General features: G+C 69.5%; 61 protein-coding genes and 1 tRNA gene (2 of these 62 only partly in view). 32 read left to right on the forward strand and 30 right to left on the reverse strand.

Annotation, left to right across the window (positions count from 1 at the left end; genetic code table 11):
* The 4 genes from cysS to N803_RS14200 form a co-directional block, all read left to right on the forward strand.
* Positions 1-582, forward strand: partial view of a cysteine--tRNA ligase gene (gene cysS / locus N803_RS14185; RefSeq protein ID WP_035906464.1) — the 3' portion only. 852 nt of this gene lie to the left of the window's left edge; 582 of the gene's 1,434 nt are visible here — the last part of the coding sequence; its start codon lies off the left edge, out of view; its stop codon occupies positions 580-582.
* A 2-nt stretch (positions 583-584) separates the two neighbouring features.
* A complete protein-coding gene (gene rlmB / locus N803_RS14190) occupies positions 585-1,529 on the forward strand; it encodes a 23S rRNA (guanosine(2251)-2'-O)-methyltransferase RlmB (protein WP_035906465.1) in 945 nt (314 codons plus the stop codon).
* 152 nt (positions 1,530-1,681) lie between these two features.
* On the forward strand, positions 1,682-2,089 hold the full coding sequence (locus tag N803_RS14195) for a CD225/dispanin family protein (RefSeq protein ID WP_035906467.1): 408 nt from the start codon (positions 1,682-1,684) through the stop codon (positions 2,087-2,089).
* A gap of 14 nt (positions 2,090-2,103) precedes the next feature.
* Entirely contained in the window at positions 2,104-2,541 is a 438-nt protein-coding gene (locus tag N803_RS14200; RefSeq protein ID WP_245617289.1) for a DUF2752 domain-containing protein, read from the forward strand.
* Between the two features lie 82 nt (positions 2,542-2,623).
* Here N803_RS14200 and N803_RS17645 read toward each other — a convergent pair whose 3' ends face one another.
* The 3 genes from N803_RS17645 to N803_RS14215 all read right to left on the reverse strand — a co-directional run bounded on the left by N803_RS17645 (position 2,624) and on the right by N803_RS14215 (position 5,944).
* A complete protein-coding gene (locus N803_RS17645; protein WP_052112318.1) occupies positions 2,624-3,436 on the reverse strand; it encodes an RDD family protein in 813 nt (270 codons plus the stop codon).
* A 40-nt stretch (positions 3,437-3,476) separates the two neighbouring features.
* A complete protein-coding gene (locus N803_RS14210; RefSeq protein ID WP_035906471.1) occupies positions 3,477-4,730 on the reverse strand; it encodes a DUF4032 domain-containing protein in 1,254 nt (417 codons plus the stop codon).
* A 107-nt stretch (positions 4,731-4,837) separates the two neighbouring features.
* The gene (locus N803_RS14215; RefSeq protein ID WP_035906618.1) at positions 4,838-5,944 is read right to left on the reverse strand and encodes an ABC transporter ATP-binding protein; all 1,107 of its coding nucleotides are present in this window, start codon (positions 5,942-5,944) and stop codon (positions 4,838-4,840) included.
* Positions 5,945-6,139: 195 nt separating this feature from the next.
* On the opposite strand from N803_RS14215, the gene N803_RS14220 reads away from it, so the two are divergent.
* The 5 genes from N803_RS14220 (at position 6,140) to N803_RS14240 (ending at position 11,451) form a co-directional block, all read left to right on the forward strand.
* The gene (locus N803_RS14220; RefSeq protein WP_035906473.1) at positions 6,140-6,568 is read left to right on the forward strand and encodes a CBS domain-containing protein; all 429 of its coding nucleotides are present in this window, start codon (positions 6,140-6,142) and stop codon (positions 6,566-6,568) included.
* Positions 6,569-6,595: 27 nt separating this feature from the next.
* Positions 6,596-7,243 carry a hypothetical protein gene (locus tag N803_RS14225; RefSeq protein WP_035906475.1) on the forward strand — a complete coding sequence of 216 codons (648 nt, stop codon included), beginning with the start codon at positions 6,596-6,598 and terminating at the stop codon, positions 7,241-7,243.
* Positions 7,244-7,343: 100 nt separating this feature from the next.
* Positions 7,344-9,155, forward strand: a complete 1,812-nt coding sequence (locus N803_RS14230; protein WP_052112319.1) for a serine/threonine protein kinase — start codon at positions 7,344-7,346, stop codon at positions 9,153-9,155.
* On the forward strand, positions 9,152-10,606 hold the full coding sequence (locus N803_RS14235) for a threonine/serine exporter family protein (protein WP_156969797.1): 1,455 nt from the start codon (positions 9,152-9,154) through the stop codon (positions 10,604-10,606). The genes N803_RS14230 and N803_RS14235 overlap by 4 nt, the downstream gene beginning before the upstream one ends.
* Before the next feature lie 155 nt (positions 10,607-10,761).
* Entirely contained in the window at positions 10,762-11,451 is a 690-nt protein-coding gene (locus N803_RS14240; RefSeq protein WP_035906478.1) for a transglycosylase family protein, read from the forward strand.
* 15 nt (positions 11,452-11,466) lie between these two features.
* Here the strand turns inward: N803_RS14240 and N803_RS14245 are convergent, their stop codons facing one another.
* The 4 genes from N803_RS14245 to N803_RS14260 all read right to left on the reverse strand — a co-directional run bounded on the left by N803_RS14245 (position 11,467) and on the right by N803_RS14260 (position 12,626).
* Positions 11,467-11,832: a VOC family protein gene (locus N803_RS14245; RefSeq protein ID WP_035906480.1), complete on the reverse strand. Its 366-nt coding sequence runs from the start codon at positions 11,830-11,832 to the stop codon at positions 11,467-11,469.
* Positions 11,833-11,968: 136 nt separating this feature from the next.
* A complete protein-coding gene (locus N803_RS14250; RefSeq protein WP_035906481.1) occupies positions 11,969-12,223 on the reverse strand; it encodes an acyl-CoA-binding protein in 255 nt (84 codons plus the stop codon).
* Positions 12,224-12,248: 25 nt separating this feature from the next.
* On the reverse strand, positions 12,249-12,452 hold the full coding sequence (locus N803_RS14255) for a hypothetical protein (protein WP_035906495.1): 204 nt from the start codon (positions 12,450-12,452) through the stop codon (positions 12,249-12,251).
* A gap of 101 nt (positions 12,453-12,553) precedes the next feature.
* Positions 12,554-12,626 (reverse strand) — tRNA-Thr (locus N803_RS14260).
* A 145-nt stretch (positions 12,627-12,771) separates the two neighbouring features.
* On the opposite strand from N803_RS14260, the gene N803_RS14265 reads away from it, so the two are divergent.
* Entirely contained in the window at positions 12,772-14,115 is a 1,344-nt protein-coding gene (locus N803_RS14265; protein ID WP_035906499.1) for an MFS transporter, read from the forward strand.
* A gap of 133 nt (positions 14,116-14,248) precedes the next feature.
* On the opposite strand, the gene N803_RS14270 is transcribed toward N803_RS14265, so the two are convergent.
* The 4 genes from N803_RS14270 to N803_RS14285 form a co-directional block, all read right to left on the reverse strand.
* Positions 14,249-15,415: an acyl-CoA dehydrogenase family protein gene (locus tag N803_RS14270; RefSeq protein WP_035906501.1), complete on the reverse strand. Its 1,167-nt coding sequence runs from the start codon at positions 15,413-15,415 to the stop codon at positions 14,249-14,251.
* A 46-nt stretch (positions 15,416-15,461) separates the two neighbouring features.
* Positions 15,462-16,292, reverse strand: coding sequence for an SGNH/GDSL hydrolase family protein (locus N803_RS14275; RefSeq protein WP_035906503.1), 831 nt, complete (start codon positions 16,290-16,292; stop codon positions 15,462-15,464).
* Positions 16,289-16,966 carry a uracil-DNA glycosylase gene (locus tag N803_RS14280; protein WP_035906621.1) on the reverse strand — a complete coding sequence of 226 codons (678 nt, stop codon included), beginning with the start codon at positions 16,964-16,966 and terminating at the stop codon, positions 16,289-16,291. The genes N803_RS14275 and N803_RS14280 overlap by 4 nt, the downstream gene beginning before the upstream one ends.
* Positions 16,967-17,047: 81 nt before the next feature.
* A complete protein-coding gene (locus tag N803_RS14285; protein ID WP_035906504.1) occupies positions 17,048-17,404 on the reverse strand; it encodes an ArsR/SmtB family transcription factor in 357 nt (118 codons plus the stop codon).
* Between the two features lie 115 nt (positions 17,405-17,519).
* Here N803_RS14285 and N803_RS14290 point away from each other — a divergent pair, with 115 nt between their 5' ends.
* The 10 genes from N803_RS14290 (at position 17,520) to N803_RS14335 (ending at position 23,900) form a co-directional block, all read left to right on the forward strand.
* The gene (locus N803_RS14290; protein WP_035906505.1) at positions 17,520-18,014 is read left to right on the forward strand and encodes an ArsI/CadI family heavy metal resistance metalloenzyme; all 495 of its coding nucleotides are present in this window, start codon (positions 17,520-17,522) and stop codon (positions 18,012-18,014) included.
* A complete protein-coding gene (locus N803_RS14295; protein WP_035906506.1) occupies positions 18,002-18,682 on the forward strand; it encodes an aquaporin in 681 nt (226 codons plus the stop codon). The genes N803_RS14290 and N803_RS14295 overlap by 13 nt, the downstream gene beginning before the upstream one ends.
* A complete protein-coding gene (locus N803_RS14300; protein WP_035906509.1) occupies positions 18,679-19,110 on the forward strand; it encodes an arsenate-mycothiol transferase ArsC in 432 nt (143 codons plus the stop codon). Before N803_RS14295 ends, N803_RS14300 begins: the two co-directional genes overlap by 4 nt.
* Positions 19,107-19,718, forward strand: a complete 612-nt coding sequence (locus N803_RS14305) for an arsenate reductase ArsC (protein WP_035906512.1) — start codon at positions 19,107-19,109, stop codon at positions 19,716-19,718. Before N803_RS14300 ends, N803_RS14305 begins: the two co-directional genes overlap by 4 nt.
* A gap of 12 nt (positions 19,719-19,730) precedes the next feature.
* Positions 19,731-20,144: an arsenate reductase ArsC gene (locus tag N803_RS14310; protein ID WP_035906514.1), complete on the forward strand. Its 414-nt coding sequence runs from the start codon at positions 19,731-19,733 to the stop codon at positions 20,142-20,144.
* 127 nt (positions 20,145-20,271) lie between these two features.
* Positions 20,272-21,138, forward strand: a complete 867-nt coding sequence (locus N803_RS14315) for a DUF3152 domain-containing protein (protein ID WP_052112320.1) — start codon at positions 20,272-20,274, stop codon at positions 21,136-21,138.
* A 22-nt stretch (positions 21,139-21,160) separates the two neighbouring features.
* Positions 21,161-21,814 (forward strand): HAD family hydrolase, encoded by a 654-nt coding sequence (locus N803_RS14320; protein WP_035906519.1) that lies wholly within the window; start codon positions 21,161-21,163, stop codon positions 21,812-21,814.
* Between the two features lie 140 nt (positions 21,815-21,954).
* Positions 21,955-22,260: a DUF3263 domain-containing protein gene (locus N803_RS14325; protein ID WP_035906522.1), complete on the forward strand. Its 306-nt coding sequence runs from the start codon at positions 21,955-21,957 to the stop codon at positions 22,258-22,260.
* A gap of 1 nt (position 22,261) precedes the next feature.
* The gene (locus N803_RS14330; RefSeq protein ID WP_035906524.1) at positions 22,262-22,726 is read left to right on the forward strand and encodes a hypothetical protein; all 465 of its coding nucleotides are present in this window, start codon (positions 22,262-22,264) and stop codon (positions 22,724-22,726) included.
* A 172-nt stretch (positions 22,727-22,898) separates the two neighbouring features.
* A complete protein-coding gene (locus N803_RS14335; protein ID WP_035906624.1) occupies positions 22,899-23,900 on the forward strand; it encodes a glycerophosphodiester phosphodiesterase family protein in 1,002 nt (333 codons plus the stop codon).
* 81 nt (positions 23,901-23,981) lie between these two features.
* Here N803_RS14335 and N803_RS14340 read toward each other — a convergent pair whose 3' ends face one another.
* Complete coding sequence (locus N803_RS14340; protein WP_156969798.1) at positions 23,982-24,599, reverse strand: hypothetical protein; 618 nt, start codon at positions 24,597-24,599, stop codon at positions 23,982-23,984.
* 376 nt (positions 24,600-24,975) lie between these two features.
* On the opposite strand from N803_RS14340, the gene groL reads away from it, so the two are divergent.
* The 3 genes from groL (at position 24,976) to N803_RS14355 (ending at position 30,080) form a co-directional block, all read left to right on the forward strand.
* Positions 24,976-26,601, forward strand: a complete 1,626-nt coding sequence (gene groL / locus N803_RS14345) for a chaperonin GroEL (RefSeq protein ID WP_035906527.1) — start codon at positions 24,976-24,978, stop codon at positions 26,599-26,601.
* Between the two features lie 143 nt (positions 26,602-26,744).
* Positions 26,745-27,530 (forward strand): ABC transporter ATP-binding protein, encoded by a 786-nt coding sequence (locus N803_RS14350; RefSeq protein ID WP_052112321.1) that lies wholly within the window; start codon positions 26,745-26,747, stop codon positions 27,528-27,530.
* Between the two features lie 3 nt (positions 27,531-27,533).
* Positions 27,534-30,080, forward strand: coding sequence for an ABC transporter permease (locus N803_RS14355; RefSeq protein ID WP_035906530.1), 2,547 nt, complete (start codon positions 27,534-27,536; stop codon positions 30,078-30,080).
* Positions 30,081-30,186: 106 nt separating this feature from the next.
* Here N803_RS14355 and N803_RS14360 read toward each other — a convergent pair whose 3' ends face one another.
* On the reverse strand, positions 30,187-30,477 hold the full coding sequence (locus N803_RS14360) for a WXG100 family type VII secretion target (RefSeq protein WP_035906531.1): 291 nt from the start codon (positions 30,475-30,477) through the stop codon (positions 30,187-30,189).
* Between the two features lie 128 nt (positions 30,478-30,605).
* Here N803_RS14360 and N803_RS18060 point away from each other — a divergent pair, with 128 nt between their 5' ends.
* Positions 30,606-31,367, forward strand: a complete 762-nt coding sequence (locus N803_RS18060; RefSeq protein WP_245617293.1) for a DUF4031 domain-containing protein — start codon at positions 30,606-30,608, stop codon at positions 31,365-31,367.
* A 190-nt stretch (positions 31,368-31,557) separates the two neighbouring features.
* Complete coding sequence (locus N803_RS18605; RefSeq protein ID WP_052112322.1) at positions 31,558-32,163, forward strand: DedA family protein; 606 nt, start codon at positions 31,558-31,560, stop codon at positions 32,161-32,163.
* On the opposite strand, the gene N803_RS14375 is transcribed toward N803_RS18605, so the two are convergent.
* From N803_RS14375 to N803_RS14415, 9 genes are all read right to left on the reverse strand, one after another.
* Entirely contained in the window at positions 32,132-32,773 is a 642-nt protein-coding gene (locus N803_RS14375; protein ID WP_035906534.1) for an HD domain-containing protein, read from the reverse strand. The two genes, N803_RS18605 and N803_RS14375, sit on opposite strands and share 32 nt — an antisense overlap.
* Before the next feature lie 12 nt (positions 32,774-32,785).
* Positions 32,786-34,645, reverse strand: coding sequence for a DUF2339 domain-containing protein (locus tag N803_RS14380; protein WP_035906536.1), 1,860 nt, complete (start codon positions 34,643-34,645; stop codon positions 32,786-32,788).
* Positions 34,646-34,772: 127 nt separating this feature from the next.
* Positions 34,773-36,179, reverse strand: coding sequence for a S1C family serine protease (locus N803_RS14385; RefSeq protein ID WP_035906538.1), 1,407 nt, complete (start codon positions 36,177-36,179; stop codon positions 34,773-34,775).
* Positions 36,180-36,231: 52 nt separating this feature from the next.
* On the reverse strand, positions 36,232-37,692 hold the full coding sequence (locus N803_RS14390; protein ID WP_035906539.1) for a sensor histidine kinase: 1,461 nt from the start codon (positions 37,690-37,692) through the stop codon (positions 36,232-36,234).
* On the reverse strand, positions 37,692-38,405 hold the full coding sequence (locus N803_RS14395) for a response regulator transcription factor (RefSeq protein WP_035906541.1): 714 nt from the start codon (positions 38,403-38,405) through the stop codon (positions 37,692-37,694). Before N803_RS14395 ends, N803_RS14390 begins: the two co-directional genes overlap by 1 nt.
* A gap of 171 nt (positions 38,406-38,576) precedes the next feature.
* Positions 38,577-38,900: a type II toxin-antitoxin system PemK/MazF family toxin gene (locus tag N803_RS18070; protein WP_084764553.1), complete on the reverse strand. Its 324-nt coding sequence runs from the start codon at positions 38,898-38,900 to the stop codon at positions 38,577-38,579.
* Positions 38,897-39,136, reverse strand: coding sequence for a hypothetical protein (locus N803_RS14405; RefSeq protein WP_035906546.1), 240 nt, complete (start codon positions 39,134-39,136; stop codon positions 38,897-38,899). Before N803_RS14405 ends, N803_RS18070 begins: the two co-directional genes overlap by 4 nt.
* A gap of 136 nt (positions 39,137-39,272) precedes the next feature.
* A complete protein-coding gene (locus N803_RS14410) occupies positions 39,273-40,910 on the reverse strand; it encodes a DNA repair helicase XPB (RefSeq protein ID WP_035906549.1) in 1,638 nt (545 codons plus the stop codon).
* Positions 40,911-40,916: 6 nt separating this feature from the next.
* Positions 40,917-41,609, reverse strand: coding sequence for a DUF4190 domain-containing protein (locus tag N803_RS14415; RefSeq protein WP_035906554.1), 693 nt, complete (start codon positions 41,607-41,609; stop codon positions 40,917-40,919).
* Between the two features lie 136 nt (positions 41,610-41,745).
* On the opposite strand from N803_RS14415, the gene N803_RS14420 reads away from it, so the two are divergent.
* Entirely contained in the window at positions 41,746-42,690 is a 945-nt protein-coding gene (locus N803_RS14420; RefSeq protein ID WP_035906629.1) for a hydroxymethylglutaryl-CoA lyase, read from the forward strand.
* 268 nt (positions 42,691-42,958) lie between these two features.
* Here the strand turns inward: N803_RS14420 and N803_RS14425 are convergent, their stop codons facing one another.
* On the reverse strand, positions 42,959-45,238 hold the full coding sequence (locus N803_RS14425; RefSeq protein ID WP_245617294.1) for a helicase-associated domain-containing protein: 2,280 nt from the start codon (positions 45,236-45,238) through the stop codon (positions 42,959-42,961).
* Positions 45,239-45,273: 35 nt separating this feature from the next.
* On the opposite strand from N803_RS14425, the gene N803_RS14430 reads away from it, so the two are divergent.
* The gene (locus N803_RS14430) at positions 45,274-46,194 is read left to right on the forward strand and encodes an aldose 1-epimerase family protein (protein ID WP_035906557.1); all 921 of its coding nucleotides are present in this window, start codon (positions 45,274-45,276) and stop codon (positions 46,192-46,194) included.
* On the opposite strand, the gene N803_RS14435 is transcribed toward N803_RS14430, so the two are convergent.
* Entirely contained in the window at positions 46,181-47,449 is a 1,269-nt protein-coding gene (locus N803_RS14435) for an MFS transporter (protein ID WP_035906558.1), read from the reverse strand. The genes N803_RS14430 and N803_RS14435 overlap by 14 nt on opposite strands.
* A 177-nt stretch (positions 47,450-47,626) precedes the next feature.
* Between N803_RS14435 and N803_RS14440 the strand changes: the two genes are divergently transcribed.
* Genes N803_RS14440 through N803_RS14450 form a run of 3 tightly spaced genes read left to right on the forward strand, consistent with a single transcriptional unit; the run spans position 47,627 to position 49,082 of the window.
* Positions 47,627-48,031 (forward strand): cold-shock protein, encoded by a 405-nt coding sequence (locus N803_RS14440; RefSeq protein ID WP_035906560.1) that lies wholly within the window; start codon positions 47,627-47,629, stop codon positions 48,029-48,031.
* A complete protein-coding gene (locus N803_RS14445; protein WP_035906562.1) occupies positions 48,031-48,771 on the forward strand; it encodes a DUF3027 domain-containing protein in 741 nt (246 codons plus the stop codon). Before N803_RS14440 ends, N803_RS14445 begins: the two co-directional genes overlap by 1 nt.
* Before the next feature lie 8 nt (positions 48,772-48,779).
* Positions 48,780-49,082 (forward strand): DUF2530 domain-containing protein, encoded by a 303-nt coding sequence (locus N803_RS14450; RefSeq protein WP_084764555.1) that lies wholly within the window; start codon positions 48,780-48,782, stop codon positions 49,080-49,082.
* A gap of 86 nt (positions 49,083-49,168) precedes the next feature.
* Here the strand turns inward: N803_RS14450 and N803_RS14455 are convergent, their stop codons facing one another.
* A complete protein-coding gene (locus tag N803_RS14455) occupies positions 49,169-50,662 on the reverse strand; it encodes an NCS2 family permease (protein ID WP_035906565.1) in 1,494 nt (497 codons plus the stop codon).
* 131 nt (positions 50,663-50,793) lie between these two features.
* On the opposite strand from N803_RS14455, the gene N803_RS14460 reads away from it, so the two are divergent.
* Together N803_RS14460 and N803_RS14465 are read left to right on the forward strand one after the other, a co-directional pair.
* Positions 50,794-51,246: a MarR family winged helix-turn-helix transcriptional regulator gene (locus N803_RS14460; protein ID WP_052112323.1), complete on the forward strand. Its 453-nt coding sequence runs from the start codon at positions 50,794-50,796 to the stop codon at positions 51,244-51,246.
* Positions 51,243-52,541 carry an MFS transporter gene (locus N803_RS14465; RefSeq protein WP_035906567.1) on the forward strand — a complete coding sequence of 433 codons (1,299 nt, stop codon included), beginning with the start codon at positions 51,243-51,245 and terminating at the stop codon, positions 52,539-52,541. The genes N803_RS14460 and N803_RS14465 overlap by 4 nt, the downstream gene beginning before the upstream one ends.
* 404 nt (positions 52,542-52,945) lie before the next feature.
* Here the strand turns inward: N803_RS14465 and N803_RS14470 are convergent, their stop codons facing one another.
* The 5 genes from N803_RS14470 to serC form a co-directional block, all read right to left on the reverse strand.
* Complete coding sequence (locus tag N803_RS14470; RefSeq protein WP_035906570.1) at positions 52,946-53,515, reverse strand: SUKH-4 family immunity protein; 570 nt, start codon at positions 53,513-53,515, stop codon at positions 52,946-52,948.
* Entirely contained in the window at positions 53,512-53,778 is a 267-nt protein-coding gene (locus N803_RS14475; RefSeq protein WP_035906572.1) for a phospholipase D-like domain-containing protein, read from the reverse strand. The genes N803_RS14470 and N803_RS14475 overlap by 4 nt, the downstream gene beginning before the upstream one ends.
* A gap of 170 nt (positions 53,779-53,948) precedes the next feature.
* Positions 53,949-54,098 carry a KOW motif-containing protein gene (locus tag N803_RS18610; RefSeq protein WP_169743102.1) on the reverse strand — a complete coding sequence of 50 codons (150 nt, stop codon included), beginning with the start codon at positions 54,096-54,098 and terminating at the stop codon, positions 53,949-53,951.
* Positions 54,079-55,263 (reverse strand): lytic transglycosylase domain-containing protein, encoded by a 1,185-nt coding sequence (locus N803_RS18405; RefSeq protein ID WP_052112324.1) that lies wholly within the window; start codon positions 55,261-55,263, stop codon positions 54,079-54,081. The genes N803_RS18610 and N803_RS18405 overlap by 20 nt, the downstream gene beginning before the upstream one ends.
* Positions 55,264-55,493: 230 nt before the next feature.
* Positions 55,494-55,513 carry the 3' portion of a phosphoserine transaminase gene (gene serC, locus N803_RS14485; protein ID WP_035906574.1) on the reverse strand. Its footprint extends 1,105 nt past the window's final position, so the window shows 20 of its 1,125 coding nt (coding positions 1,106-1,125); the start codon falls outside the window, past its right edge — the gene reads right to left on this strand; it ends in the stop codon at positions 55,494-55,496.

The following is a 55,513-nucleotide window of genomic DNA, read 5'->3' on the forward strand; positions in this document are numbered from 1 at the left end:
GTCACCAAGAAGGCGCGCCCGCTCGCGGTCCGCTACTACCTGACTGCCGCGCACTACCGGTCGATGATCGAGTTCCACGAGGGCTCCCTCGCGGAGGCGGAGGCTGCCGTCGACCGAATCGAGGGCTTCCTGCGACGCGCACTCGGACCCGACGGCGTCGTCACGCCGACGGGCGAGGAGAAACTGCCCGACGACTTCGTGGCCGCGATGGATGACGACCTCGGTGTGTCCGGGGCGCTCGCGGCCGTTCACGAGACCGTGACGCGCGGTAACACCGCCCTCGACGAGGACGACAACGAGGAGGCGCGTGACCTGGCCGCCGTCGTCATCGCCATGACCGACGTCCTCGGCGTCAACCCACTCGACCCGGCATGGGCCAGCGCGGACCGCTCCGGCACTGACGCACTGGCCGCTCTCGACGCCCTCGTCGGTGAGCGGCTCGCCGCCCGGACGGCAGCGCGCTCGGCGCGCGACTACGCGACGTCGGACGCCATCCGCGACCAGTTGGTCGCGGCCGGCATCGCGATCGAGGACACCCCGACCGGCGCCCGCTGGTCGCTCACCCGTGGACGAGGAGAGTAGCCGTGGCAGGCAACAGCCAGCGACGAGGAGCCATCCGCAAGGGCGGCAAGAAGGCACCCACCGTCGGATCCGGCGGGCAGCGTCGGCGTGGACTCGAGGGCAAGGGCCCGACCCCGCGCGCGGAGGACCGGCCGTACCACAAGGCCCACAAGGACGCGAAGGCTGCGGAGCGCCGCTCCGGCGGTCGCCCCAGCGGCGGTCGCAAGGCGAAGGCGTCGAGCGAGGTCGTGGCCGGGCGCAACTCCGTGCTCGAGGCCCTGCGCACCGATGTGCCGGCGGCGACGATGTATGTCGCCGGGCGCATCGACAGTGATGACCGCGTCCGCGAGGCCCTCAAGATCGCGACCGAGCGCAGCATCCCCGTCCTCGAGACGCCGCGCGGCGAGCTCGACCGGCTCACCGACGGAGCGGTCCACCAGGGGCTGGCCCTCCAGGTTCCGCCCTACGAGTACGCGCACCCGAACGACCTCATCGACCCCGAACTGCCGGGCATCCCACTCGTTGTGGCGCTCGACGGCATCACCGACCCGCGCAACCTCGGCGCCATCGTGCGTTCGGTGGCGGCGTTCGGTGGGCACGGGGTCGTCGTGCCGTCGCGCCGCTCGGTCGGCATGACCGCGTCGGCGTGGAAGACCTCGGCCGGTGCCGCCGCCCGCATCCCGGTCGCCCAGTGCACCAACCTCACCCGCACGCTCGAGGACTATCGCAAGGCCGGCTTCTTCGTCATCGGTCTCGACATGGACGGCGACGTCGAACTGCCCGACCTCCAGCTCGCGAAGGAGCCCCTCGTCATCGTCGTGGGCTCCGAGGGCAAGGGTCTGTCCCGACTCGTCCGCGAGACCTGCGACCAGATCGTTTCGGTCCCGATGTCGTCGGCGGTCGAGTCCCTCAATGCCGGTATCGCGACCGGCGTCACTCTCTACGAGGTCGCCCGCCAGCGTCGCTGAAAAGCCGTCGGTATGCCGTCCGCACCGGTCCTGCATTGATCCGTGCGTTGCCGTCCGCGACCGGGTGACCTGTGCCACGATGTCGGTCTGGTCGGGAACCCGACTCGGGGGAGCACACCCCCCCACAGTTTTCACACTGAGAGGGATGACGAATGTCTGACTACGGAAGCACCCCGCCCCCGCCCAGCGGCGGCGGCTACGGCGGCGCGACTCCTCCGCCCCCGCCCAGCGGCGGCGGCTTTGACGGTGGCGCCTACGGTGCCCCGCCGCCCCCGGCCGGCGGCTACGGGATGCCTGCTGGCCCGCCGCCCAACAACAACCTCGTCATGGCCATCCTCGGCCTGCTCTGCTGCTGGCCGCTCGGTATCCCTGCCGTCGTCTTTGCCGCCCAGGTCAACGGCAAGTGGAACGGCGGCGACCAGGCCGGCGCCATCGAGTCCGCAGCAAAGGCCAAGAAGTTCGCGACGATCGCTCTGGTCCTCGGCATTATCGGCACGCTCATCTACATCGCGCTGTTCGCCATGGGCGCGATGAATGCGGACACGTCGACGGGCATGTGATTCCGACGTCCCTGTTGCATTCTCCGACGCCCCCGCTCACCGATCCGTCGGTCGGGCGGGGGCGTCGCCTGCTGTGGCCGGCGGTCGCCATCGGCGGGGCGACGGCATACGCCGTCATCGCCCACCTCGTGAATCCCTACGAGGCGGGAAACTACCCAACCTGCCCGTGGCTCGCCGTGACCGGCACCTACTGCCCGGGGTGCGGCACCCTGCGGGCCACCCACTCCCTGACCGAGGGCAACCTCGTCGAGGCGCTCCAACGCAACCCGCTCACGGTGTTCGCGTTCGTCGTCATGGCGCTGGGGTTCCTCCGCTGGACCCGGCGTCAGTGGCGGGGCGAGCAGCGGATGACCGCCGCTCCGGCGTGGCTGCTCTACGCGTTGTTCTGGGCGATCATCGCGTTCTGGGTCGGCCGCAACATCCCGGGCTGGACCTGGCTCTCACCCGCGTGACACCCAGCCAGTCGGGCAAGACAAGAGTTCGCCGCCTCGAGGACCTCGAGGCGGCGAACTCATGTGCGCTGGACTGCTGCCCTCAGGACTTGGGGACCTCGATGACGGTCGAGCTCACGACCTTGTCGTGCAGCGTCTGCTTGTTGTCGTCCCAGAGCATCCAGAGGTAGCTCAGGTAGACGACCTGGTTGATGAGGCCACTGAGGAGCTCGCGCAGGAACGCCTGGAGGGCCCCGATCGGCTGGCCGGTCTGCTGGTGGATGAGCTTGATGCCCACGGCCTTCTTGCCGACGCTCTGTCCGGTGCGCCCCATCCTGAAGATGCGGTTCCAGATCTGGATGCCGATGACCAGCAGGACGCCGAGGAAGATCAGCACTCCGCCGGTGACGAGGAGGCCCGCGTCTCCGGTGCCGTCGACCGAGTAGCCGTACTCGTCGACGTCGGGGGCCGCGGCGACGAGCAGGACGGCTCCGATGATCATCGGGATGAGGCCGATGAGCGTCAGCAGGGTGTCGATGATCAGTGCGAGGGCACGGCTGCCGAATCCGGCCACCCGTCCGAAGTGCTGCTCCACGTAGGCCTTCGAGCCCGGGTAGGCCTGAGCGCCACCGCCATACGGGTTCACCTGGGGTGCAGCCTGATACCCGGGTGCACCCTGTGGGGCGGGTCCGCCCGGGTAGCCGGCTGCTCCCGCCTCCTGGCTCCAGGCGGGCGGCTCGGGGCGGTAACTCGGAACGGCCGGGCGTCCCGCTGCCTGCGGAGGTTCGGGCGCGACATGCGACGGCTGCTGCTGCGACGGCTGCGACGGCTGCGAGGGCTGCGGCGCCTGCGGCTGGTCGGCTGCCTGCGGCTGGTCGGCTGCCGGAGGCTGGGTCGGGTCGAACGGCTCGGACATGTGTTTTCCCTGCGGTGGATGGTGCGTGGTCGGCTCGATCCTAGGGGCGCTGGCCCCGGTCGACGATGACCGGCATCTCGACCGTGTCGACGCCGACGACCGACACTTCGTCGGGCTTCCCCGGCAGGATCGACGCGACGTAGTCCTCGATGGCGCTCTCGATCGGGATGTCGTGCTGCGCTCGCTCCGCCATGTACCAACGGTGCTCGAGCACCTCGTGGAACAGTTCGGCCGGCTCGAGCTTGCCGGACAGCTCGCGAGGGACCCGTCGCGTGATCGGCTCGTAGATCCGGGTCAGCCAGTCGTGGGCCACGATCTCCTCGTCGTCGTTCTGCCGGTTCGTGCCCGCGCGATAGCTGTCGAGGTCGTTGAGGAGACGACGCGCCTGGCCCTCGCCGACGTCGAGGCCGGTGAGCCGGAGCAGCCGGCGCGAGTGGTGTCCGGCGTCGACGACCTTGGGCTGGATGCTGATCGAGGTGCCGTCGATGTCGGTGGTGATGGCGAGTTCGTCGACGTCGAAGCCCACGGCGTTGAGTCGCCGGATGCGCTCCTCGACGCGCCACCGTTCGCCGGTGTCGAACTCCTCCGTGTCGGTGAGTTCGGCCCAGAGTTCGTTGTAGCGGGTGACGATGCGATTGGAGATGGCGACGGGGTCGACGCCCTCGTCGAGGAGTTCACCGGCCTGGAGGTCCATGAGCTCCCCGGCGATGTTGACGCGCGCGATGTCGAGGTCGTGGGCACGCTGTCCGGCTGTGAGAGCCGGGAAGAGCTCGCCCGTCTCGGCATCGACGAGATACGCGGCGAAGCTCCCGGCATCGCGGCGGAACAGCGTGTTCGACAGCGACACGTCACCCCACCAGAACCCAGTGAGGTGCAGGCGCACGAGCAGCACGGCCAGGGCGTCGATGAGACGTGTCTCCGTGCCGGGCCGCAGCCCCTGCGAGAACAGCGCGCGATAGGGCAGTGAGAATTTGAGGTGGCGCGTGATGAGGCACGCATCGAGCTCTCGCCCTTCGGCGTCGACGCGTCCCGACACGACACCGAAGGGCTCCACGCTCGGCACGTCGAGCCGGCGCAGGTTGCGGAGCATTTCGTATTCGCGGCGGGCCAGGTCGGCCTTGATCTCCTTGACCGCGAGCACCCGGCCGGAGAGCCGGACGAAGCGCACGACGTGGCGCGAGATGCCGCGGGGCAACGCGGCGAGGTACTCGTCCGGCCAGTCCTCCAGCGGCGTCGACCACGGCAGGTCGAGCAGTGCGGGATCGGGACGGGCCGTCGTGATCTGCAGAGCCATCGACTACCTCCTCACAGGACCGGACGAGGACGAGAGACGAAACGGGGTGCCGGCCACACGGCATACGGCGTGGTCGGCACCCCGGGACGTCGAGCGGGTGGTGCGGTTCAGCTGCTCAGGCGAGCACCGGTCTCCTGGTTGAAGACGTGCATGTGGTCCGACTTGGGGTGGACGAAGACCTTGTCACCCTTCATCGGGACCCGGCGGCCGTCGACGCGCGCGATGAACGGCTTGGCGAGGCCATCGTCGCTGCCCTCGAGGGCGACGGCCGAGTTCGTCGGCGTGCCGTAGACGTAGGCGTCGGCGCCGAGCTCCTCGACGACGTCGACGGTGATCTCGACACCGTTGCTGTCGTTCGTGACCTCGACGTCCTCGGGACGGACACCGACGATGACGTTCTTGCCGCCACCGGCGAGCTCTTCGCGCGACACCGGGAGGGTGTGCGAGCCGAACTTCACGCCACCGTCCGTGACGGGCACCGCCACGAGGTTCATGGCGGGCGAGCCGATGAAGCCGGCGACGAAGACGTTGGCCGGGTGGTCATACATCTCGCGCGGCGTCGCGCACTGCTGGAGGATGCCGTCCTTGAGGAGGGCGATGCGGTCACCCATCGTCATGGCCTCGACCTGGTCGTGCGTGACGTAGACCGTCGTGACGCCCAATCGCCGCTGGAGAGAAGCGATCTGGGTGCGCGTCTGCACGCGGAGCTTGGCGTCGAGGTTGGACAGCGGCTCGTCCATGAGGAACACCTGCGGGCTGCGGACGATGGCGCGACCCATGGCGACGCGCTGGCGCTGGCCACCGGAGAGGGCCTTGGGCTTGCGGTCGAGGTACTGCGTCAGGTCGAGGACCTTGGCGGCCTCCTCCACGCGCTTGCGGATCTCGCCCTTGTCGACGCCGGCGATCTTGAGCGCGAAGCCCATGTTGTCGGCGACGCTCATGTGCGGGTAGAGCGCGTAGTTCTGGAAGACCATGGCGACGTCACGGTCCTTGGGGGAGAGGTTGGTGACGTCCCGGTCACCGATCCAGATCTTGCCGGCGTTGACCTCTTCGAGGCCGGCAAGCATGCGGAGCGAGGTCGACTTCCCACAGCCCGAGGGGCCGACGAGGACGAGGAACTCACCGTCCTGGATGTCGATGTTGAGTCGGTCGACCGAGGGCGTGTCGTTGCCCGGGTAGATCCGGGTTGCCTCATCGAACTTCACTGTTGCCATGGCGTCATTGCCTTCCTTCACCGGCAGGAACGTGCCGGACGATCCGTTGTAAAGGGAACCCGCCCCACGTCGGTGTGTGGGCGGCTTCCCCAGCATGCCGTATGCCGTCCGCTCCTGTCACGCGCTGCGTCTCGCCTGCGCGTTGGCTCGCCGCTACCTCTGGCGCGCCTCCGCGAGGGGCACTACCGTCGGGGCATGAGGATCTCCGACGTCGTGAAGCGCAAGGGAGACACCGTGATCACGGTGCGCTCCGACGCCAGTGTCACCGCCCTCCTCGACCTGTTGGCCGAGCACGGCATCGGTGCCGTCGTGGTCAGTGACGGTGACGGCAAGGTCGACGGCATCGTCAGTGAGCGCGACATCGTCCGCCACCTCCAGAAGTCCGGTGCGGACGTGTTGGGGGGACCGGTCTCGGCGATCATGACGACCGAGGTCCACACGTGCGTTCCCGAGGACGAGCTCGGGGACCTGGAGCACACGATGACGGAGCACCGTTTCCGCCACGTCCCCGTCGTCGTGGATGGGCAGCTGCGGGCCATCGTCAGCATCGGTGACGTCGTCAAGCACCGGATGACCGACCTCCAGGCCGAGCGCGACCAGTTGAGCGCCTACATCCAGCAGTAGGGGTCGATCGAGCGGGGGCGCGACGTCATGCCGCGTCGCAATCGGGTCGACCCGTGGGGTGATCTCGTCGCCCACCCGGCCCGCGGTCTCTTCACGGGCAACCGCGGGTGCGTCGTCGATGCGGAGGAGCGGGTCGTCCGCCATCACGGCACGAACCTGCTCTGGATCACGTGCCGGTTGACGTTCCGGGACTGGCGGGTCGGGCTCGCGAGGCCGGGGCGTTGGACACCGTTGTTCTTCCTCGACGATGCCGTCGCGCTCGCCGCCGGCCACCGCCCGTGCAGCACCTGTCGGCGCGAGGACTACGTCGCCTATCGCGATGGTGTGACTGTGGGCGTGGGAGCTGATCGCCCTCTCTCCGCGACCGAACTCAACCGTCGCCTGGCCGACGAACGATTGCGGCCCGGGCGTGGCCTCGATCGAGCGCGAGACCGTCGGCTGTGGTCCGAGAGGCTCGACCGGCTGCCGGCGGGGGCGGTGGTCCTCGACGGAGAGCGGCGCCCGTGCCTGTGGACCGGCCGGGTACTGCAAACCTTCGGTTTCGAGGGGTGGGGCGAGGCTCGGTCGCCGGGGTTCGGGTCGGGCGGCGTCGTGGACGTGCTCACCCCGCCGACGTCGGTTGCGGCGCTGCGGCACGGGTACGTCCCCGTCCTGCACGCGACCGCCGCCACCTGAGCCGAGAGTCGAGTCAAACCGTCACACCAGTCACATCAGTCCCATCCGATTCGGCGATTCGGACAGCCGACACTCAGGGTCACGGCATACCGTGGGTGCCATGACTGCCGAAATCCTGGACGACTCGGGCGGGGGGCACGGGCTGCCGGACCACGCACTGCTCGGGTCCTATCGCCTCGTCCAGCGGCTGGGGGAGGGCGGCATGGGCGTGGTCCACCTCGCCCTCGATCGCCATGGCAAGGCCGTCGCCATCAAGGTGTTGCGACCCCACGTCGCCCACGACCCCGCCGCCCGCGCCCGCCTCTCGCGCGAGGTCGAGACGCTCAGCCGGATCCGCAGCCCGCGGGTCGCGCCCGTCATCGACGCCGACATCGAGGGCGAACGCCCCTACATCGTCACGCGCTACGTCCCCGGCCCACCACTCGACGACGTGGTGTCCGCGAGCGGGCCGCTGGGCGCCGAGGACCTCAACCGGCTGGGGCGCGGACTCGCCGAGGCGCTCGACGTCATCCACGACAGCGATGTCATCCACCGCGACCTCAAGCCGGGCAACGTCCTCATCGTCGACGGCGATCCGGTCGTCATCGACTTCGGCATCGCGCACGTCACCGACGACATCCGCCTCACCATGACCGGACTCGTCATGGGCACCCCGGGATACCTCGCCCCCGAGGTCGTCGAGGGCGAGCCGGTCTCGACCGCCACCGACTGGTGGGGTTGGGCAGCAACCCTCGCGTATGCCGCGTCGGGCCGTCCGCCGTTCGGCCGCGGTCCCATGGACGCCGTCCTCACCCGGGTCGCCGCCGGCGACCCCGACCTCGAGGGCGTGGACCCGCGCATTGCACCCCTCCTGTATGCCGCGCTCGCGCCGGTTCCGAAGGACCGGCCCCACCAGACCGATGTCGTCCGGGCGCTCGAGCACTACGCCCGGGGCGGCCTCGTCACCGACGTCATCACGGTGCGCCCTCCGGCCCCGCGAACGCAGGCCGTCGGAGTTCCGCCAACCGCCGCACTTCCGTTGTCCCGCACCGAGATTCAGCAGCCCATCCCTCCCGTGGCGCGCTCACTGGCGTCGGCTCCGGCACCGGTCCAGGCTGCCGGTCCAGCCCTTGTCGCAGGCCCGGCGCTGGCCCCCGCTCCGACGCCGAGGCTGGACCCCGCCGAGGCGATCTTCGGCCCGTCCGGAGGCGCGCCCGCCGGGTCCGGCGTAGCTGCGCCGGGACGACAACTGGAGCACCCGGCATACCCGCCGCAGGAAGGCAGCCCCACGCCGTGGGGCGCCGCGCCCGACAGCCCGCAACAGGTCGATCCGCGGATCGGGCGTCCGGGGCGCAGCGGCACGATCGCCGCCCTGCTCGCCGTCCTCGTCGCCTGCTCCGCCGTCGTGCCCGTCGTCGCCGCCACGGGCCTGCTCCTCTGGACCGTCATCGCGCGCACGACCGATCGTTCGGTCACCTCGCTCGTCCTGCGCCGACACGAACGCGGGCCCCGGCGCAGTGACGTCCCCGTCGCCGTCGTCGCCTCCCCGTGGCACCTGTTGCTCGGGATCGTCGCGTCGATCTTTGGCGCGCTCATGCCCGCGCTCATCGCGGTGTCCGGGGTGTTCTGTGCGGCGCTCGCGGTCGTGGCGGTGCAGGGGAGTGGTTCGCCGGAGCCGAACGCGCTCGGGCCGCTGGCCTTCGGTGGGCTGTTGGCCGGGCTCATGGCGTGGTGGGGTCCCGGTGGTGCGAGTCTGCGTCGCGGCACCCGCAGCCTCGTCCGCGGCGTGAGCCCCGGACCCAGCGCGTCGCGGGTCTTCGTCCTCCTGCTCATCGTCGCGGCGGCGGCCGTGGCAGCTGCCGGAGTCATCGACGGGGAGCCGTCGTGGTGGCCGACCGGTACGCCGTGGGGCGGCCGCCTCAACCTGCCGTGAGCGAGCACGATCGCCGCCGCCGGGCCTGGCGCCTGCAGGGCGGGCCGCCGACCGAGCCGATGCCGCTCGTGGACCTGCTCCGCCGCACGCCCTATCGCAACGCCCGCGTCGCCATCGAGGCGGCCGAAGAGGCCCGGGTGCGCGAAGCACTCGACCTCGCCGTGCGGCTCGGGGAGCTCATGCTCCGCTCCGGAGCCGGCGCTCCTCAGGTCGAGGGGTCGGTGGCGGCGGTGTGTGCTGCTGCAGGTCTCAATCACGTCGAGATCGACATCACCCTCCAGTCGCTGCTCGTCCACGCCCACATCGATCCCGCCCACGCCGTGACCGAGCTGCGTGTGGTGCGGTCGACCCGCCACGACTATGCCCGGCTCGTCGCCGTCCACGAACTCGTCGACGCGTTCGTCAGTGGGCACATCGAGTTGCCGGAGGCCATTGAGCAGCTGCGCGACATCAAGCGGACCCGACGGATCTGGCCGGACTGGGCCGTGACCGTCGCGACCGCAGCGCTGGCGGCAGCGGTCGCCGTGATGATCGGTGCGTCCCTGTTCACGGCCGGTGTGACCGTGCTCGTGGTGCTCGGGGTGTCTGCCGTGTCGGCGCTGCTCGGGCCGTTCCACCTGCCCGACTTCTATTCCAACGCCGTCAGCGCCTTCGTCGCGACGGCACTCGCCTGGGTGGCCTATGCCTTGGGTGCGCAGGGGTGGATTCCGTTGGGGGGCAAGGACTTTGCCTTTATCGTCGCCGGCGGAATCGTCGCCCTCCTGCCCGGTCGCACGATGGCTTCTGCGGTCGAGGACGTCATCTCCGGCTATGCCGTGACGGGTGCCGGGCGACTCCTCGCCGTCACCGTGTCGCTGACCGGGCTGATCATCGGTGTCGCGGTGGCCCTGAGCGCGACCATCCGACTCACCGAGGCGATGTCTTTCACCTTCGTGTCGCCGTCGGTGCTCGAGCTCCGCACGAGTCAGGCCGAGTGGTGGGCTTCGCTCGCTGGCGCGTTCATCGTCGGAGCCTGCGGGTCGGTGACGATGCAGACCCGGCGTCGACTCGTCCTGCCGACCGCGGCGCTGGCCCTGGCTGCGGGTGGTGCCTATGCCCTGCTGACCCGAGTCGGCGACGTCGGTGCGGTGACGGCGACCGGGATCGCGGCCGTGGCGTTGGGTTTCGTCGGGCGTCTCGTGGCGCTCCGGCTCGGGGCGCCGGCGATGGCGGTCGTGGTGCCGGCAAGCTTCGGCCTGCTCCCCGGTCTGACGATCTTCCGGGGTCTCTATGAGCTCGTCGGGCAGAACTCCACCGACATCGGGACCCTGTCGTTCCAGGCCGGTGTCGCCACGCTGCTCGGTGCGGCGGGAGTCCTCCTCGCCATCGCGACGGGTACGACGCTGGGCGAGATCTTCGCGTCCCGTTGGGATCGCCGGATGGCGAGGGTGCGGCGTCGCGACCGCGTGTGATCGCGCGGCGCCGGTGGCGCGACACGCGACACGCCGGTGCTTGCCGTGCCTGTGGGGTGGAAGTTACAGTTGTGTAGTTCTGTGACAGGATTGAATTCTGTGACGAATGTGACGTAGCGTCCCTTTGTCGTCCCCTGACGCAAAGGACAACTGTCATGCTCTTCGCCCCTGAGTTCCCCGCCCAGCCGATCCGGCGGCGCCCCCTGCGCCGCGCCATCGTCGGAACCGCGCTCCTCGCGACCAGCGCCTCGGCCGCAGTCATCGGCCTCGCCACGAGCGCCGGCGCCACCGAGACCGTGTGGGACCGGGTCGCGGCCTGTGAGAGCGGCGGCAACTGGTCGATCAACACCGGCAACGGCTACTACGGCGGCCTGCAGTTCTCGTTCAACACGTGGAAGGCGTTCGGTGGCCAGCAGTACGCCTACACGGCCAACCGCGCGACGAAGTGGCAGCAGATCCTGATCGCGCAGGAAGTGCTCAAGGTCCAGGGCCCCGGCGCGTGGCCTGTGTGCAGTGTCAGGGCAGGGCTGACGGTGGCCAACGGCCTCGCCGTCCAGGTCTCACGCGACACCACTCGCACGGTCTTCCCACTCGCCGTCGACGGCCAGCGTGGCCCGATGACGCGCAAGGGTGTCGAGACCTGGATCGGCGGCAGCGTCGACTCGTTCTGGTCGCGCGAGGACATCAAGAAGCTTCAGGCCAAGGTCGGCTCCGAGCAGGACGGGTCCCTCGGCCCGAAGACGACCAAGGCTCTCCAGGGCAAGGTCGGCGCGGAGCAGGACGGGTCGTGGGGTCCGCTCACGACGGCCGCCCTGCAGCGCTACCTCAACCGCCTCTTCGACTGAGCTGCGCCTTCCGGCTCACCACTGCGGCAGTTGCTGCAACGCCCACGAGTTGCCGTCCGGGTCGGTGAAGTGCACGAAGCGACCCCATGCGAGCTCCTGCACGTCGCTGCACTCGATGTCGCGTTCGCGCAGGTGCGCCTGCGCCGCGTCCGCGTCCTCGACGACGATCTGGATGAACTGCTTCTGACCTGCGGTCAGCATCTCCAACCCGGTGCCGAAGCAGAACGAGCACGCCGATCCCGGGGGCGTGACCTGCACGAAGCGCAGCCCGTCCGTCGGCGTCTGGTCGTGGTCGATGTTCCACCCGACCTGCTTGTAGAACTCGATGGAGCGGTCGACGTCGGTGACATTGATGGGGACGAGTTCGATCCTGAAGTCCATGACGCTTCTCCCTATGCAGCGCGACCCGAGCTTTTCGGGCTCGCCGTCGACGCTAGTGGGGATTGCGGTCAGTTCTCGTCCGAGGTGTGTCGGGTATGCCGTCCGCCCACCTGCCGCGGTCAGCGCATCTCCCGGGTCAGGCGCCGGTGAGCTTCCCGACCTCGGCGATGTAGTCGGCCTCGGCCTGGTCGCTCGACGTGCCCTCGAGCTTGGCCCACGCGTCGTACTTCGCCCGACCCACCGGATTCGTGAAGCCGGGGCGCTTGCCGTCGACATCACCGGTGGTGGCCTGCTTGTAGAGCGCGTAGAGGCGCAGCTTGGTGTCGTTGCCCGGGTCGTCGGTGAGCTTCCCGACGGCGTCCACTGCTTGGTCGAACTCGGCGCTGGTCATGGCTGTCAGCCTAGCCCCGGACGGGTCAGATGCCGCCGCCCCCGCCGCGCATCCACGTCGTCCTGTTGACGGCCGTCTCCGCGGCGTCCTCCGGTGAGCCGACGCGACGTTGGCCCGGAGGCGGGGGTGGCGTGGGTCGCGTGACGAAGTAGAGGCACAGGACCACGACCGCGATCACGACCACACCCAGACCAGCCAGGATGAGTAGGACTCCCAAGCCTCCGAACATGTCCCCGCTCTCCTCAGTGAGTTGAGCACAACCTAGCGATGTCGGGCAGGTTCGCGGGGACTTTCGCTGCGAAGGACGTCCTCTGCATCAGCACTCCAGAGAGCTGGCGAAGAGACTCGAACTCTCAACCACCTGTTTACAAGACAGGTGCGCTACCAATTGCGCCACGCCAGCGCGCGTCGGCGAGCAGTCGCCCCCGACGGCGCCCCGAACTCTACCTGCACCCCGGGCAGCCCCCGAGCCGGCGACCGGCCCGGGGAGGCGAGCGCGGGCGCGGACGCTGCGACCGGCATACGTGAATCCTCAATAGAATTGGCGCGTGACGCGCCCCCTCCGCCGACAGATCCACGACATCGGTCGACGGCGCGCGTGGGTGATCTGGGTCGTCGGCCTCGCGGTGTACATGCTCGCGGTCTTCCACCGGACCTCGCTCGGTGTCGCGGGACTCGTTGCGGCAGAACGGTTCCACATCAGCGCGTCGCAGCTCGCGACCTTCACGGTGTTGCAGCTTGTCGTGTATGCCGGCATGCAGATTCCCGTCGGCGTCCTCCTGGATCGCTTCGGGTCGCGTCGTCTGCTCCTCATCGGGCTGGCGCTCATCTCGATAGGGCAGCTGTGGTTCGCGTTCGCGGGAACGTTCGGCGTCGGGCTCGCAGCGCGCGTCCTGCTCGGCATCGGCGACGCCATGATCTTCACGTCGCTGCTGCGGCTCGTCGCGCTGTGGTTCCGGGTCAAGCAGGCGCCTGTCATCACCCAGCTCACGGGCATGGTCGGTCAGCTCGGTGCGGTCGCCGCTGCAACCCCGCTCGCGGCTGCACTCGGACGGTATGGCTGGGAGAAGTCGTTCGGCATTCCCGCCGCGGTCGGTGCGCTCCTGTCCATCGGTCTCATCCTCGTCGTCAAGGACTCGCCCTACACCGGCGTCGCCGTCGAGAAGATCAAGGTCCGCGCCCTCGCCCGCACGCTGGGGGAGGTGTGGGGCAACCCCGGCACGCGCCTCGGCATGTGGATCCACTTCACCGGGCAGTTCGGGGCGACGGTGTTCACGATGCTCTGGGGCTACCCGTTCCTCGTCAAGGGCCAGGGGCTCAGCCCGACGACGGCCGGCACCCTGCTCATCTCCCTGACGCTCGCGTCGATGATCGCCGGGCCGATCGTCGGCCAGTTGACGGCGCGGCTGCCCTATCGGCGCTCGCAGATCGTCCTCGTCCTCGTGGGAGCCATCGCCGCGACCTGGGCGATCGTCCTGCTCTGGCCGGGGCGGGCGCCCCTGCCGCTGCTCATCCTGCTCGTCTGCGTCACCGGCTGTGGCGGCCCGGGCTCGATGGTCGGGTTCGATCTCGCGCGCAGCTTCCACCCCGCGGACCGGCTCGGCCGTGCGACGGGGGTCGTCAACATCGGCGGGTTCTTCGCCTCGCTCGTGACGATGGCGCTGATCGGATTCATCCTCGACGCCCGTGCGCCGGACGGCCCGGAGACCTACACGCTCGACGACTTCAAGGTCGCCATGTCGGTCCAGTTCCTGCTCTGGGGGCTTGGCGCGGTGCAGATCTGGCGCTACCGGCACAAGGGGCTCGATTTCGTCGACGAGCACCCGGGCGCCCTCGATGCGCTGCGCGCGGGGGAGACGCTGCTGCCGGGGATCTCGCGCGACCCCGACTGATCCGGCCGCGCCCCGAGTGATCCGCCACCGTTTGCCTGGGTGACGCGTGTCGGTCACCGGCTGGGTCCGGTTGCCCACCTATAAAGAGGTGACCGGGCCGTGTATGAGACGGCCCGGTCTGACGTTTCCGGGGTCAGCGCAGGACGTGGCGGCTGATGACCAGCCGCTGGATCTGGTTCGTGCCCTCGAAGATCTGGGTCACCTTGGCCTCGCGGAACATCCGCTCCACCGGGAAGTCGGCGGTGTAGCCCGCGCCGCCGAGCACCTGCACGGCGTCGGTCGTCACCTTCATCGCCGCGTCGGTCGCGAGCAGCTTGGCGACCGCGGCCTCGCGAGAGAAGGGCCGCCCGGCGTCCTTGAGCCGTGCCGCGTGCAGATAGGCCGCACGCGCCCCCGAGACCGCGACATCCATGTCCGCGAGGAGGAACGCAAGCCCCTGATTCGACGCGATCGCCCGGCCGAACTGCTGCCGCTCCTTGGCGTAGGCCGCGGCCACGTCGAGCGCCGACTGCGCCAATCCCGTTGCGGCAGCGGCGATTCCGAGCCGGCCGGCATCGAGCGCGGCGAGAGCGATGGCCATGCCCTGCCCCTCGTCGCCGATCCGGTTCGCACCTTCGACGGGCACCCCGTCGAAGATGACCTCGCGCACCGTGTCGCAGTGCAGGCCCATCTTTTTTTCGGGCTGCCCGAAGCTCATCGCGTCCGATCCCGCCGGCACGATGAAGCACGAGATGCCGCGCCCGGCATCGTCGGAGGTCCGCGCGAACGTCGTGTAGTAGTCGGCGTGCCCCGCGTGCGAGATCCAGGCCTTGCGGCCCTTGATCGCGTATGCCGTCCCGTCGCCTTCGTCGGATCGCGTCGCCCGGGTGGTCATCGACCCGACGTCGGACCCCGCGAGCGGCTCGGACAGGGCGTAGGCCCCGAGCTGTTCACCCGACAGCATGCCGGGGAGGAGGGCGGCCTTCTGCTCGTCCGTGCCGTAGGTCGTCACCGGCCACGCCGTCAGGGAGTGCACGGAGACGCCGACGGCGACGCTCATCCATGCCGCGCCGATCTCCTCGACGACCTGGAGGTAGGTCTCGTAGGGCTGGCCCCCGCCGCCGTACTCCTCTGGGTGTGCGAGCGACAGCAGCCCGGCGCGGCCGAGTGTGCGGAAGATGTCGGTCGGGAACGCCTCACCCTCGGCGGCAGCGCGCTCGGCCTCGTCGACCTTCGGCCGCAGTTCCTTGTCGCAGATTTCGCGGGTGAGCTCGATGAGATCGTGACCCTCATCGGTGGGGAAAAGGCGAGTGACCGGCATACGCGCGACTGTAACGCGGGGCGACCCACCGCCCAAGGTGAGTCGGTCAGCCGCCGGGGGCGTCGTCGAAGGGACGCATCGGGGACAGCTCAGGGCGCTTGGGTTCGACGTGGTCGCCGCTTGATTCGCCCTTCATGCGGCGCTGGACCCAGGGCGCGAGGTGTTCGCGCGCCCAGGCGGCGTGGGCCCGGAGCTCCTGCCGCTTCGTCGTCGCCTCACCGGGAGGGAGGGGGGTGCGCCAGTCCGTCTCGTCGGTGGCGTGGCCGAGTGCCGCGAGCGCGGCGAGGGCGACGCGGCGATGCCCCTCGGTCGTGAGGTGGATCCGGTCGTCGGCCCAGAGGCGCCAGTCGCGCAGGGCGGGCAAGCCCCAGAGGTTGAGGACGTAGCAGCCGTGGCGCTGGGCGATGGTGAAGATGTTGGCGGTGTGCACCGCGTGGCGACCGCGCAGGGGCTTGAGCAGACCGGCTTCCTGGGGGTCCACCGGCGTGGCGAGGAGAACGTCAGCACCGTTCTGCCGCAACCGGATCACCGCATTCTCGAGGGTCTCCATGAGGGCGTTGGTGTCGACGCCCGGACGCAGCAGATCGTTGCCGCCGCCGACCATCGACACGAGGTCCGGCTGCATCTCGAGGGCCCGGTCGAGCTGCGGGCCGACGACGTCGGCGAGGAGGCGACCGCGCACCGCGAGGTTGGCGTAGTGGAACGGCAGGTGCTCCATCTGCGCGATGTCGCTGAGGGACTCCGCCAGCCGGTCGGCCCAGCCGATGTAGGCGTCGTCGTTCTCGGGGTCGGGGTCGGCCATGCCCTCGGTGAAGGAGTCGCCGATCGCGACGTAGCTGCTCCAGACCCGGCGGGACATGGCGGGCAAGGGGTTCATGTGAGGCTCCAGTCGAGGGGGTCGGCACCCTGCTCCTGGAGGAGGGCGTTGGCCCGGCTGAACGGTCGTGACCCGAAGAAGCCGGAGCGCGCGGACAGGGGAGAGGGGTGCGGGCTCTCCACACACGGTATGCCGTCCAGCCGGCTTCGCAGGGCCCGCGCGTCTCTGCCCCAGAGGATCGCGACGAGCGGGCCGCCCCGGCTGGCGAGGGCATCGATGGCGCAGTCCGTGACCTCCTCCCAGCCCTTGCCGCGGTGACTGGCGGGTGTCCCCGGCCGGACGGTGAGGACGCGGTTGAGGAGCAGGACGCCGCGTTCGGCCCAGGGTGTGAGGTCGCCGTGGCTCGGGGCCGTCAGGCCGAGGTCGCTCTGGAGTTCGGCGTAGATGTTGATGAGGCTGCGCGGGATCGGTCGGACGTCGGGGGCGACGGCGAAGCTCAGGCCGATGGGGTGGCCCGGGGTTGGATACGGGTCCTGGCCGACGATGAGGACTCGCACGTCGTCGAGCGGTTGCTCGAAGGCCCGCAGGATGTGCGCTCCTCCCGGCAGGTAGCCGCGTCCCACCGCCACCTCCTCGCGCAGGAACGAACCGAGCGCGGTGAGGGTGGGTTCGACCGGGGCCAGGGCTTTCGCCCACGACGGGTGGACGAGCTCGGTGAGCGGTCGCGCAGTCACGTTGCCCACCCTAGAACCCCTGCCTCGTGTGCCTGAGCGGTCCCGATCCGGGACCGCTCAGCCACACAGGGCACGGCGTGATCAGGAGAAGATCGAACGGACGTCTTCGAGGCGCGCCGGCAGGAGCCGGTACCACGCCCACGTCCCCCTCTTCTCCCGCTCGATGAGTCCCGCCTCGGTGAGCACCTTGAGGTGGTGGCTGACGGTGGGCTGGGCCAGGCCGACGGCGGGCGTGAGGTCGCAGACGCAGGCCTCGCCGCCCTCGCTGTCCCGGATGATGCTCAGCAGTCGCAGTCGCACCGGATCGGCCACCGCCTTGAGGAGGGCCGCGCTCGTCTCGGCCTGCTCGCGTGTCAGCCCGCCCGGGGTCGTGATCCCGCAGCAGGGGGCCTCCGCCAGGAGGCTCGCCCGCACGTCAGTGGCTGCACTCGCCGTCATCTCAACCCTTCCTCTGGTCTCCGCCCGATCATGCCAGTCTAGATATTGACGTTCATCGATATATCCGGTTCACTGCATGCATCGATCTTCATCAATCTACGGGAAGGTGCCAGCGATGACCACTGCGACCACGTCCACCCCCACCACTGGGCGCGTCCAACTCGCCCTCAACGTCGCCGACCTCGAGGCCTCGATCGCCTTCTACTCCGCCATGTTCGGCGTCGAGCCGGCCAAGCGTCGCCCTGGCTATGCGAACTTCGCCGTGGCCGAGCCGCCCCTCAAGCTCGTCCTCATCGAGACGAGCGAGGACACCCGCGGCACGGGAGTGGCCGGCGCTCTCAACCACCTCGGTGTCGAGGTGCCCACCATCGACGCTGTGACGGCCGCCCGGACCCGATTCGCCGAGGCCGGTCTCGCGGCCTTCGACGAGAACGACACGACCTGTTGCTACGCCCTCCAGGACAAGGTCTGGGTGCACGATCCTGCCGGTGCCCCGTGGGAGGTCTACACCGTCAAGGACGAGAACCCCGTCGGCGCCCGACCGGCCACGGCCAGCCTGGAGATCCTCGACGTGTCCGGCCAGAAGTCTCAGGCAGGATGCTGCGCGTGACCCCACTCCCGAGGGCGCTCGCCGCCGAGACCGTCGGCACCGCGGGACTCCTCGCGGCTGTCGTCGGCTCGGGCATCATGGCGCAGCGCCTCACCGATGACGTTGGCATCCAGCTGCTCGCCAACGCCGTCGCGTCCATCGCCGCCCTCGGCGTGCTCATCGCCGTCATCGCCCCGGTGAGTGGCGCCCACTTCAACCCGGCCGTCTCGCTCGCCCAGGCGGTCCGTCGCGACCTCCCGTGGTCCCGATTTCCCGGGTATGCCATGGCGCAGGTTCTCGGGGGAGTGCTCGGCGTCGTCGTCGCGAACCTCATGTATGACCTCGCGCCCCTCCACCTGTCCGGGAAGGCGAGAACCGGTGTGGGGCAGTGGATCGGAGAGGTCGTCGCGACGGCCGGACTCGTTCTGGTCGTCGGATTCGTCAGTCGTGGCGGGCGGGGCGACCGGGCTCCCTGGCTCGTCGCCGCGTGGATCCTCGCGGCGTACTGGTTCACCTCGTCCACGTCGTTCGCCAATCCCGCCGTCACGATCGCCCGCATGTTCAGCGACACCTTCGCGGGCATCGCCCCGGCCGACGTCCTCCCCTTTGTCATCGCACAGGTGACGGGCGCCGGAATCGGACTGGCCGGCATACAGCTGCTCGTCCCCGAACCGAAGGGCACGCCATGACGGCACGTCCCTCCGTCCTCTTCGTCTGCGTCAAGAACGGCGGCAAGTCCCAGATGGCAGGCGCCCTCATGCGCCTCGAGGCTGGGGGATCCGTCGACGTCCACACCGCGGGAACCGCCCCCGGCGCTGCTCTCAACGCAGAGTCCGTGGCGGCGCTCTCAGAGGTGGGCGCCTCGACGGATGGCGAGTACCCCAAGCCGATCGACCCCGACCTCCTGGCCCGGGTCGACCGGGTCGTGATCCTCGGCTCCGAGGCCGTCGTCGAACCCCTCCCGGGGATGCGGGCGGAGATTGAGACCTGGGAGACCGACGAGCCCTCGCAGCGGGGCATCGAGGGCGTGGAGCGCATGCGGCTCGTGCGCGACGACATCCGGGCGCGGGTCCTCCGCCTCCGGTCCGAGCTCGACACGCAAGGAGTGCAGCAATGACCACTGATCACACGTTCGCCGCTCTCGTCGACGACCTCGGTTACGCGTACGAGGGGGTGTTCTCCCGCGAGACGGTCGCCCAGGCCGTCGAGGACGCACGGCTCCTTCTCGAGCCACGTGCCACGGTCCGTGACTTCCTCCCCGTCCTCGTCGCAAGGCAGGCCCGGGAGCAGCTCATGGCTGCGGCCCAGGTCGAGGGAAAACTGGCGAAGCCGGTGCCCGAGATCCTCTTCGTCTGCGTGCACAACGCAGGCCGTTCGCAGATGGCCGCAGCACTGGCAGAGCACCTCTCCGCCCGGCGGGTGCACGTTCGCTCGGCTGGCTCGCAGCCGGCCGACGAGGTCAACCCGTCGGTGATCGAGGTCCTTGCCGAACGGGGAATCCCCTTGTCCCAGCCGTACCCGAAGCCCTTGACGGACACCGTGGTTCGGGCGGCCGATGTCATCGTCACGATGGGGTGCGGAGACGCCTGTCCTGCCTACCCGGGCAAGCGCTATGAGGACTGGCCGGTGGCCGACCCGGCCGGCCAACCGATCGCTGTCGTTCGCGACATTCGGGACGACCTCCAGAGCCGCGTCTCCGCCCTGCTCCGCGACCTCCTCGACTGAAAGGATTCACCCATGACCGCACAGGACGCGACCGCCGACCGTCCCTCCGTCCTCTTCGTCTGCGTCCACAACGCCGGGCGCTCCCAGATGGCCGCGGCCTATGTCGAGGCGCTCGGTGAGGGACGGATCGAAGTACGTTCCGCGGGCAGCGCGCCCGCCGACCAGGTGAACCCTGCAGCCGTCGAAGCCATGGCGGAGGAGGGCATCGACCTCACCGCCGCGACCCCGAAAGTCCTCACGACCGAAGCCGTCCAGGCGTCCGACGTCGTCATCACGATGGGCTGTGGTGACGCGTGCCCGATCTTCCCGGGCAAGCGCTACGAGGACTGGGTGCTCGAGGACCCGGCTGGCAAGGGCGTCGAGTCCGTGCGGCCGATCCGCGACGAGATCCGGCGGCGCGTCGAGGAACTCCTCACCACCCTCTGAACCCCGGCCTTGTGTGTTTGAGGCCAGCCTCCAGCGTGGTCTCATACACACAAGGCCGGGTGCGACACCCCGGCGCCAGGGCCCGTGGGTCCACCGCTCCGGCGGTTCGGGCTGGTCTGATGGTGCTGTGACGGCGACGCACCCGGTCCGGAAGCCGCCCCCTCGACGTGAACCGCCGCTCGTGCTCACGGTCCGCGGGCGTCGGGTCCTCCTCGTGCTCGCGCTCGCCGCGATCCTCCTCGTCGTGCTGACGGTCAAGGCGGTCGTGAGCGACGCCAGCCCCGCAGAGACCGACCCGTCGGCGTCGCCGAAGCCGACGAGCACCGCCACCGGCAAGTCCACGACCGCCGCCAGCGCGACGGCCACGTCGAAGCCCACGGCCACTCCGGGTGCGACCCAACCTTCACCCTCGATCTCGGTGAGCTCGACGACGTCGACCGGCATCAAGCGGTCCGGCCTCGTCGGGACCGGCACCTTCACGACCTCGACGTGGGCCAAGCCGCCGCTGACGAAGACGGCGACGGTCCGCAACTTCATCGTCAAGGTCGAAGGTGGCGTCCGGGCCGACCCCAACGACGTCGCCGCCCAGGTCCACGCGATCCTCAACGACCCGCGGGGGTGGACCGGCTATCGCGGGTCGAGCTTCGGCGCTGTGTCCGACCCGGCCAAGGCGGACTTCGTCATCCACCTCGTCTCGCCGCCGACGGCGACCAAGATGTGCCGCCCGCTCGACGTCGGAGGCAAGTGGAGTTGTGCCGCGGGGAACAAGGTCATCCTGAACTCTGACCGCTGGTTCCTCATGACGCCGACCTACGGCAACCTGACCGACTATCGCGCCTACATGGTCAACCATGAGGTCGGCCACTACCTCGGGCGCGGCCACGTCGGGTGCCCCAAGAAGGGGGCGCCTGCACCGGTCATGGTGCAGCAGTCGATCAGCCTCCGCGGCTGCGTCCCCAATGCCTGGCCGGGCACCCCGTCGACCACCACCTGACGGCGGACGCGAGGATGGCGGGGTGACCTCCCTCCGCTGGAAGACGATCTTCTTCGACCTCGACGGCACCCTGGCCAACACCATCCCGCTCATCGTGGCGAGCTATCAACACGCCTTCCGGGAGGTGCTGGGCGAGGAGGTCGAGGCCGCCCGCGCCCGCGCCTGGATCGGTCGCCCTCTCCTCGGTGCCCTGCTCGAGGAGAGTCCCGAGCACGGCCACGCGCTGGACCGCACCTATCGCGAGTGGAACCTCGCCAACACCGAACGACTCATCGAGCGGTACGCCGGAGTGCCCGAGATGCTGGAGGCCCTCACCGCTGCCGGTGCCGACCTCCACATCGTCACGAGCAAGCGCCGCGACACCGCCCGACTCGCTCTCACGGGCGTCGGCATCGACCACCTCATCGATGTGGCCGGTGGCCTCGAGGACACGACGAAGCACAAGCCTGACCCCGAGCCGCTGCTCGCGGCGGCCGCCCGCGTCGGGGTCGACCCCCGCGATGCCGTGTACGTCGGTGACGCCACTGTCGACATCCTCGCGGCCCGCGCCGCCGGTATGGCAGCGGTCGCGGTGACCTGGGGGGCGGGGGAGCGGCCGGCCCTGGAGGCAACCGACCCCGACACTGTCGTCGACAGCGTCGGCGAGCTCAGGGCATACCTGCTTCAGGTCGACTGAAACGGGGCGGGTGTGACTCGTGTGGCGCACGAGCAGACACGCCGAAGCCGTGTCCAGCAGACACGCCGAGGCCGAATGACAGGCATGTCATTTCGTGGCTAGAGTGGCGGTCGCAGCCGTCGCACGAGAAGGGTCGAACCGTGAACGCCGCCCACGAGAACGCCGAAGTCACCGATGTCGCCACGTCCCCGGCGCTGAGTGACCGCGATCGCCAGATCATCGACTTCGAGCGCCAGTGGTGGAAGTACGCCGGGTCCAAGGAGTCGGCGATCAAGGAACTGTTCGACATGAGCCCGACCCGCTACTACCAGGTGCTCAACGCGCTCATCGACAACCCCGTGGCCCTCGAGCACGACCCGATGCTCGTCAAGCGCCTCCGCCGCCAGCGCGCCACGCGCCAGCGCGCCCGCTCCGCTCGCCGTCTCGGACTCCAGCCCCAGGGCTGACGTGGCCGAGCTCGACTGGTCGACCCCCGACGGCCTGGTCGCGATCCGCGAGCACCTCGCCTCGCGGATCGAGGGCTGGCGCCCTCCTGTCGCGTATGCCGTCGCGCTCAGTCCCGCGTCCAGCTCACCCGAGTGGGAGTTCGCCCACGTCAACGAGCCCGGCGGACGCCACGGTTTGCCGGCCGTCGTGATGGCGACCGTGCTCGGCCACGACGGGTCGACCGCGACCCTCGACGTGACGGTGTCGCAGCTCGCTGCCGCGGTGGAGTCGCTCCTGCCGGCCGAGGCGTGCACCGAGCTGGATCACCCGAACCTGGCGGCGTGGCGTTCGGCGCTCGCCGACCTCGAGTCCAACCCGGCCCGCAGCGTGGTCGCGGTGTTCGTCGCCGACCTCGACGACCCGGTGACGTCGGAGGCCGACGGGGCGATGCGGGCGACGTTCGAGGGCCACGCACCGCAGCTCTGAGGCTGGCCCGGCTCGGCCGGGTCCCGCGAGACGACCAGTAGTGCTCGAGCCGACCACCTCGAGCTGGTCGCCTCGAGCAGAACTGGTCGTCTCGTGCTTCCAGGTGCCGGTCCGACGACGAACGTTCACGCTCCCGGCCCGGAGCGCGACTCAGCGGACTAGCGTCGAGAGCATGCGCCGACGCCGCCTCGCCCCAGCCCTGTTGTCTGCCGCCGTCATCCTCGGAGCCGGGGTGGTCGCTGCCCCCTCCGCCTCGGCCGACACCAACCCGTGGCTCGAGCAGCGCGTCCTCAACATGGCGCACTCCGGCGGCGAGGACGAGGCACCGATGAACACGATGTACGCCTTCAAGCGCGCCGTCGACCTCGGCTCCGACATGCTCGAGCTCGACGTCCAGTCGACCAAGGACGGCGAGCTCGTCGTCATCCACAACGCCACTGTCGACGAGACGACGAACGGCACGGGTCGCGTCGTGGACAAGACCCTCGAGGAGGTCCAGGCGCTCGACGCCGCCTACTGGTTCGTCCCGGGGAGGAGCGCGGTCCACGGACTCGACCCGACGGCATACCCCCTGCGCGGAGCGCGGCACCACAGGCCGAAGGTCGAGGGCTTCAAGAACAAGGACTTCCGTGTCCCCACGCTGCGCGAGGTGCTGCGCGAGTTCCCGACGACGCCGATCAACATCGAGATCAAGGGCACGAGCGACGCCGACACCGCGTCCTACATCCGCACCGGCACGCTCCTCGCGAGCCTCCTCAACAAGGCTGGCCGCACCGACATCATCGTCGGCTCGTTCAACGACGCGGCGCTCGCGGACTTCCACGCCAAGGCTCCGCAGATCCCGATGTCGGCGGCGATGAACGCGATGATCAGCTACTTCCTCGCGGGTGTGAAGCCGCCGGCCGGGACGGTCGCCTTCCAGGTGCCCGTCACCTACGCGGGGATCCCCGTCGCGACGCGCGCCTTCGTCGACCGAGCCCACAGGGACGGGTATGCCGTCCACGTCTGGTTCTCGGGTTCGGCACCCGACGACGCGGCCACCTACAACACGATCATCGACACCTGCGCCGACGGAATCATGCCCGCGAAGCCGACCCTGCTCGAGTCGATCCTCGACGAACGCGGCATCGAGCGGCCGGGCCAACCCGGCGTCGACCCCTGCGCCGCCGCCTGATCGATCGGGCGGCATTCCCGGGAAACGCCCAGATGCGGGGTGGTCGCAGGCGACCACCCCGCATCTGTACGCGGGCGCGGCTCAGCGGTAGGTCTCGCGCTTGAGATCGACCGGCAGATCCGTGAAGGACATCCCGGCGATCGTGCCCGTCACCGTGCCCGCCCGCTCCAGTGACGTCAGGGTGGTGAAGTTCTGCCACACCACGGTCTGGCGCGTGCGGGTCACGGACCCCGTGCCCGCGACATCGAGCGTGGCGCCGAGTGTCACGTCGGTGGTCACCCCACCCTCGTCCCAGGACCCGGGGATGCTCATCTCAACCTGACCCGACGAGAGTCGACCGCGGAGGTCGAGGACGAGCTGGTTGTCGACACCCATCTGCGACGTGGACCGCAGGGCGGCGCACTGGCCGGAGTCCGGGGTCAGGGCGTCGGGGCAGAGGTAGTCCGAGTTCATCAGGAAGACGGTGTCGCTGTCGGTGCCGGGCCCGTCCTCGACGTAGAGCTGGCCGACGTGGTGGTTGCCGGGTGCGCCCGTCACGGCCCCGGAGATGTCCCACGTGGCGTTCATCGTCTCGACGACGGCAGTCCGCGCGTCCCCTGCGGCCTCTGCAGGAGCGGCGGTGGCAGTGCCCGTCGCGAGCGCCGTGGTGAGGACCGTGGCCAAGCCGAGCGCGGCTGAGGTTCGGGTAGTGCGAGTCATGGTGTTCCCCTGTGATCGTGAGCCACTCGTCGTGGCTGCTGCCCATCACTACGGGTGCGAAGGCTCGGAGGTTGAGCGTTCCGCCGAAGGAATTCGCTGACGAAGGCCGAGGGGCTCGGCGAGTGGACCGGCCACAGCAGGTGAGGGGGCAGCGGAAAGGGAGCGGACGGCATACCGGAGCCGTTTGCACTCTCCACCCGAGAGTGCCAATAATGGCGTTAGCACTCGCATTCGACGAGTGCCAATCGCAGTACCCATCATGGCCAGACCGGTGAGGGTCGGCACGCGCGCATGACATGAGGCTCGCGGGCACGGCTCGTCCGTCGCGGGCGCCGCCTGGCCGACACCTTCGATTCGCGTGGGAGGAACCACCCGAATGGCCAAGATCATCGCTTTCGATGAAGAGGCACGCCGCGGACTCGAGCGAGGCATGAACACCCTCGCCGACGCCGTCAGGGTCACCCTGGGCCCCAAGGGCCGCAACGTCGTGCTGGAGAAGAAGTGGGGCGCCCCCACGATCACCAACGACGGTGTGTCCATCGCCAAGGAGATCGAGCTCGACGACCCCTACGAGAAGATCGGCGCCGAGCTGGTCAAGGAGGTCGCCAAGAAGACCGACGACGTCGCCGGTGACGGCACGACGACGGCGACCGTCCTCGCCCAGGCACTCGTCAAGGAGGGCCTGCGCAACGTTGCCGCCGGTGCCAACCCGATGGCGCTCAAGCGCGGCATCGAGAAGGCCGTCGCTGCAGTGAGCGACGAACTGCTCGCCAACGCCAAGGACGTCGAGACCAAGGAGCAGATCGCTGCCACGGCCTCGATCTCCGCTGCTGACCCCCAGATCGGCGAGATGATCGCCGAGGCCATGGACAAGGTCGGCAAGGAAGGCGTCATCACCGTCGAGGAGTCCAACACCTTCGGCCTCGAGCTCGAGCTCACCGAGGGCATGCGCTTCGACAAGGGCTACATCAGCCACTACTTCGTCACCGACCCCGAGCGCATGGAGGCCGTCCTCGACGACCCTTACGTGCTCGTCGTCAACTCCAAGATCGGCTCCATCAAGGACCTGCTGCCCCTCCTCGAGAAGGTCATGCAGTCCGGCAAGCCGCTCCTCATCATTGCCGAGGACGTCGAGGGCGAGGCCCTGTCGACGCTCGTCGTCAACAAGCTCAAGGGCACCTTCCGCTCGGTCGCCGTCAAGGCTCCCGGCTTCGGTGACCGCCGCAAGGCCATGCTTGCCGACATCGCCATCCTCACCGGTGGCCAGGTCATCTCCGAGGAGGTCGGCCTCAAGCTCGACACCGCGGAGCTCGACCTGCTCGGCAAGGCCCGCAAGGTCGTCGTCACCAAGGACGAGACGACCATCGTCGAGGGTTCGGGCGACCAGGACCAGATCCAGGGTCGCGTCAACCAGATCCGCGCCGAGATCGAGAAGTCGGACTCCGACTACGACCGCGAGAAGCTCCAGGAGCGCCTCGCCAAGCTCGCCGGCGGCGTCGCCGTCATCAAGGCTGGCGCGGCCACCGAGGTCGAGCTCAAGGAGCGCAAGCACCGCATCGAGGACGCCGTGCGCAACGCCAAGGCTGCCGTCGAGGAGGGCATCGTCGCCGGTGGTGGCGTCGCTCTCCTCCAGGCCGGCAAGGCTGCGTTCGAGAAGCTCGAGCTCGAAGGTGACGAGGCGACGGGCGCCAACATCGTGCGTGTCGCGATCGAGGCCCCGCTCAAGCAGATCGCCATCAACGGTGGTCTCGAGGGCGGCGTCGTCGCCGAGAAGGTTGCCAACCTCGAGTCGGGTCACGGCCTCAACGCCGCGACCGGCGAGTACGTCGACCTCATCAAGGCCGGCATCATCGACCCGGCGAAGGTGACGCGTTCCGCGCTCCAGAACGCCGCGTCGATCGCCGCGCTCTTCCTCACCACCGAGGCCGTCATCGCCGACAAGCCCGAGAAGGCTGCGCCGGCGATGCCCGGTGGCGACGACATGGGCGGCATGGGCTTCTGAGCCCAGCGCACTGATCGCAAAGGGCGGTCTCCCCGAGAGGGGAGGCCGCCCTTTCGTGTGGTCACCTCTCAGGGGTTTCTCAGGGTCGTCTCGGGGCAGAAACCCAGAGCGCGTATGCCGTCCGCCCGCCTACCGTTGACGGCATGACCACAGACCTCGCCCCCGAGCGCCGCGACACCACGCCAGCCACTGCTCGGGTGGCCGCCCGAGTCACCGACCTCGTCAAGACCTATGGCTCCGGCGACACCGCCGTCACCGCCCTCAAGGGTGTGAGCCTCGACATCGCCGCGGGGGAGTTCACCGCGATCATGGGCCCGTCCGGGTCCGGCAAGTCCACCCTCATGCACTGCGCCGCCGGGCTCGACTCGGTGACGCGAGGGTCGGTGCAGCTCGGGGACATCGAGCTGACAACCCTCAAGGAAAAGGACCTCACCAAGGTCCGGCGTGACCACATCGGCTTCGTCTTCCAGTCCTTCAACCTCATCCCGACGCTCAACGCCGAGGAGAACATCCTCCTGCCGCTGTCGATCGCGGGGCGCAAGCCAGACCGTGCCTGGTTCGACCAGGTGATTTCCACGGTGGGGCTCGGTGACCGCCTGGGACACCGACCGGGTGAGCTGTCCGGTGGGCAGCAGCAGCGCGTGGCCTGTGCCCGCGCTCTCGTCAGCCGACCGGAGATCATCTTTGCGGATGAGCCCACCGGCAACCTCGACTCGACGTCCGGCGCCGAGGTCCTCGGCTTCCTCCGCCGCTCGGTCGACGAGTTCGGGCAGACGATCGTCATGGTCACCCACGACCCGGGTGCGGCGAGCTGGACCGACCGCGTCGTCTTCCTCGCCGACGGACGCATCGTGACCGAGCTGCGCGAGCCGACGCCCGAGCGGATCCTCGAGACGATGAAGAGCCTCGACGCGAAGGTGCAGGGCTGACCCATGCTCCGCGCCAGCTGGAAGAGCCTCATGGCCCGCAAACTGCGGCTGTTCATGAGCGCCTTCGCCATCATCCTCGGAGTCGCCTTCGTCGCCGGCTCGTTCGTCTTCACCGACACACTCGGTCGCAGCTTCGACTCGATCATGACGAGCACCGTCGGTGACGTCGTCGTGCGTCCGGTCGCGGCTGGGCAGGGTGACCTCGAGTCGCAGCCGTCCACCGCGACCGTCCCCGGATCGCTCGTCAAGGAGCTCGCGGACGTACCCGGCGCCGCGCGTGCCGACGGCAACATCACCAACTTCGGCACCTTCGTCGTGGGCAAGAACGGCAAGCTCATCGGCGGCTTCGGCCCGCCCGGCATCGGCGTGAACTTCACCGACGGCCCGGCGGCCAAGGGTCTGCAACCCTTCACCCTGACGAGCGGTCACTGGCCTCAGGCAAATGGCGAGGTCGTCCTCGACGAGAAGACGGCCCAGAAGGCCGGCTACCTCGTGGGCGAGAAGATCAACCTCGTCAGCTCCGGCACCCAGCCGCGCATCCAGGCCAAGCTCGTCGGGATCACCCGCATGGAGGGCGGCACCGCCGGCGCCAGCATCTCGGTCTTCACCACCGAGGAAGCGCGAACCCTCTTCATGGAGGGCAAGGACGTCTACTCCGACGTGTGGGTGACGGCTGCCTCCGGCACGAGCCAGGAGGAGTTGCGGGATGCGGTCGCGGCCAAGCTCCCCAAGGACTACGAGGCGGTGACCGGTGACTCGGCGGCCGCCGCGGCAGCGACCGACGTCCAGGAGGCGCTGGGGTTCATCACGACGTTCCTCCTCATCTTCGCCGGGGTGGCCCTCGTCGTCGGGTCGTTCCTCATCGTCAACACCTTCAGCATCCTCGTGGCGCAACGCTCGCGGGAGTTGGCACTCTTCCGGGCGCTGGGCTCGACGCGACGCCAGGTGGCGCGCTCGGTGCTCTTCGAGGCGACCGTCACGGGCCTCATCGGTTCGATCCTCGGCCTCGGCCTCGGTGTCGTCATCGCCATGGGGATCCGCGCCCTCTTCGGACAGTTCGGACTCGACCTGAGTGGCCAGTCGCTGATCATCGCGCCGCGCACAATCGTCGTGTCCCTCGTCGTCGGACTGGTGGTGACTCTGGTCGCGGCCTACCTCCCGGCACGCAACGCGGGCAAGGTTCCGCCGGTGGCCGCCATGCGTGACGACGCGATCCTCGCCGAGAGTGGGATGCGTGGGCGCACGATCGTCGGCACCATCCTCAGCGCCGTCGGCATCGGGCTGCTGGGAGCGGGCCTCTTCGCCGACGTGCCCAAGGCGACGTACTGGGTCGGCGCAGGCATCCTCGGCATCGTCCTCGGCGTGGCCCTCATCAGCCCACTCGTCGGGCGACCCGTCATCGCCGGCATCGGATGGATCTATCGCAAGACCTTCGGCGCGGTCGGGCTCATGGCCCAGCAGAACGCCCAGCGCAACCCCCGCCGCACCGGTGCCACCGCGTCTGCCCTCATGATCGGCGTGACTCTCGTGTCGATGATGGCGGTGTTCGGGGCGAGCGCCAAGGCCAGCGTCGACGAGGCCGTCGACAAGGAGTTCGTCGCGGACTACGTCGTCTCGAGCGTCGTGGGGACGCCCTTCTCTCCCGAAGTGACCCGCGAGCTCGCCGCCGTCAAGGGCGTCGACCAGGTCGCGGCCTTCCGCTGGGACCAGGTCACGGTCAAGGGTTCCGACCGGCAGGTGACCGGCATCGACCCCAGCCACATCGGGGTGCTCGGTCCGACGCCGATGGTCGCAGGCAAGCTCGCCGGTCTCACCACGACCACCGTGTCGGTGTCCGAGGAGCTGGCCAAGGCGGAGAAGCTGTCCGTCGGGTCGAAGATCGACTTGACCCGTGGTGGCACGACGAAGCCGTTCACCGTTGGTGCCATCCACGGCGACTCGGCGCTGCTGTCCTCGGACTACCTCCTCAGCCTTCCCGCGCTGGAATCCCTCGGCGGGCCGAAGACCGACTCCTACGCCTTCATCACCCGTGAGGCCGGCGCCTCCGCCGTCCAGGTGGGACGCGACCTCGACAAGGCGCTCGCGGACCTGCCGGTCGTCACCGTCAAGGACCAGGGCGAGTTCGCCGACGAGCAGCGGGCCCAGATCAACCAGATGCTCTATCTGATCTACGCCCTGCTCGGCCTGGCCGTGATCATCGCGATCCTCGGCATCATCAACACCCTGGCCCTCTCGGTCATCGAGCGGACCAAGGAGATCGGCCTGCTGCGGGCGGTCGGTCTGAGCCGCCGCCAGCTCAAGCGGATGCTGCGTCTCGAGTCCATCGTCATCGCCCTGCTGGGTGCGGCGCTGGGTATCGGTCTGGGTGTCGCCTTCGGGGTCGCGCTGCAGCGGTCGCTCGCCGACGACGGGATCGATGTGCTCGCGGTGCCGTGGCCACAGCTCGGATTCTTCGTCGCCCTCGCCGGGCTCGTCGGAGTCGTCGCGGCTTGGTGGCCGGGCTGGCGGGCCTCGAGGCTCGACATCCTGCGAGCCGTCACGACGGAGTAGAAAGCGCAGGGAACACAGGAACCAGCCGGTGGCGGGTGCGACCTCAGGGGTGTCGCTCCCGCCACCGGTGTCTGGGTGCGCGTCAGCGTCCGCGTCGGGACCCGCGTCAGCTGAACATGCGCATGTTCTGTGCCTCGGTGTCGGCGTACTGTGCACCAGCCGCGCCGAGCACCTGGCCGATGGAGTCGAGCGAGGCCTGCACCTGGCGCTGCGTGCCCTGCCACTGGGTGACGACGCCGTGGAACTGCGTTGCCGCCCCGCCCTTCCACGCGTCCTGAAGTGCCGTGAGGCGGGCGAGCATCTGCGCCACCTGGGCCTCGATCTCGCCGGACATGCGGGCGATGTCGCCGGACGCCGTCTGGATGCGTTCGGTGTCGACCTGGAACTGGGCTGCCATGTCTGGGTCCCCTCTCTGTGCGTCGCACCCGGTGGTGCGTCAACTGCCCCTCACGCTAAGCAACTTCGCGAAATCGACCGCGGAGTTATCCACAGGCCCGGGTGAGGTGGACGGCATACGATCGCGTGGTGCTCCTCATCGACCCGCCTGCCTGGCCGGCGCACGGCCGCCTCTGGTCCCACCTCGTGAGCACGACCTCCTATGCGGAACTCCACGAGTTCGCGGAGCGGGCAGGGCTGCCGCGGCGAGCCTTCGAGGGCGACCACTACGACGTCCCCGAGGAACGGCACGCCGAGCTCGTCGCCGCAGGGGCCGTGTCCGTGGATGGGCGCGAACTGCTGAAACGGTTGCGGGACAGCGGACTTCGCATCCCCAAGCGCAAGCACGAAAGGGTGGTCACGTCGACGCCCGAGGCGCCGTGGCTTCCACCGGGAAGCCGGGCGGACGTCATTGCGTCCCGGCAGGACGACGCCCCACCCAACACCGTGGTCGTGCGCGCACTGGTCCGTGATGCCCGGGGCGTGCTCGTCGTCGAACGAGCCGACGGCGGCGGACCCGATCTGCCGACGCGTCGGGTGCAATCCGGTGAGCGGGCCGACGAGGCCGTCGCGGCCCTCGCCGCCGACTTCGGACTGAACCCACACCGAGCTCACCTTGTCGGCTACGTGCGCAATGTCGTGCGTGAGCCGGATGTCGACTACGGCTGGCCCACGCCGCATGCCTGCTTCGCGGTCTTCGGCCTGCCCGGTCCGCACGACTCGCTCGCTGCCGGAACCGCCAGATGGCTCGCATCCGAGCGCCACGCCGCGGACCTGGGGAGCCGACACTGGTGGCCCCTGCTGGAGGCTCTCGAGGATTCCGCAGGCGGCGCTGGGCACGCCCACCACTGACGCGTCGCGGGTCACGAAGGGCGCGCTCGGACGGCACCCCGGCGTACCCCGAACGGTCGCCGTCCCGGATCAGGGCTCAACGGGGGTCGGCCCCCATGTCGCGTGCCCGAGCGCCTCCCTAGTTTGGAGGGAACGGCTGGCCCGGCGAACGTCGCCGAGCATGGAACCGTTGCGAACAGGGGCGATTCGCGTGCTCGAAGCCATCAACGAGCTCATCCAACAGAACGCTGCAGCGTTGTGGGTCCTCCCCGCGATCTTCCTGCTCGCGACCTTCGACGCGCTCCTGCCGCCGGTGCCGAGCGAGTCCGTCGTCATCACGCTGGCCGCCTTCGGAGCGGCGCACGGCTCGCCCCACTTGCTCGCACTGGGCGCCGCCGCAGCCGTAGGTGCCTTCCTCGGCGACAACCTCACCTTTGCAGCGGCCCGTCGCTCCGGGCTGGGCCGGCTGCGCAACAGTCCACGTCCGAGAATGCGGTCCGCCTTCCGCAGGGCCGAGGACGAACTCGACCGACGCGGGGGACTGGCCATCATCGTCGCGCGCTACATCCCCGTCGGCCGGGTCGCGGTCAACGTCACCGCCGGTGCGGGGTCGTTCGACCGCCGTCGCTTCGTCCTCCTCTCCGCCGTGGCAGCCACGATGTGGGCCGGTTGGAGCGTCGCCATCGGAGCCCTTGCCGGGAACTGGGTCGAGGAGAATCCACTGCTCGGTGCGATCGCGGCCATCGCGGTGGCCGCGACCCTGGGCATGCTCGTGGATCGTGTGCTCAGCCGCGCAGCCGCGAGAGTTCGCGACTGAGGTTGGTGCGTGCCCGGGGCTCCCAGTGCTGTCGAGCCCACGCCGTCCGATAGATCGTGTCCCGTGCGAGGAACGGTTCGAGGATCGCGGACCGGCCGCTGGCGTACGCATCGTCCGGCACCACGACGTACTCCTGTCGCACGTCTGCGCAGTATCGGTCGAAGCGATCGACCGGCGCGGACAGGATCCACAGATCCGCGTCGTGGAACGCGGCGAGCGGCCCGCGCGTCTCGAGCACATCGTGCGCGACCGTTGCATCCACCAGAGCCACGACGAGGTCGACCGCCGACTCCTCAATTCCGTTCTGGGACAGGGCCTCTCGCGCGAGTTCTGCACTCAGCCGCTCGTTGTCCGACGGCGTGGCCGGGTCGTAGACCGCATCGTGGAACCACGCCGCGAACACCGTGGCCGCCCAGTCCTGGTCGAGGTCGATGGCCGTCCCACGCAGCTCGTCGAGTGCGTCGATGACCTCGTCGAGGTGCTGGAGGTCGTGATAGCCCCGATGCGGCTCGGACCACCGCCGCACGAGGTCCTCATGAGTGGAGACGAGGCCGTGCAGGTCACCCCTGACTTCGTGCACGGCCTCGTCCCACTGGGCATCCCGCTTCATGCGGGAAGTCTGTCAGGCGGCCGCCGTTGGCGGTCGCGTGCGCTCCAGAGCCTTCGCGTATGCCGTCCCGCTGGCCAGGAGGAGCAGTCCCGTCACGATGAAGGCCGCCACCCGCCACACCCCGTCGAGCGTCGCGAGGTCGAAGAGGAAGAGTTTGACGACGCTCACCGCGGCGAGGCCGAGTCCCAGGCGCAGGGCCAGGTCGCGGTGGGCCTGCGCCTTGAGCCCACGCAGCAGGAGCCACGCGGACGTGAGCATCCAGAGCACGGTGGCGAGGGCGTGCCCCGCGACGAAGCCGGTCTGGGTGTAGCCCAACCGTTCGCCGAAGATCAGGCCGAGCGAGACGACTCCCACGGCCGAGGTGGTGAGTCCCGCGATCAGGGCGGCGATCCGGGTCGAGCGACGCAGCCGCGCCGGGATGCCACGAACGACGTCGACACCCCAGGCGCCCAGGGCTGCGACGCCTCCCGCGAGAAGGCTGTCGAGCAGCGCGGTCACGGCGTCGTGCTGCTCGGCCGACCCGATGGAGAAGTAGGCGGTCGGGTGGCCGAGGTAGGCGATCGACGCGACGACCGCAGTCCCGGTGGCGACCCACAGCGTCACTCGGGAGCGCGTCGTCACGGCAGCTGCGGCATACCCGAGCGCGGTGATCAGGATTCCGGTGACGACCCAGCGCTCCGGCGCACCGCTCATGACGGCGAGGAGCGCGGCCACCCCCGAGACGCCACCGGTGGTCGCGGCCAACGGCGTCGGGACCGGCCCGACCGGCGGGCGCGAGGTGATGGCCAGTGCGACGGCGAAGGCGGCTGCGACGAGGCCGAACCCGGTCGTCCGCAGGGTTTCGCCGTGCGCACCGAACGCGATGAGGAGCGTGATCGCCGAACCCGCCACCGTCGCGGAGCCCACGAGGTCGTGGGAGTCGAAGCGACCGGCCGACACCGCACCCACGAGTGCCAGGAGCGTCAGGGTGCCGGCAGCGATGATCGCCACCTTGGAGGGTGACCCGTCGCCGGCCGAGAAGACGATGCCGAGGAAGATCGAGCCGGCAGCCGGCACGGTCCGGGCCAGCGCCAACATGGGCCAGCCCCGATCACCCTTGGCGAGGAGGGCAGCGGCGGACAGGACGACGACGAAGAGAGAGACGGCGTCACCGAAGCCCTCGGCGACCACCGGAGCGAGGAACGTCGCCCCGAGGACCGTGAGCGCGGCGAGCAGCTGCCGATCCCAACGACGCGCGAGGAGCAGGCCACTCACGGCGACGACCGCCCCGATAGTGAGCCCCGCGGTGCGGGGAACCCAGCCATAAACGGTCGTGACGGCCACGACGTCGAGGTAGCCCGCGGCATACCCGGTCGCGGCAATGGCGACCGGAGCGGCACTCGAGCGACCCCGGGATGTCTCGCGGGATCGGACGACGTGACCGGCGATGACGAGCCCCACGGCCAGTAGGACGCCGAGGGTGACGCGCAGCTCGGGGACGAACCATCCCTGCTGCATCGCGAGGGCAAGGAGGAGAGCGATACCGATGAGGGTGACCACGGCTCCGGCGAGCGCCAGGACCTTGGTGACGGCGCCCTCTCGCTGCCACCACGACGGGACCGGTTCGACGCGGGGGAGCGGGGTCGCGCTGGCGGCCGGAACTGGAGTCATCGCCGCGACGGGAGCGGCCGGCGCACCAGAAGCAACGGGTGCAACGGGGGCGGCCGGCACGTCTGACGCAACGGCGGGGGTCGGCGCAGGTGCCGGGGACCCCTGCTCCATCTCCAGTGAGGCGCGCATCCGGGCGAGACCGTTCCCGACGGCATACATGCGGTTCATAGCATCGGCGAACTCGGCTTCGAGGCGCCGCACGTCCTGCAGCTGCGTGTTCATGGATACAGGGTGGAACGACGAGTACCCCGACTCCATGAGTCGGGGTACTCACCGGATCACTCAGGTGTGATGTGGCTTCCTGGGTGGTCGGGTGTGGGCCCATCCCTGTTCGGGCCCACCGCCGGGATCAGTTCGAGGGGGCAGTGGCCAGGGTGGCCGTGAGCTCCTGGGTGGCGTTGTTGCGCAGCACGGTGAGCTTGACCGTGTCGCCGACGGAGTATTCGCGGATGTGGGCGACGAGGGCCTCGGCAGAGTCGACCCGCTCACCGTTGACTGCGGTGATGACGTCGCCGACCTTGAGTCCGGCCTTCTCCGCGGGCGTGCCCGACGAGACGGTCTGGAGCTTCGCGCCGGCCCGGGTGGCGTTGCCATCGGAGGCGCTGCCGTCGACCGGAGCGACGCCGAGATAGGCGTGGACGGCCTTGCCGGTCTTGATGAGCTGATCGGCGATCGACGCGGCCTCCTTGACCGGGATGGCGAAGCCGATTCCGATGTTGCCGCTCTGCGACGAGCTCGAGGACCCGAGGGACGCGATGGACGAATTGATGCCGACGAGTTGGCCGTTGGCGTTGACGAGCGCGCCACCGCTGTTGCCCGGGTTGATCGCCGCGGACGTCTGGATCGCGTTCGTGACAACGGGTTCGCTGCTCGACTGCTGCTGTTGCTGGCCCGGGAACCCGTTGCCGAACGGGTTCTGCTGCTGGGGCTGCTCCTGAGCGGCTTCCGTCGTCACCGGGCGGTTGAGGGCGCTGACGATGCCGGTCGTGACCGTGCCGGCGAGGCCGAGCGGGTTGCCGATCGCCATGACGGGGTCGCCGACCTTGAGGTCGTCGGAATTGCCGATCGCGATGGGAGTGAGGTCATCCGGGGCGCCCTGAATCGTGACGACGGCGAGGTCGGTCGAGGGATCGGTGCCCTGAATCGTCGCCTTGAAGGTGCGACCGTCGGACAAGGTGACCGTGAGCTGTTGGGCGCCGGACACGACGTGATTGTTCGTGAGCACGTGGCCCGAACCGTCGATGATGACACCGGAACCCTCACCGCTGTCCGTCTTGATCGCGACGACGCTCGGTGAGACGGCCGCCGCGGTGTCGGTCCAGTTCGGGGACTGGGGGTTCGACTGGGAGACGGGTGCGGTCGATGAGCCGCGACCCAGGCTGGAGGAGGAACTCGTAGCGGAGGGGGTCTGCGAGTCCTGCGACCCCAGCTGGGTCGCGGCGTACGTGCCGCCCGAGGCGAGGGCGGCCGTGAGTGCGGCCACCGCGAAGAGCTCGCCGACCCGGCGCCGCTGGCGCGGCTGGGGTTCGGGTTGCTGCTGCGGGGCCGCCCCGGGGGCCGGTGGCGGGGGGAACACCGGTCCGGCGGGTTCGTGGGCGCCGTACCAGGTGGTCGGCGCGGGGTGGGTCGGCTGCGGCGCGGAGGAGGTGTGAGCAGTCGGCTGGGGGAGCGTCTGGGTCGCGACGCCGGCGGGGTGGACCTCGGTGTCGGGAGTGGTGGTCGACGGCTCTGGCTGGCCGGAATCGGTGCTGCTCATCGTTCTGCATCTCCTTGGTCGGGCTGGCACTGACTACTCAAGTACCGCGACCTCAAGGAGCGCTGGGGTGCGCCTGTGAGGCGGCTGTGGGAATGCGAACGACGAACGTCGCGCCGCCACCGGTCGTCTCCTGCACCCCCACGCGGCCGTGGTGTGCCGCGACGATGGCGGCCACGATGGCGAGGCCGAGACCGTTGCCACCCCCGGTGTTGCGGCCCCGCGACGGGTCGGAGCGGTAGAACCGCTCGAAGACGCGATGCGCTGTGCCAGAAGGGATTCCGTCGCCGTGGTCCCTCACCTCGATGACGCCGTCGGCGCCGTCGGTGCCCACCGCAATCTCGATCGGTGTGGCCTCCGGAGTGTGCCGGACGGCGTTGGCGACGAGATTCGTGACGACCTGACGCAGGCGCGACTCCGAACCCCACACGACCGTGGCGTCGACGGGACCGCCGAGGCCCGCCAGGGTGATACGCCGTTCTGGTGCACGCACTCGCGCGTCGGTTGCGGCATCGGCCGCGAGGACCGTGAGATCGACTTCGCCCATCGAGGTCGTGGGCTCCTCGTCGAGCCGGGCCAGAGTGAGCAGGTCCTCGACGAGTCCGCTCATGCGACCCGACTCCGACTCGATCCGCTCCATCGCGGCGCGAGTGTCCTCCGGGCTCGAGATCGCACCCTGGCGGTGCAGCTCGGCATAGCCACGAACCGTGGCCAAGGGCGTGCGGAGCTCGTGGCTCGCATCCGCGACGAACTGCCGCATGCGGTCCTCCGACGCCTCCCTCACGGCGAACGACGTCTCGATCTGGGCGAGCATCGCGTTGAGGCTCCTCGAGAGGGACGTCACCTCGTCGTCAGCAGCTCGCAGGGGGATACGCCGTGTGAGGTCGCCACCGGCGATCGCGGCGGCCGTGTCCTCGATCTGGGACAGGGGACGGAAAGCCCGGCGGACGGCATACCAGCCGAGCAGTGCCGACCCCGCGAGAACGACGGCGCTCAGCGCTCCGGTCGTCACGAGAAGTCGCGTCACCGTCTGCTTCACGGAGCGGAGCGGCACGCCCACCGCGAAGGTGGCGTTGGTGTTGTTCACCGTGCCGGCGATGAAGCGCCACCGCACGTCACTGTCGGTCGAGCGGACCGTGAAGGGTCTGCTGCCCGTGACCCGCTCGTCCTCGGGCCCGAGCCGCGGCATTTCGGGGTGGACCGTCTCCCCGGTCGGGTTGATGGTGATGGCCCTGCCGTTGGTGGGGAACAGGACAAAGGCATAGCCCGTCGGCGTGGCTGCCGCGTCGCCGCTGCTGAGGTCCGAAAGCGCCTGTGCCGCAACGGGTTTGGCGACACCGCGAAGTTCTGAATCGACGCGCCCCATGAGGTCGCGCTGGGTCAGGTAGGCCGTCATGAGGTTCGTGAACACGAGAGCACCCGCCAGAACCACGAGCACGATCGCGACCAGGCGAACGCGCAGGGGCATCGCCTCCAGACGCTTGACGACGGCCTGCGACGCCGGGGCCGACGACATCAGCCCTGCGGGGGGAGGCGGAGCACGTAGCCGACGCCGCGCTTGGTGTGGATGAGCGGCGGCAGACCCTCGGTGTCGATCTTGCGTCGCAGGTAGGAGATGTAGGACTCGACGATGCCGCTCTCGCCGCGGAAGTCGTACTCCCACACGTGGTCGAGGATCTGCGCCTTCGACAGCACGCGGTTCGGGTTGAGCATGAGGTAGCGGAGCAGCTTGAACTCGGTCGGGCTCGTCTCGATGACCCGGCCGGCGCGGCGCACCTCGTGGCTGTCCTCGTCGAGCTCGAGGTCCTCGAAGCGCAGGGCGGCGCTGTCGTCCACCTCGCCGCGGGTCCGCCGCAGCACCGCGCGGATGCGAGCGACGACCTCCTCGAGGCTGAACGGCTTCGTGACGTAGTCGTCCCCGCCGACGGTGAGGCCCTTGATCTTGTCGTCGATCGAGTCGCGGGCGGTGACGAAGACGATGGGGACGTGGCGGCCTGACTCCCGCAGGCGTCGGGTCACGTCGAAGCCGTCCATGTCGGGGAGCATGACGTCGAGCACGCAGAGGTCGGGCTGGTGCTGGTCGGCGAGCTTCACTGCGTCGCCACCGGTGCCGGCGGTGTGCACCTCGAACCCGGCAAAACGCAGCGACGTCGCGAGGAGTTCACGGATGTTCGGCTCGTCCTCGACGACGAGGAGGGTGGCCTCGGGAGTGGTTGCGTTGGCGCTCACCCGTCTAGTGTCCGCCCGGAGTCTGGGAGTTCGCTGGACGTATGCCGGGTGCTCGCCTGCCGCTGTGTTGTGCGCCTGGGCTGCCCAATCCGGTTCACGAACCATGTGGTTGCTCGACAACCGGATCGATCCGGTCATCGAACAACGTGGTGGTTCGCGAACCGGACTGGGTCAGTGGCAGTCGACGGCGACACCCAAGGCTGCGCAGACCTGGGACATCCGGGCGTCGCTGAGCCTCCCCATTCGCTCGACCAAGGTCCCCACGGAGACGGACTCCACGGCGTCGAGCGCCGCGACGCACGGACGGGGGACGGGGTCGCTCTCCGGGCTCAGCTCGACCTCGCTGGGCAGGCCTCGGATGGTGGTCGTGCACGGAGCGACGAGCGTGCGACCCAACGCTCGCATCGCCACCGTCCTGGAGAGCAGCACGACCGGGCGACGAGGGAAGTGCGGGGTCTCGCACCACCACACGTCCCCGCGTTCAATCGCGGTCACGACTGGCTGACGGCGTCGCGCCACCCGGCCAGGTCGCCCCACGCGTCGGGCTCGTCCCGAATGGACTCGGAGTACGCGGCCCGGTAGGCCGCGTCGATCTCGGCTGTGCGGTGGGATCGCAGGAGTGCCTCGAGGGCGGCCTCGAGCACCGAACTGTCCCGGGCGCCGGGCATGGTTCGACGGGCCGCCTCGATGAGTTCGTCATCGACTGTGGTGCTCACTCGAATCCTGCTCATGCCACCATCATGCCACTCATGTGGCACGATCGCGTCCCTCGTTGCCTTCGGCAATCGTCAGAGGTCGTTCTTGCTGCGACCTCCTCCTCATGCCTACGGGCCTCGCTCCTTCGTCGCTCGTTGCCTCCGGCAATCGTCAGAGATCGTCGCTGTCGATGATGCGGTAGGCGTAGCCCTGTTCGGCGAGGAAGCGCTGCCGGTGGGCGGCGAACTCCGCGTCCACCGTGTCGCGCGCGACCACGGTGTAGAAGTGCGCCGTGCGCCCGTCACCCTTGGGCCGCAACACTCGGCCGAGGCGCTGCGCCTCCTCCTGCCTCGACCCGAAGGTCCCCGACACCTGGATCGCGACACTCGCCTCGGGCAGGTCTACGGAGAAGTTCGCGACCTTCGACACGACGAGCAGCGAGATCTCGCCGGTGCGGAACGCCGCGAACAGGCGCTGCCGCTCGGCCACCGTCGTCTCACCCGTGATGAGGTCGGCATCGAGGCGTCCGGCGAGTTCGTCGAGCTGGTCGAGGTACTGCCCGATGACGAGCGTCGGCTCGCCGCGGTGACGTTCCACGAGCTTCTCGACCACGGGCAGTTTCGCGTCCGAGCAGGAGGCGAGGCGGTAGCGGTCCTCGGCGTCAGCGACGGCATACGCCATCCGTTGTCCGTCGGGGAGCGTGACCCGGACCTCGACGCAATCGGCGGGAGCGATGTAGCCCTGCGCCTCGATGTCCTTCCACGGCGCGTCGAAGCGCTTCGGCCCGATGAGCGAGAAGACGTCGGACTCGAGCCCGTCCTCGCGCACGAGCGTCGCGGTGAGTCCGAGACGGCGGCGAGCCTGGAGGTCGGCGGTCATCCGGAAGATCGGTGCGGGCAGCAGGTGCACCTCGTCATAGACGATGAGGCCCCAGTCTCGGGCGTCGAGCAGGTCGAGGTGCGTGTAGACACCCTTTCGTCGCGTCGTGAGCACCTGGTAGGTCGCGATGGTGACGGGGCGGATCTCCTTGCGCGCGCCGGAGTACTCGCCGATCTCGTCCTCGGTGAGGCTCGTGCGCCGGAGCAGTTCGTCCTTCCACTGCCGTGCCGAGACGGTGTTGGTCACAAGGATGAGCGTGGTGGCCGAGGCCTTGGCCATGGCGCCCGCGCCGACAAGGGTCTTGCCCGCGCCGCAGGGGAGGACGACCACCCCGGAGCCGCCGTCCCAGAAGCCGTCGACCGCCTGCTCCTGGTAGGGCCGCAGCGACCAGCCCTCGGTCTGGTCCAATGCGATCGGGTGCGCCTCGCCGTCGACGTAGCCGGCCTCGTCTTCCGCAGGCCACCCGACCTTGAGCAGCTCCTGCTTGAGGTGGCCGCGCTCACTCGGGTGCACGAGGACGGTGTCGTCGTCGATGGTCTCTCCGACGAGCGGCTTGATTCGCTTGTGCCGCAACACTTCTGTGAGCACGGCGCGGTCGGTCGTACGCAGGACGAGGCGGCCCTCGTCGTCCTTGAGGAGCGTCAGTCGGCCATAACGCGCCATCGTCTCCGCGACGTCAACGAGCAACGCGTGCGGCACCGGATAGCGACTGTGCGTCACCAGCGCATCGACGACCTGTTCGGCGTCGTGTCCGGCGGCACGGGCGTTCCACAGACCGAGCGGCGTGATGCGGTAGGTGTGGATGTGCTCCGGTGCCCGCTCGAGTTCGGCGAACGGGGCGATGGCACGCCGGGCATCCGCCGACTTCGGGTGGTCGACCTCGAGAAGGAGCGTCTTGTCGCTCTGGACGATGAGTGCGCCGTCAGTCACGCGACCTCAGTAGGTGTAGCCGTCGTCGTAGCCGGAGTCGTAGGCTCCCGCCACGCCGAACGCGATGAAGACCCCGACGGCAACGAGGCACAGCACGACGCCGACGGCGAACGAGATCCAGCCCCACTTCGTCAGGCTGCGCGAGCCCACCGGGTCCGTGGCGTTCTTGGAGAGCGCCATGATGCCGAGGATGAGCGGGATGATGCCCGGAACGCAGCACGTCACCAGGGTGATTCCCGAAATGATCGTGAGGACGAGGGCGCTCGTGTTCTGCTCGGGTGGGGCACCGTAGGCGGCCGGCGGAGCCTGCCACTGACCCGGAGGCTGGTATGCCGGGTAGCCGCCCTGCGCTCCCGGCGCGCCGTAGGCGCCGGACGCGGAGTAGGGGTCGTAGGCCGGCTGCGGGGCACCGTAGGGGTCGGCGGGTGGGGGTGCCGCGGCATACGGGTTCGTCGGCTGCGTGCTCGAGCCCGAGTACGGGTCGTTCGCCGGTTGGGCGTCCTCGGGACGGCTGGCGGTCGGTGCCTCGTAGGTCGGAACCGGCGGCACGGGTGGCACGGGCGGAACCGGTGGAACCTGTGAGTGCGACGGGACCGGAGCCGTCGGCGGCACGTCGGGGCCCTGCGGGATGTATTCGGTCGGGCTGGCCGTCGGATCGCTGAACTCGCTCGGCTGCGGGTCCTTGTCGCTGTCACTCATGGCGACAAGGTATCCCGCCGAGGGGCCTCGGCGTGCGGCCGCCCGACGTGTGACGAAAGTGCCTGCGGCCCGGGCCGAGGTGGGTCGCCGGCCACTGCCTCCCCACCGCGTGGCATGTCAGGATCTGTGCATGAGCATGCGCACCCCGCAGGTCGAAGCCGACCCGACTCTCCCGCCCGAGATCACGATCTATGAGGTCGGGGCACGCGACGGGTTGCAGAACGAGAAGTCGGTCGTCCCCGCCGACGTCAAGGCGGAGTTCATCCGCCGCATGGCTGCCGCTGGCCTGTCCACGATCGAGACGACGTCGTTCGTCAACCCACAATGGGTGCCGCAGCTCGCCGACGCGAGCGAGGTGCTCGAGCTCCTCGGCGACGAGGGCCGCGGGCCGAAGCGTCCCGTTCTCGTCCCCAACGAGCGCGGTCTCGACCGCGCGCTCGAGGCCGGTGTCGGCGCGGTCGCGATCTTCGGCAGTGCGACGGAGACCTTTGCCCGAAAGAACCTCAACCGGACCGTCGATGAGTCGATCGAGATGTTCCGACCCGTCGTCGCGCGTGCGCACGACGCCGACCTGTGGGTCCGCGGCTACGTGTCGATGTGCTTCGGCGACCCGTGGGAGGGGCCGGTGCCGGTCGAGCAGGTCGTCGACGTGTGCGCGCGTCTCATGGACCTTGGCTGCGACCAACTCAGCCTCGGCGACACGATCGGTGTGGCCACGTCCGGTCACGTCGCACGACTCCTCGACGCCTTGGGCGACAGGGGAATTGGGGTCGAACGCATTGGAGTCCATTTCCATGACACCTACGGCCAGGCGCTGAGCAACACCCTCGTGGCCCTGCGTCGTGGAGTCACCGTCGTCGACTCATCGGCCGGTGGGCTCGGTGGCTGCCCCTATGCCGAGAGCGCCACGGGCAACCTCGCCACCGAGGACCTCGTGTGGGCCATGCGCGGTGCCGGCGTCGAGACCGGCGTCGACCTCGAGAAGCTGCTCGAGACGAGCGCCTGGATGGCTCGGCAACTCGGCCGCCCTTCGCCCTCCGCCGTCGTCCGCGCCCTCACCCCCGCAGCTTCCAGCGATTGATCTGCGCGGTCGCGTCACAGGTGGTGACGCGCGCTCAGTTGCTCCTTCGTCGCAAACGCACGCCCCACCACCTGTGACGCAACCCGAGTCGCGGACCTCACCGTGTGCATGGGGAGTGGGCCGAAGGCGTCGTGCCGAATTCGCCGCTGGCTGGGTCTGGCGGCGGGTCCCACGCTCTGCGTGGGCGCGCGGAGTGCGGTCTGCGCGCGCAGCGCGGATGGGACTGCGGCGAATCGGCACGACGCCGTAGGCCTGTCCAACCAAGCCCTCAGTCGGGGACGACGCCGGTGATCCGGTGGATGGAGAGGGTGCGGGCGACGTCCTCGGCCACGCCGCTGACCCGCCCGCCGTCGATCCGTTCGGGGTGGAAGAGCAGGCGTTGGGTCTGGCCGATGCTGTCGGAGTAGCCCAACCACACCGCTCTTCCGTCGGCGATCGCCTCGCGCAGGACGGCGATCGAGGTCGTGGGGTCGTTGGCGGGGATCGCCGGACCGCGACCTCCTGCGATGGCGGAGGCGCGATTCCGGGCCTCGTCCTCGCCGGCGCGCAAGGTCTGGATGAGGGAGCCGAGCTGGGCCCGGTCCATGGCCTGGACGAGCGCGGGATCCACGGAGCGTGAACGTACGGCTCGCCGGGCGGGGCGGATCGGGACGGCGACCACGCCGGAGGCCGACTCGGGCACGGGTGCGAAGCCTTCCTCGCGCAGCATCTCGAGGACCACCTCGGGCGAGACGGGAGAGGTCAGGACGGTCGGGGCGATGCGTCGGAGCTGCAGTGGGGCGAGCCTGCGGTGGGCGAGCATGACCTCGAGTCCCCTCTCGTCCTCGCTGCGGATGACGGCGCTCACGCCGCGGACCCGGATCGTTCCGTGTCTTCGGGCAACGTCACGGACGAGGTACTCCAAGGGCTGTGGCACCGGGGTGCTCGAGGCGTCGCGCAGCCCGGCGAGGATGTCGTCGCCGGTCCAGCCCTGGTCGAGGCAGCGACGGATCGACTCGTCGCTGAATCGGTGGACGGTGGCGCCGCCGCGTGATTCGACGTCGGCGACGAGTCGCAAGAAGGCCGCCAGCGAGCCCGTGACGGGTCCCGGTGCGATGGCGGTGAGGTCGGCCTGCAGCAGGACCGCGTCGACCGGGGCGGGCAGGTGCGGGTGGATCGACTCGGCGGCGGCCCGAGGGTCACCCTCGGCCAGGAGGACGGCCCGCCCCGCTGAGCTGAGGGCGCGGTGCCCGGTGACTCCTAGCCAGGCGGCTTCGCGCAGCACTGCCCCCACGACGGAGTCGAGGGTCCGGGGAACGCGTCGTGGTCGGGCCCAGCGCACCGACTCGGCGACCGCGGCGGGTTCGGGGGCGGTGGCCCAGTGCCGATCAAGGAGGTCGAGCACGGCCCGGCGGAGGCTGCGGATCGGCGGCCACTGCGCGTCCGGCCCGAGGGCGTTGATGACGGTCGAGGCATCGGTCCGTCCGCCGACGCGGTGCGGGGCACGGGTGCTCGACAACCACGCGAGGGCGAGGCGGGCCCACCGCTCCCCACCGGGCTCGGTCTGCCACTGGTCGTATTCTGCGGTCGGCACCCAGTGCGGCTCCACCTCGCCGTCGTCGGCGACGAGGTCGGCGATGAGGGCCAGTTCGACGAGGTATGCCGTGTGCTCCGGTTCCGTGTCCAGACGCGTCGACGCCGCCTTGAGATCGCGGACGGACAGGCCACCCGTGCGCAGGACTCGAGGGGGATCCTGCGACCAGGCGTCGAGGAGTTCGTCGAGCAGGGCGAGGACTTCACTGGCGGCGGCACCCGCGGCGGCGTCGACCCGGTCCGGGTCAACTGCGACACCTGCCGGGGCGGGTGGCATCAACTGTGAGTCCGCGTGGACCCGGCCGCCCCGCAGCACCATCGCGACCTCCCGGGGGAGAGCCACTTGGTCGGCCGCGACGGCGCGGACGAGTCCGTGGGCGAGCAGCCACCGTGCGCCGTCCTCGGCGGGACCGCGTCTCCCGGGCGCATCGTCGGGCCCCACGATGCCGACGGCCGGACCCCACGTGAGGCGGTCGAGGATCGCGCGCGCCCGCGGTGGTGCGGCGGCGATCTCCGACTGGAGGGTGGCCTCGTCCGCTGCAGGTGGCCCGGGCAGGTCCTCCGCCGGGAGGCCGAGTCCGGCCGGGTTGTCGCCGAGGACGTCGATGACGGTGCGTGTCACGACGAGTCCGTGGGGCGACCTCCACACCAGGCCGACGCGCCACAGGTCGTCGAGCAGGCCAGCCGCGGCGGACTCGTCGGAGGCACCAAGCAGTCGCGCAAGTGTCGCCGGGGTGACCGGATCCGTAGCGACGGCTGCCGCCTCGAGAGCCTGGAGGTGCGCGGCATCCAGCGCATCGATGGCGCGAGCGGTGCTGGCTCGGGTGGCGCTGCGCGAGGCCAGGGCGGTGAGGTCGCTGGGTGCCGGTCGCGCGAGGTCGGGGCGGGCCGCGACGAGCGACGTCAACTCCTCATCGGACCGCGCCCTGATGTCATCGGCCAGGGAGCGGTTCGGCGGAGAGGGCTCGGGCACCACCGCACCACCCTAGAGCGCCCGCGTAGATTCGGGGGATGAGCTCCCGAGAGACCTCACCGACCGGCACCCAGTGGTCCGTCTCGTCCGGTCCGGACGAGTTCACGGTGGTCGAGGTCGGGGGAGGGCTGCGGGCGTGGAACCGCGCCGGCGTCGACGTCCTCGCCGGCTACTCCGCCGACAGCCCCTGCACCAGCGGCCGGGGTCAACAGCTCATCCCGTGGCCGAACCGGATCCGCGACGGGCGCTACGCCTTCGACGGCGCCGAGCGACAGCTCCCGCTCACCGAGGTCGAGCACCACAACGCGAGCCACGGCCTCGTCCGCTGGGCACCGTGGCGACTCGTCGACCGCACCGACACGTCGATCACCGTGGGGCATCGGCTCTTCCCACAGCCGGGCTGGGACTGGCACCTCGAGACCACGACCATGTACGCCGTGACACCCGAGGGCCTGACCGTCACCACCCGTGTGGCGAACGTGGGAGAGAAGCCGGCGCCCTTCGGCTACGGGGCGCACCCCTATGTCGCGATCGGCGATGCTCCGGTCGAAGAGGTGGAGGTGCAGATCCCGGCCGAGTGCTTCGTCGAGGTCGATGACCGTCTCCTGCCGACACGCACGACGTCCGTGGAGGGCTCCGTCTTCGACTTCCGCGAGCGGAAGGCGATCGGCGCGCAGCGTCTCGACACGGCATACACGGATCTGTCGGTTGTCGACGGCCGCTGGACGATCACTGTCGCGACCCCGGGCCGCGCGCAGGTCGAGGTATGGGGTGAGGCCGCAGCGTTTCCGTGGGCGCAGGTCTTCTCCGGCAAGGCGGAGGCGGACCAGTCCGGTGAACACGGCATCGCGGTGGAGCCCATGACGTGCCCGGCGGACGCGTTCAATTCCGGCGATTCCCTCGTCGTGCTCGAGCCCGGGCAGACGTGGCAGGGCGTGTGGGGGATCAGCCCGCGGTGACGCCGTTCTCGGCAGCGGTCAACTGACGCTCAAGGACGACGATGGCGCCCGCCATGACGACCAGCCCTGCGAGCATGGTGCCGATGAACACCGACGACAGGTCGTGTTCGAGGAGGAAGCCGGACGCGATCGGTCCGAGGATGGCGCCGCCCTGGAAGGCGCCGGCGTTGACGGCGTTGGCCCGACCGCGGATGTGGTCGTCGGCCATGTCGTTGGTGATGGCCGGGATCGCGATCTGCATGAAGATCTCGCCCAGGCCGAAGACGCCCATGAATGCCACGACGGCGACGGCCGCGAACAGTGCGCCCGGCTCCAGCCCGGCGGACGACAGGACGAGCCAGGACACGACCCACAGGGCCACCATGACGAGGAGCCCTCGGGTGCGGCGGCGGCCGGTGACGGCCTTGAGCACGGTGAACTGGAGGGCGACGATCACCAGGGTGTTGATCGCGAACGCGAACCCGATGACCTGCGTTGACACCTCACTCACCTGGCGGGCGAACGCGGGGAAGCCGGACTCGATCTGGCCATAGCCGATGAAGGTGCACAGGAAGGTGATGAAGGTCAGCCAGAGGACCGGTCGGCGCCGCAGCAGGTCGAGGTAGCCGACCGTGGCTGCGTCCTCCGGGTGCTCCGCCCGACCGTGCACATGGCGCAGCGGAATGAGCAGCAGGCCGATCGGGACGAGCATGCTGAGCGCGTCGGCCAGGAAGATCAGGGTGAACGTCATCGGCTCCCGCACGTCGACGAAGAGGCCGCCGATGACTCCGCCAAGCCCGATGCCGAGGTTGACCAGCGCGAAGTTGACGCCGAAGTACTGCTGCCGGACCGGCCCCGACACGACCGATGCGATGAGGGCGTTGAAGGCCGGCCAGGACACGCCGAAGTTGAAGCCGAGCAGGACGAAGCCGACGACGAACATCGGGACCGTCGTCGCGAAGGCGAGGACGGTGCAGCCGACGAGCTGCGCGAACGTCCCGGCGAGCAGCATGCGGCGAGCGCCGATGCGATCGGTGAGTGAGCCGCCCGGACCGGTGACGAGGAGCGCGACGATCGCGATGAGGGCGAGCAGGCTGCCGGCGGTGCCGAGACCGATGCCGCGCACCTCGTGGATGTAGATGACGGTGAACGGGAGCGTCAGCCCGCGCCCGAGCGTCTGGATGGCGACCGTCGACAGGAGCCATCGCCCGGGCGTGGGCAGGTCGGCCCAGAACTGTCTCAGGCTCACCTTGGGGCGGTCGGTCGTGGCGGTCACCGCAGAACTCTCGCAGGGCGGACCGACAGCTCCCAACCGAGTTTCGGTTCGAGGCTCGCAGCAGGCGGGCTGAAAGGCGTGCGCGTGGCGTGCGTGCAGGCAGATACCCTGTCCTCGTACGCCCGGAGGTGCGACACCCGCACTCCGGACCACCCGCAGCAATCACAGAGGTGCCCCGTGCCGACTGGCAAGGTGAAGTTCTACGACTCCGAGAAGGGTTTCGGATTCGTCTCCACTGACGACCCCGCCGAGGGCGGCGACGTCTTCGTTCCCTCGAGCGCGCTCCCCGCCGGAGTGACCAGCCTCAAGAACGGTGCCCGCATCGAGTTCGGCATCGTCGAGGGGCGTCGCGGAGCGCAGGCGCTGTCGGTCCGTCTCCTCGAGCCGGCCGCGAGCGTCACCGCGAACCGCAAGGCGCGCGACCGCAAGCCGGCCGACGAGATGGTCGTCATCGTCGAGGATCTCATCACCCTCCTCGACTCCGTCCAGAACTCGCTGCGCCGCGGCCACTACCCGGACAAGGGTCACGGCAGCAAGGTCGCCCAGGTGCTGCGCGCGGTCGCCGACGACCTCGACGTCTGATGCCCACGGTCAAGCCCGACGCGACGCTCAAGGGCGCGGTCGACGTCGCCCGTGAGGCGGCAGAGTCCATCGCCGAGCGCGGGACCGTCGGTGACCACCTCGGCATGGAGATTGTCGAGGACCGCGTCGCGACGCACTACTTCGCGTGCACGGCGACGGCCTACCCCGGCTGGCGTTGGGCCATCACCGTCGCGCGCGTGCCGCGCTCGCGGACTGTCACCGTGTCGGAGACCAACCTCGTCCCGGGTGACGGTGCGCTGTTGTCGCCGCAGTGGCTTCCGTATGCCGACCGGCTGGCTCCCGGGGACATCGGCCCCGGTGACGTCACCCCCAAGGTCGACGACGACCCGCTGCTCGAGGCCGGCTTCGAGGCCACCGGCGTCGATGGTGACGAGGACGCAGCCGTCGCCTGGGAGCTCGGACTGGGCCGCCCCCGCGTGCTGTCCGCCGAGGGTCGCGACGTCGCCGCCCAGCGGTGGTACGACGGTGACCACGGCCCCAACGCTCCCGTCGCCCAAAAGGCTCCTGCGCCGTGTTCGACGTGTGGCTTCTTCATCCCGATGGCGGGTGCACTTCGACCTTTTTTCGGCGTGTGCGCCAACGCGTGGTCACCCTCCGACGGCGCCGTCGTCAGTCTTGACCACGGGTGTGGCGCCCACTCCGAAGTGGACATCGACGCCCCCGAGCCCGAGGTCATCGCACCTCCCGTGCTCGACGACAACGAGCTCGAGCGGGTCTGAGGGCCGGCATGAGCGGCACCGAGGGGTCGAGCGAGAGGTGGGCGGACGGCATACCGGATCCGTCCGACTCCGGTGCGCCCTCGTCCGGTGACCTCGAGGCCCTCGAGGCCATGCACGTCCCGACCCAGCGGATCATCACGATCGGTCTGGCGCTGTGGGCGGCGGCGCTCGTCGTCACGCTCGTCGTGCCGGCACTGCATTCCGGGTCGCGCGACTGGTGGCCGTGGGCCTGTGTCGCGGGCCTGGGTTTGGGCAGCGTGGGTCTGCTCTATGTGCGCCGCGGTCGCGGCAACGCCAGCGACGCCCACTGAGCTATCCACTTATTGCCCGTTTGGGACATGCGGTGGGTGGCCTGCGGCCGGTGCGCACGTCCCAAACGGGCAATAAGTGGATGCTTTTAGACGCCGAGGACGTCCTTGATCGGGTCGATGGCGAAGTAGAGGACGAAGAGTCCCGCGACGAGCCACATGAGCGGGTGGATCGCCGACGCCTTGCCGCGCACGACCTTGATGAGGACGTAGGCGACGAAGCCGGCACCGATGCCTGCCGTGATGGAGTAGGTGAACGGCATGAGGACGATCGTGAGGAACGCCGGGATGGCGATCTCGACGTCGTCCCACTCGATCTCCTTGACCTGCTGCATCATCAGGAAGCCGACGAGGATGAGTGCGGGGACCGCGGCCTCGGACGGCACGACCTTGATGAGCGGGGCGAAGACCATCGAGGCGAGGAAGAGCAGGCCCGTGATGACCGAGGCGAGGCCGGTGCGCGCACCCTCACCCACACCCGAGGCGGACTCGATGTAGCTCGTGTTCGACGAGACACCTGCGGCGCCACCGGCGGCTGCGGCGAGCGAGTCGACGACGAGGATCCGGTCGGTGTTGGGCGGCAGACCGTCCTCATCGAGGAGGTCGGCCTCGTGACCGATGGCGGTCATCGTGCCCATGGTGTCGAAGAAGTCGGCGAGCATGAGCGTGAAGATGAGCAGCACCGCCGAGACGATGCCGACGGACTGGAACGAGCCGAGCAGCGAGAACTGGCCGACGGTGGCGAAGTCCGGGGTGTCGATGACCTGGTCGGGCAGCTCGGGAACGATGAGGCCCCAGCCGGTCGGGTTGACCTTGTCGCCGGCGACCATCGGGCCGATCTTGGCTATGGCCTCGATGACGATCGCGAGGACGGTCGTCGCGATGATGGCGATGAGGATGGCGCCGCGGATCTTGCGGACCCACAGCACGATGATGAGGATGAGGCCGGCGACGAAGACGAACGTCGGCCAGCCGCCGAGGAAGCCGTCGACACCGAGCTGCACCGGCACGGGACCGGCACCCGTGCGGCGCACGAACCCCGCGTCGACGAAGCCGATGAGCGCGATGAAGAGGCCGATGCCGACGGAGATCGCGACCTTGAGCTGCTTTGGCACCGCGTGGAAGACGGCCTGACGGAACCCGGTGAGCACGAGGACGAGGATGATGATGCCCTCGAGGACGACGAGTCCCATCGCGTCGGCCCATGTCATCTGTGACGCGACGGCGAACGCGACGAACGCGTTGAGTCCGAGGCCCGTGGCGAGGGCGAGCGGGAAGTTCGCGACGACGCCCATGAGGATCGTGAGCAGACCGGCGACGAGGGCAGTGCCCGCGGCGATGGCCGGCAGGTTCGATCCGTCGCCCGGGCCGCCGCCGAGGAAGGCGCCGTTGGCGTCCTTGGCGAATCCGAGGATGAGCGGGTTGAGCACGACGATGTAGGCCATCGTGAAGAAGGTGACGAGACCGCCTCGCACCTCCCGGCCGATCGTCGAGCCACGCTCGGTGATCCTGAAGTAGCGGTCGATTGCGGAGGACCCGGTCTGGCGCGGGTCGGCTGTCTTGGCAGGTGAGGCAGTCGGCATGGGCGGAACGATATCGACCAAGGAGAGCGGACGGCATACAAAGGTCTGCCTGTTGACACGGATCACGTGGCGGAGGCCGCACCCGCCTTGGGGGAAATACTTAGCCGACGTAATGAGTTAGGCTAAGTATCATGAGTGAACAGACGCCTTCGTATGCCGCACTGCGGCCTTCCGCGGTGTCCTCACTTGCCGGTGAACTCCGGTTGGCCTGCATGCGCATCTCGCGCAGGGTCCGCTACGAGAGCACGGATTCCATTGCGCCACACCAGTTTTCGGTCATGTGCCGACTCGAGGAGTCGCCACGCACTCCCGGCGAACTCGCCGAGATCGAGCGCGTCAGCGCCCCGAGCATGACCCGCACCGTCGCCGGCCTCGCCGAGCGCGGCTGGGTCGAGCGCGCCCAGGACCCCACCGACAGGCGCCAGGTCATCGTCACCCTCACCGACGAGGCCCGACAGGCCCTCAAGGACACCCGGCGCAAGCGTGACGCCTGGATGGCCGTGCGCGTCGGGCACCTCGACCCCGAGGAGCAGGCCGTCCTCCAGCGCGCCGCCGCGATCCTCACGAAGGTGGCCAACGAGTGAGCCCCACCTTCACGTCCTTCTCCGTGCGGAACTACCGCATCTACTACGCCGGTTCCTTCGTCTCCAACGTCGGCACCTGGATGGGCCGCGTCGCCCAGGACTGGCTCGTTCTCACCGAGCTCACCGACCACTCGAGCCAGGCGCTCGGCATCGTCACCGGCCTCCAGTTCCTGCCCTTCCTCGTGCTGGCGCCGTGGGCCGGAGCCATCGCCGACCGCTTCCCGAAGCGCCGGATCCTGCTCGTCACCCAGTCCCTCCTGCTGCTGACGAGCCTGGTCCTCGCCGGCCTCGTGCTCCTCGATGTCGCCACCCTGTGGCAGGTCTATGCCATCGCGCTGGTCCAGGGCGTCATCACCGCCATCGACAACCCGGCCCGCCAGTCGTTCGTCTCCGAGATGGTGCCGCGCGACAAGCTCGCCAACGCCGTCGCGCTCAACAGTGCCTCGTTCAACGCAGGCCGGCTCATCGGCCCCGGCGTCGCCGGACTCATGATCGCGGGCTACGGCACCGGATGGACCCTGCTCGTCAACGTCGGGACCTTCGTCTTCGTGATCGCAGCCCTGCTGCTGCTGCGCCCGGGGGATCTCATCCCCGCGCCACTCACCCGCGGCAAGGGGGCGATCCGGGACGGCGTCCGCTACGTCAAGAACCGGCCCGACATCCAGGTCGTCATGCTCCTCGTGTTCGTGCTCGGAACGTTCGGCATGAACTTCCAGGTCACGACGGCGCTCATGGCGACACAGGAGTTCGGCAAGGGCCCGACCGAGTACGGCATCCTCGGCTCGATCATGGCCATCGGCTCGCTGTCGGCGGCGCTGCTCAGCGCACGTCGGGCCAACCCCCGCCTGCGTACTCTCCTCGTCGCTCTGGCCGGCTTCACGCTGTCGACGGCGGCGGCGGCATTGGCTCCGACATACACGCTCTTCGCCGTCGCGCTCATCCCGACGGGGCTCTCGGCGCTCACCGCGCTGACGACGGCCAACGCGATGGTGCAGCTGCGCACCGACCCGCTCGTGCGCGGACGTGTCATGGCGCTGTACATGGCGATCTTCATGGGAGGCACCCCCATCGGTGCCCCGATCATCGGCTGGATCGGAGAGGTCTGGGGAGCCCGCTGGACCATCGCCATCGGACCCATCGCGGTCGGCATCACGCTCGTCGCTGTCATGACCTGGTTGGCCCGGAGGGAGAATGTCCGGGTGAGCTACGAGTCGCAGCGGTCGCCGCGCATCACCATCGAGACCGTGCCCGCGCGTGACGCCGTCACCGAACCGGCCCCCGAGGCTGCGCGATGACCCCCACCTTTCGTCGGCGGATGACCCTCGGCGTTCTCGCCATCGTGCTCGTCGTCGCGGTCGTGTATGCCGTTGTGAACTGAGCGGTGCCAGTCCTGCGGCTCCCGCCGGGGCTAAGTGCACTGTGCGGTGCGCGCTCAGTCGCTCCTTCGTCGCGAACGCACGCACCGCGCAGTGCACTTCGCCGCGAACGCACGAACCACCCCACAGTGCTGCGCCAACGCACGCACCCCGCAATCCACTGCGCCGCCCGGTCGCGCTCCTCTGCCCCAATGCACTGATTGCCAGTTTGGAAGAGTTGTGAGCGTCAGCGAACAACCCTTCCAACTGGCAATCAGTGCATTCAGTCGGGGGTGAGGGGTGGGAGGGGCTAGGGGAAGCGGCCGAGATCGGCCGGTCAAGGATCAGCCCATGCGCCCGGTCTCGAGGTAATCGAGAATCGGCACCGCCAGCGGAAAGATAAGGTCGTCCAGCATATAGTGCAGTTGCCACCAGAAGGCGGGCTCAGCCATCGCCGGCGGGTCGGCATCGGTCAACTGATCGCGCAGCGGGTCGGTGATCGCCGGCATGTGCTGTTTCAGATCGCCCGGATAGCCCTTGGCCGTGAACACCGCCGCCATGAACAGGCAGTAACAGCGGACAAAGGCATCCGGGTTGCTGTTCACGAAGACGCTTTCCTCGTCGAAGACTTCCTCCACCGGGTTCAGCAGCCGGATCGTGCCATCGGCGGCCTCGGCCAGAATGCCCTCGCCCGAGGTGCCAAAGGCCAGATAGCGGTCGCCCTGCCAGGTCACCTCGACACACTCATCGGGAAAGCGCGGAAAGTGGAAATTGGCCTTGGGGTAATCTTCCAGCACCGCCAGCCAGTTCGCCTTGACGGCGGCTATATCGTATTTACGCTTGGGCAAGCGGGACATGCTGGCACCGGCCAGCCCGTCCAGTTCCTTTTCGATACGGGCGAAGAATTCGGTCATTTCAACCCTTCGAGAATACTCTGCAGCACGCGGAAGAAGGCTCGCGGCACGACGAGGTTGGCGAACTCGTCGAAGGCGACGAAGACCTCGACCCCGCGGTCGTGAGCGCGGACGAGGGCCTCACGGAAGGCCAGGCCCGTGTCGTCGCCCTTACAGATGTACGACTCGAAGAAGATCCGGTGCTGGGCGGCGTCGATGTCGGCGAGCATGTCCTCGAAGCGCGACTCGCCGGAGGTGTAGATCCGCGGGTCGCCGCCCGGCACGGGGAGTCGTGCGACTCGGCCCGCGGGAGTCGGATCACGGGCCGGTCATTCTTGCGCTTGGAGTCGAAGACGAGCAGGCCGACGACGGTCGCCGCCTGGGCGGCCAGGGTCACGGCTGCAGCCCGGCGCGGGGTACGACGGGGCGAGAAGCGGCGTGACATGGACTCACCCTAGGGGAGGAGTTGGACCGAGCCGTAGGGGAGGACGATCGGCAGCTTGATGCCGAGGACGACGAGCTCGACGGTGACGGTCTTCTTGGTCGTGTCGACCTTGAGGATCTTGGCGGAGAGGCCGAGGTATTCACCGGCCGTGATCTTCACGGTGTCGCCCGGCGAGAACGGGTCGGGGTCGACCGCGACCGTCGTCGACGGAAGGGGAATGGCCGTGACCTTGGGCAGCGGCAGGGAGGGGAAGCGGCGAGCTGGACGACGGCTTGGGAGTCGTTGCCGGCTTCGGCGTCGTGCCCGTCGGAGTGGGCTTCGGCTGCGCCGGCGTGCCGGGTCCGGTGGTCGGCTTCGGGGCGGGTGTGGTCCCGGTGGTGGGGGCCGGCGTGGCCGAACCGCTGGGAGTGGCCGTCGGGGCAGGCGCGCCGGCCGGGGGCAGGTAGGGCGCCTGCTGGCCGTAGCCCGACGGGAGGGCGGTTGCCGGAACGACGCTGTGCCCGGCGCGGTAGGACGCCGCGATGCTCGTCACCGTGGCGACGTAGTCCATCGAGTGGTTGTAGCGGAGGACAGCCCGCGTCAGGTCCCCTGGCTGGGTGAGGTCACCGGAGCCGGAGCAGAGGTAGATGCCGGCCGCGGTGGCGGCGTCGGCGAGGTTCTGCGGGTCCTTCCTGCCGTCGCCGTTGCCGTCGGCGCCGACGGACTTCCACGTGCCGGGGATGAACTGCATGGGACCCACGGCGCGGTCGAACACGACGTCGCGGTCATAGCGGCCGCCGTCGGTGTCGAGGATGCGCGCCACACCGGAGCCGTTGAGCGGGATCCCGAAGATGCCCGGAACGGCAGTGCCGGCGGCGTCGAGGAGGTTGCGGCCCCAGCGGCCGTGGTCGCTCTCGACCTTGCCGATGCCGGCCAGCAGGGCCCAGTCGATGCGGCAGCCGGGGTCGGCGCTGGCGAGCAGTCGCTCGGCCGCCTGGTAGGCCGCCAGAGCCTGGGCGGGGATGCCGCTCGCGACGCTGGACAGGCCCCAGGTCTGGAGCTCGGTCGAGCCGGGCAGGGACTCCGGAGGGATCGAGGCGTTGGCTTCGGGGAGGGCGAGTTCGGGAAGGGCCGGGAGAGCGGGGAGAGTGGTCACGCCATCGGCCTGCTGGACCTCGACCGGGGGAACGACGATGCGCGGGCGAGCCTGCGCACTCGGCTCGGTGGCTGCCACGGCGGCCACCCCAGTCGTCGTGACGGCCAACGCAGCGATGGCCCCCGCCACGCGTCGTCCGGTGGTGGTCCGCAGTGCGGCCAGAGCCGCTCGATGTGTGCCAACACCCATGTCAGCTCTCCTTCCCCGGCGCCGTCCTTGGCGCACCCGCGCAAGGTTACCCGGGGAAACTCGACTCGGAAAACCCATCCGTGATGAGGAACACGCCGCGGCCCCGAGCAAGGGAAACGGGTCCCGAGCAAGAGAACAGTTCTCTTGCTCGGGACCCGTTTAGCGGGGAACCCGTAAAAGGTGAGGCGGGTGTGGCGAGCCGGGGTGTGGTGGGCTCCGCCGGACGTGCGTCAGAGAGCGGAGACGACGT

The organism is Knoellia subterranea KCTC 19937, assembly GCF_000768685.1.
Classification (GTDB): domain Bacteria; phylum Actinomycetota; class Actinomycetes; order Actinomycetales; family Dermatophilaceae; genus Knoellia; species Knoellia subterranea.

Coding starts and splice junctions, on each gene's coding strand:
- N803_RS14340 (WP_156969798.1), bottom strand. CDS start 24,599: ATGACTCGCACTACCCGAACCTCAGCCGCGCTCGGCTTGGCCACGGTC.
- N803_RS14290 (WP_035906505.1), top strand. CDS start 17,520: ATGACCACTGCGACCACGTCCACCCCCACCACTGGGCGCGTCCAACTC.
- N803_RS14390 (WP_035906539.1), bottom strand. CDS start 37,692: ATGTCGTCGGCCCCGGCGTCGCAGGCCGTCGTCAAGCGTCTGGAGGCG.
- N803_RS14215 (WP_035906618.1), bottom strand. CDS start 5,944: ATGGCAACAGTGAAGTTCGATGAGGCAACCCGGATCTACCCGGGCAAC.
- N803_RS14350 (WP_052112321.1), top strand. CDS start 26,745: ATGACCACAGACCTCGCCCCCGAGCGCCGCGACACCACGCCAGCCACT.
- N803_RS14375 (WP_035906534.1), bottom strand. CDS start 32,773: ATGAAGCGGGATGCCCAGTGGGACGAGGCCGTGCACGAAGTCAGGGGT.
- N803_RS14245 (WP_035906480.1), bottom strand. CDS start 11,832: ATGGACTTCAGGATCGAACTCGTCCCCATCAATGTCACCGACGTCGAC.
- N803_RS14275 (WP_035906503.1), bottom strand. CDS start 16,292: ATGAACCCCTTGCCCGCCATGTCCCGCCGGGTCTGGAGCAGCTACGTC.
- N803_RS18405 (WP_052112324.1), bottom strand. CDS start 55,263: ATGGGTGTTGGCACACATCGAGCGGCTCTGGCCGCACTGCGGACCACC.
- N803_RS14305 (WP_035906512.1), top strand. CDS start 19,107: ATGACCACTGATCACACGTTCGCCGCTCTCGTCGACGACCTCGGTTAC.
- N803_RS14470 (WP_035906570.1), bottom strand. CDS start 53,515: ATGACCGAATTCTTCGCCCGTATCGAAAAGGAACTGGACGGGCTGGCC.
- N803_RS14270 (WP_035906501.1), bottom strand. CDS start 15,415: ATGCCGGTCACTCGCCTTTTCCCCACCGATGAGGGTCACGATCTCATC.
- N803_RS14250 (WP_035906481.1), bottom strand. CDS start 12,223: ATGACCAGCGCCGAGTTCGACCAAGCAGTGGACGCCGTCGGGAAGCTC.
- N803_RS17645 (WP_052112318.1), bottom strand. CDS start 3,436: ATGTCCGAGCCGTTCGACCCGACCCAGCCTCCGGCAGCCGACCAGCCG.
- N803_RS14360 (WP_035906531.1), bottom strand. CDS start 30,477: ATGGCAGCCCAGTTCCAGGTCGACACCGAACGCATCCAGACGGCGTCC.
- N803_RS14220 (WP_035906473.1), top strand. CDS start 6,140: ATGAGGATCTCCGACGTCGTGAAGCGCAAGGGAGACACCGTGATCACG.
- N803_RS14225 (WP_035906475.1), top strand. CDS start 6,596: ATGCCGCGTCGCAATCGGGTCGACCCGTGGGGTGATCTCGTCGCCCAC.
- N803_RS14310 (WP_035906514.1), top strand. CDS start 19,731: ATGACCGCACAGGACGCGACCGCCGACCGTCCCTCCGTCCTCTTCGTC.
- N803_RS14240 (WP_035906478.1), top strand. CDS start 10,762: ATGCTCTTCGCCCCTGAGTTCCCCGCCCAGCCGATCCGGCGGCGCCCC.
- N803_RS14380 (WP_035906536.1), bottom strand. CDS start 34,645: ATGAACACGCAGCTGCAGGACGTGCGGCGCCTCGAAGCCGAGTTCGCC.
- N803_RS14255 (WP_035906495.1), bottom strand. CDS start 12,452: ATGTTCGGAGGCTTGGGAGTCCTACTCATCCTGGCTGGTCTGGGTGTG.
- N803_RS14460 (WP_052112323.1), top strand. CDS start 50,794: ATGAGTGAACAGACGCCTTCGTATGCCGCACTGCGGCCTTCCGCGGTG.
- N803_RS14455 (WP_035906565.1), bottom strand. CDS start 50,662: ATGCCGACTGCCTCACCTGCCAAGACAGCCGACCCGCGCCAGACCGGG.
- N803_RS14385 (WP_035906538.1), bottom strand. CDS start 36,179: ATGAGCAGCACCGATTCCGGCCAGCCAGAGCCGTCGACCACCACTCCC.
- groL (WP_035906527.1), top strand. CDS start 24,976: ATGGCCAAGATCATCGCTTTCGATGAAGAGGCACGCCGCGGACTCGAG.
- N803_RS14405 (WP_035906546.1), bottom strand. CDS start 39,136: ATGAGCAGGATTCGAGTGAGCACCACAGTCGATGACGAACTCATCGAG.
- N803_RS14450 (WP_084764555.1), top strand. CDS start 48,780: ATGAGCGGCACCGAGGGGTCGAGCGAGAGGTGGGCGGACGGCATACCG.
- N803_RS14195 (WP_035906467.1), top strand. CDS start 1,682: ATGTCTGACTACGGAAGCACCCCGCCCCCGCCCAGCGGCGGCGGCTAC.
- N803_RS14430 (WP_035906557.1), top strand. CDS start 45,274: ATGAGCTCCCGAGAGACCTCACCGACCGGCACCCAGTGGTCCGTCTCG.
- N803_RS14285 (WP_035906504.1), bottom strand. CDS start 17,404: ATGACGGCGAGTGCAGCCACTGACGTGCGGGCGAGCCTCCTGGCGGAG.
- N803_RS14300 (WP_035906509.1), top strand. CDS start 18,679: ATGACGGCACGTCCCTCCGTCCTCTTCGTCTGCGTCAAGAACGGCGGC.
- N803_RS14445 (WP_035906562.1), top strand. CDS start 48,031: ATGCCCACGGTCAAGCCCGACGCGACGCTCAAGGGCGCGGTCGACGTC.
- N803_RS14335 (WP_035906624.1), top strand. CDS start 22,899: ATGCGCCGACGCCGCCTCGCCCCAGCCCTGTTGTCTGCCGCCGTCATC.
- N803_RS14295 (WP_035906506.1), top strand. CDS start 18,002: ATGCTGCGCGTGACCCCACTCCCGAGGGCGCTCGCCGCCGAGACCGTC.
- N803_RS14415 (WP_035906554.1), bottom strand. CDS start 41,609: ATGAGTGACAGCGACAAGGACCCGCAGCCGAGCGAGTTCAGCGATCCG.
- N803_RS14210 (WP_035906471.1), bottom strand. CDS start 4,730: ATGGCTCTGCAGATCACGACGGCCCGTCCCGATCCCGCACTGCTCGAC.
- N803_RS14420 (WP_035906629.1), top strand. CDS start 41,746: ATGCGCACCCCGCAGGTCGAAGCCGACCCGACTCTCCCGCCCGAGATC.
- N803_RS14230 (WP_052112319.1), top strand. CDS start 7,344: ATGACTGCCGAAATCCTGGACGACTCGGGCGGGGGGCACGGGCTGCCG.
- N803_RS14355 (WP_035906530.1), top strand. CDS start 27,534: ATGCTCCGCGCCAGCTGGAAGAGCCTCATGGCCCGCAAACTGCGGCTG.